The sequence below is a fragment of the Streptomyces sp. NPDC026062 genome (genome assembly GCF_055568375.1).
The window spans coordinates 1-57,671 of record NZ_JBVHOQ010000024.1 but is presented as its reverse complement, the minus strand read 5'-3'; the positions used below and the strand labels follow the sequence as shown (position 1 = coordinate 57,671).

47 protein-coding genes, 1 tRNA gene and 2 pseudogenes (1 of these 50 running past the window's edge) are annotated in these 57,671 nt (G+C 67.6%); 26 read left to right on the top strand and 24 right to left on the bottom strand.

Going from position 1 to position 57,671, the window contains the following annotated elements:
* Positions 1–1,096 carry the 5' portion of a KamA family radical SAM protein gene (locus ACZ4LX_RS22160; protein ID WP_467637984.1) on the bottom strand. 149 nt of this gene lie to the left of the window's left edge, so 1,096 of the gene's 1,245 nt are visible here — the first part of the coding sequence; its start codon is at positions 1,094–1,096; its stop codon lies beyond the left edge, outside the window.
* Positions 1,097–1,507: 411 nt separating this feature from the next.
* On the opposite strand from ACZ4LX_RS22160, the gene ACZ4LX_RS22155 reads away from it, so the two are divergent.
* Positions 1,508–3,430 (top strand): FAD/NAD(P)-binding protein, encoded by a 1,923-nt coding sequence (locus ACZ4LX_RS22155; protein WP_467637981.1) that lies wholly within the window; start codon positions 1,508–1,510, stop codon positions 3,428–3,430.
* Complete coding sequence (locus tag ACZ4LX_RS22150) at positions 3,427–4,716, top strand: MFS transporter (RefSeq protein ID WP_467637978.1); 1,290 nt, start codon at positions 3,427–3,429, stop codon at positions 4,714–4,716. The genes ACZ4LX_RS22155 and ACZ4LX_RS22150 overlap by 4 nt, the downstream gene beginning before the upstream one ends.
* 54 nt (positions 4,717–4,770) lie before the next feature.
* Here ACZ4LX_RS22150 and ACZ4LX_RS22145 read toward each other — a convergent pair whose 3' ends face one another.
* The 3 genes from ACZ4LX_RS22145 to ACZ4LX_RS22135 form a co-directional block, all read right to left on the bottom strand.
* On the bottom strand, positions 4,771–5,349 hold the full coding sequence (locus ACZ4LX_RS22145; protein ID WP_467637975.1) for a TetR/AcrR family transcriptional regulator: 579 nt from the start codon (positions 5,347–5,349) through the stop codon (positions 4,771–4,773).
* 134 nt (positions 5,350–5,483) lie between these two features.
* The gene (locus tag ACZ4LX_RS22140; protein ID WP_467637972.1) at positions 5,484–5,996 is read right to left on the bottom strand and encodes a hypothetical protein; all 513 of its coding nucleotides are present in this window, start codon (positions 5,994–5,996) and stop codon (positions 5,484–5,486) included.
* Entirely contained in the window at positions 5,993–6,466 is a 474-nt protein-coding gene (locus ACZ4LX_RS22135) for an LLM class flavin-dependent oxidoreductase (RefSeq protein ID WP_467637969.1), read from the bottom strand. The genes ACZ4LX_RS22140 and ACZ4LX_RS22135 overlap by 4 nt, the downstream gene beginning before the upstream one ends.
* Before the next feature lie 360 nt (positions 6,467–6,826).
* Here ACZ4LX_RS22135 and ACZ4LX_RS22130 point away from each other — a divergent pair, with 360 nt between their 5' ends.
* Entirely contained in the window at positions 6,827–7,108 is a 282-nt protein-coding gene (locus ACZ4LX_RS22130; protein WP_467721257.1) for a response regulator transcription factor, read from the top strand.
* A 213-nt stretch (positions 7,109–7,321) separates the two neighbouring features.
* Here ACZ4LX_RS22130 and ACZ4LX_RS22125 read toward each other — a convergent pair whose 3' ends face one another.
* Both ACZ4LX_RS22125 and clpB read right to left on the bottom strand, forming a co-directional pair.
* Positions 7,322–7,906 (bottom strand): type III secretion system chaperone family protein, encoded by a 585-nt coding sequence (locus ACZ4LX_RS22125; protein ID WP_467637963.1) that lies wholly within the window; start codon positions 7,904–7,906, stop codon positions 7,322–7,324.
* 173 nt (positions 7,907–8,079) lie between these two features.
* Entirely contained in the window at positions 8,080–10,674 is a 2,595-nt protein-coding gene (clpB, locus tag ACZ4LX_RS22120; protein ID WP_467637960.1) for an ATP-dependent chaperone ClpB, read from the bottom strand.
* Positions 10,675–10,847: 173 nt separating this feature from the next.
* Here clpB and ACZ4LX_RS22115 point away from each other — a divergent pair, with 173 nt between their 5' ends.
* Entirely contained in the window at positions 10,848–11,252 is a 405-nt protein-coding gene (locus tag ACZ4LX_RS22115) for a pyridoxamine 5'-phosphate oxidase family protein (RefSeq protein WP_467637957.1), read from the top strand.
* Between the two features lie 31 nt (positions 11,253–11,283).
* Here ACZ4LX_RS22115 and ACZ4LX_RS22110 read toward each other — a convergent pair whose 3' ends face one another.
* A complete protein-coding gene (locus tag ACZ4LX_RS22110; RefSeq protein ID WP_467637954.1) occupies positions 11,284–12,150 on the bottom strand; it encodes a hypothetical protein in 867 nt (288 codons plus the stop codon).
* A gap of 195 nt (positions 12,151–12,345) precedes the next feature.
* A complete protein-coding gene (locus ACZ4LX_RS22105; protein WP_136326604.1) occupies positions 12,346–12,666 on the bottom strand; it encodes a Rieske (2Fe-2S) protein in 321 nt (106 codons plus the stop codon).
* Positions 12,667–12,947: 281 nt separating this feature from the next.
* On the opposite strand from ACZ4LX_RS22105, the gene ACZ4LX_RS22100 reads away from it, so the two are divergent.
* On the top strand, positions 12,948–13,958 hold the full coding sequence (locus ACZ4LX_RS22100) for a helix-turn-helix transcriptional regulator (RefSeq protein WP_467637951.1): 1,011 nt from the start codon (positions 12,948–12,950) through the stop codon (positions 13,956–13,958).
* A 189-nt stretch (positions 13,959–14,147) separates the two neighbouring features.
* Complete coding sequence (locus ACZ4LX_RS22095; protein ID WP_467637948.1) at positions 14,148–15,167, top strand: LuxR C-terminal-related transcriptional regulator; 1,020 nt, start codon at positions 14,148–14,150, stop codon at positions 15,165–15,167.
* Positions 15,168–15,251: 84 nt separating this feature from the next.
* Here ACZ4LX_RS22095 and ACZ4LX_RS22090 read toward each other — a convergent pair whose 3' ends face one another.
* The 4 genes from ACZ4LX_RS22090 to dnaK form a co-directional block, all read right to left on the bottom strand.
* A complete protein-coding gene (locus ACZ4LX_RS22090; RefSeq protein ID WP_093899393.1) occupies positions 15,252–15,698 on the bottom strand; it encodes a heat shock protein transcriptional repressor HspR in 447 nt (148 codons plus the stop codon).
* Between the two features lies 1 nt (position 15,699).
* The gene (dnaJ, locus tag ACZ4LX_RS22085) at positions 15,700–16,896 is read right to left on the bottom strand and encodes a molecular chaperone DnaJ (protein WP_467637944.1); all 1,197 of its coding nucleotides are present in this window, start codon (positions 16,894–16,896) and stop codon (positions 15,700–15,702) included.
* A gap of 81 nt (positions 16,897–16,977) precedes the next feature.
* The gene (gene grpE / locus ACZ4LX_RS22080) at positions 16,978–17,628 is read right to left on the bottom strand and encodes a nucleotide exchange factor GrpE (protein WP_467637941.1); all 651 of its coding nucleotides are present in this window, start codon (positions 17,626–17,628) and stop codon (positions 16,978–16,980) included.
* Positions 17,625–19,478, bottom strand: a complete 1,854-nt coding sequence (gene dnaK, locus ACZ4LX_RS22075; RefSeq protein ID WP_467637938.1) for a molecular chaperone DnaK — start codon at positions 19,476–19,478, stop codon at positions 17,625–17,627. Before dnaK ends, grpE begins: the two co-directional genes overlap by 4 nt.
* A 337-nt stretch (positions 19,479–19,815) precedes the next feature.
* Between dnaK and ACZ4LX_RS22070 the strand changes: the two genes are divergently transcribed.
* From ACZ4LX_RS22070 to ACZ4LX_RS22060, 3 genes are all read left to right on the top strand, one after another.
* Positions 19,816–20,514, top strand: a complete 699-nt coding sequence (locus tag ACZ4LX_RS22070; protein ID WP_467637935.1) for a sugar transferase — start codon at positions 19,816–19,818, stop codon at positions 20,512–20,514.
* Between the two features lie 246 nt (positions 20,515–20,760).
* Positions 20,761–23,028 carry a (Fe-S)-binding protein gene (locus ACZ4LX_RS22065; protein ID WP_467637932.1) on the top strand — a complete coding sequence of 756 codons (2,268 nt, stop codon included), beginning with the start codon at positions 20,761–20,763 and terminating at the stop codon, positions 23,026–23,028.
* Positions 23,029–23,414: 386 nt separating this feature from the next.
* Entirely contained in the window at positions 23,415–24,344 is a 930-nt protein-coding gene (locus tag ACZ4LX_RS22060; protein ID WP_467637929.1) for a Yip1 family protein, read from the top strand.
* 69 nt (positions 24,345–24,413) lie between these two features.
* Here ACZ4LX_RS22060 and ACZ4LX_RS22055 read toward each other — a convergent pair whose 3' ends face one another.
* Complete coding sequence (locus ACZ4LX_RS22055) at positions 24,414–24,914, bottom strand: phosphoribosyltransferase (RefSeq protein WP_326737201.1); 501 nt, start codon at positions 24,912–24,914, stop codon at positions 24,414–24,416.
* Positions 24,915–24,920: 6 nt separating this feature from the next.
* Positions 24,921–25,496 (bottom strand): dCTP deaminase, encoded by a 576-nt coding sequence (gene dcd, locus ACZ4LX_RS22050; protein WP_467637925.1) that lies wholly within the window; start codon positions 25,494–25,496, stop codon positions 24,921–24,923.
* Positions 25,497–25,999: 503 nt separating this feature from the next.
* On the opposite strand from dcd, the gene ACZ4LX_RS22045 reads away from it, so the two are divergent.
* Positions 26,000–26,073 (top strand) — tRNA-Gly (locus tag ACZ4LX_RS22045).
* 260 nt (positions 26,074–26,333) lie between these two features.
* Here the strand turns inward: ACZ4LX_RS22045 and ACZ4LX_RS22040 are convergent.
* From ACZ4LX_RS22040 to ACZ4LX_RS22025, 4 genes are all read right to left on the bottom strand, one after another.
* Complete coding sequence (locus ACZ4LX_RS22040) at positions 26,334–27,182, bottom strand: hypothetical protein (RefSeq protein ID WP_467637922.1); 849 nt, start codon at positions 27,180–27,182, stop codon at positions 26,334–26,336.
* Between the two features lie 364 nt (positions 27,183–27,546).
* A complete protein-coding gene (locus ACZ4LX_RS22035; protein ID WP_467637919.1) occupies positions 27,547–28,704 on the bottom strand; it encodes a tyrosine-type recombinase/integrase in 1,158 nt (385 codons plus the stop codon).
* On the bottom strand, positions 28,704–28,922 hold the full coding sequence (locus ACZ4LX_RS22030; RefSeq protein WP_014046958.1) for a helix-turn-helix domain-containing protein: 219 nt from the start codon (positions 28,920–28,922) through the stop codon (positions 28,704–28,706). The genes ACZ4LX_RS22035 and ACZ4LX_RS22030 overlap by 1 nt, the downstream gene beginning before the upstream one ends.
* 188 nt (positions 28,923–29,110) lie before the next feature.
* Positions 29,111–29,596 (bottom strand): helix-turn-helix domain-containing protein, encoded by a 486-nt coding sequence (locus tag ACZ4LX_RS22025; RefSeq protein ID WP_399829927.1) that lies wholly within the window; start codon positions 29,594–29,596, stop codon positions 29,111–29,113.
* A gap of 307 nt (positions 29,597–29,903) precedes the next feature.
* Here ACZ4LX_RS22025 and ACZ4LX_RS22020 point away from each other — a divergent pair, with 307 nt between their 5' ends.
* The 6 genes from ACZ4LX_RS22020 to ACZ4LX_RS21995 all read left to right on the top strand — a co-directional run bounded on the left by ACZ4LX_RS22020 (position 29,904) and on the right by ACZ4LX_RS21995 (position 36,863).
* The gene (locus ACZ4LX_RS22020; RefSeq protein ID WP_467638631.1) at positions 29,904–31,130 is read left to right on the top strand and encodes a DUF3631 domain-containing protein; all 1,227 of its coding nucleotides are present in this window, start codon (positions 29,904–29,906) and stop codon (positions 31,128–31,130) included.
* Positions 31,131–31,316: 186 nt separating this feature from the next.
* On the top strand, positions 31,317–32,090 hold the full coding sequence (locus tag ACZ4LX_RS22015) for a DUF2637 domain-containing protein (protein ID WP_467637916.1): 774 nt from the start codon (positions 31,317–31,319) through the stop codon (positions 32,088–32,090).
* A gap of 268 nt (positions 32,091–32,358) precedes the next feature.
* Positions 32,359–32,808 carry a plasmid mobilization relaxosome protein MobC gene (mobC, locus tag ACZ4LX_RS22010; RefSeq protein WP_467637913.1) on the top strand — a complete coding sequence of 150 codons (450 nt, stop codon included), beginning with the start codon at positions 32,359–32,361 and terminating at the stop codon, positions 32,806–32,808.
* A complete protein-coding gene (locus tag ACZ4LX_RS22005; RefSeq protein ID WP_467637910.1) occupies positions 32,809–34,458 on the top strand; it encodes a relaxase/mobilization nuclease domain-containing protein in 1,650 nt (549 codons plus the stop codon).
* Between the two features lie 454 nt (positions 34,459–34,912).
* Entirely contained in the window at positions 34,913–35,707 is a 795-nt protein-coding gene (locus ACZ4LX_RS22000) for a hypothetical protein (protein ID WP_467637907.1), read from the top strand.
* Positions 35,694–36,863: a helix-turn-helix domain-containing protein gene (locus ACZ4LX_RS21995; RefSeq protein ID WP_467637904.1), complete on the top strand. Its 1,170-nt coding sequence runs from the start codon at positions 35,694–35,696 to the stop codon at positions 36,861–36,863. Before ACZ4LX_RS22000 ends, ACZ4LX_RS21995 begins: the two co-directional genes overlap by 14 nt.
* Positions 36,864–37,026: 163 nt before the next feature.
* Here the strand turns inward: ACZ4LX_RS21995 and ACZ4LX_RS21990 are convergent, their stop codons facing one another.
* The 5 genes from ACZ4LX_RS21990 to ACZ4LX_RS21970 form a co-directional block, all read right to left on the bottom strand.
* The gene (locus ACZ4LX_RS21990; RefSeq protein ID WP_467637901.1) at positions 37,027–37,464 is read right to left on the bottom strand and encodes an NUDIX hydrolase; all 438 of its coding nucleotides are present in this window, start codon (positions 37,462–37,464) and stop codon (positions 37,027–37,029) included.
* Between the two features lie 30 nt (positions 37,465–37,494).
* Complete coding sequence (locus ACZ4LX_RS21985; protein WP_467637898.1) at positions 37,495–38,286, bottom strand: SDR family NAD(P)-dependent oxidoreductase; 792 nt, start codon at positions 38,284–38,286, stop codon at positions 37,495–37,497.
* A complete protein-coding gene (locus ACZ4LX_RS21980; RefSeq protein WP_467637895.1) occupies positions 38,267–39,385 on the bottom strand; it encodes a hypothetical protein in 1,119 nt (372 codons plus the stop codon). Before ACZ4LX_RS21980 ends, ACZ4LX_RS21985 begins: the two co-directional genes overlap by 20 nt.
* Positions 39,382–41,289, bottom strand: a complete 1,908-nt coding sequence (locus ACZ4LX_RS21975) for a nucleotidyltransferase domain-containing protein (protein ID WP_467637892.1) — start codon at positions 41,287–41,289, stop codon at positions 39,382–39,384. The genes ACZ4LX_RS21980 and ACZ4LX_RS21975 overlap by 4 nt, the downstream gene beginning before the upstream one ends.
* Before the next feature lie 126 nt (positions 41,290–41,415).
* Complete coding sequence (locus tag ACZ4LX_RS21970) at positions 41,416–41,601, bottom strand: hypothetical protein (RefSeq protein WP_467637890.1); 186 nt, start codon at positions 41,599–41,601, stop codon at positions 41,416–41,418.
* 565 nt (positions 41,602–42,166) lie between these two features.
* On the opposite strand from ACZ4LX_RS21970, the gene ACZ4LX_RS21965 reads away from it, so the two are divergent.
* The 10 genes and pseudogenes from ACZ4LX_RS21965 to ACZ4LX_RS21920 all read left to right on the top strand — a co-directional run bounded on the left by ACZ4LX_RS21965 (position 42,167) and on the right by ACZ4LX_RS21920 (position 55,135).
* A complete protein-coding gene (locus tag ACZ4LX_RS21965) occupies positions 42,167–43,192 on the top strand; it encodes a tetratricopeptide repeat protein (protein WP_467637887.1) in 1,026 nt (341 codons plus the stop codon).
* Positions 43,193–43,290: 98 nt separating this feature from the next.
* Complete coding sequence (locus ACZ4LX_RS21960; protein ID WP_467637885.1) at positions 43,291–44,769, top strand: RNA-directed DNA polymerase; 1,479 nt, start codon at positions 43,291–43,293, stop codon at positions 44,767–44,769.
* A 9-nt stretch (positions 44,770–44,778) separates the two neighbouring features.
* Positions 44,779–45,273 carry a hypothetical protein gene (locus ACZ4LX_RS21955; protein ID WP_467637882.1) on the top strand — a complete coding sequence of 165 codons (495 nt, stop codon included), beginning with the start codon at positions 44,779–44,781 and terminating at the stop codon, positions 45,271–45,273.
* 775 nt (positions 45,274–46,048) lie between these two features.
* A complete protein-coding gene (locus ACZ4LX_RS21950) occupies positions 46,049–46,507 on the top strand; it encodes a hypothetical protein (RefSeq protein WP_467637879.1) in 459 nt (152 codons plus the stop codon).
* Positions 46,504–47,154, top strand: coding sequence for a hypothetical protein (locus ACZ4LX_RS21945; RefSeq protein WP_467637876.1), 651 nt, complete (start codon positions 46,504–46,506; stop codon positions 47,152–47,154). Before ACZ4LX_RS21950 ends, ACZ4LX_RS21945 begins: the two co-directional genes overlap by 4 nt.
* Before the next feature lie 3 nt (positions 47,155–47,157).
* On the top strand, positions 47,158–51,903 hold the full coding sequence (locus ACZ4LX_RS21940; protein WP_467637873.1) for a putative T7SS-secreted protein: 4,746 nt from the start codon (positions 47,158–47,160) through the stop codon (positions 51,901–51,903).
* A 17-nt stretch (positions 51,904–51,920) separates the two neighbouring features.
* A complete protein-coding gene (locus ACZ4LX_RS21935) occupies positions 51,921–52,277 on the top strand; it encodes a hypothetical protein (protein WP_467637870.1) in 357 nt (118 codons plus the stop codon).
* Positions 52,278–52,568: 291 nt separating this feature from the next.
* Entirely contained in the window at positions 52,569–53,834 is a 1,266-nt protein-coding gene (locus ACZ4LX_RS21930) for an ATP-binding protein (RefSeq protein WP_467637867.1), read from the top strand.
* Between the two features lie 268 nt (positions 53,835–54,102).
* Positions 54,103–54,465 (top strand): annotated as a pseudogene (locus tag ACZ4LX_RS21925) (transcriptional regulator).
* Positions 54,462–55,135: pseudogene (locus ACZ4LX_RS21920) on the top strand (nucleotidyl transferase AbiEii/AbiGii toxin family protein). The pseudogenes ACZ4LX_RS21925 and ACZ4LX_RS21920 overlap by 4 nt, the downstream one beginning before the upstream one ends.
* 587 nt (positions 55,136–55,722) lie before the next feature.
* On the opposite strand, the gene ACZ4LX_RS21915 reads toward ACZ4LX_RS21920, so the two are convergent.
* Positions 55,723–56,832: a hypothetical protein gene (locus tag ACZ4LX_RS21915; protein WP_467637864.1), complete on the bottom strand. Its 1,110-nt coding sequence runs from the start codon at positions 56,830–56,832 to the stop codon at positions 55,723–55,725.
* Between the last annotated feature and the right edge of the window lie 839 nt (positions 56,833–57,671).

Sequence of the window (57,671 nt, the reverse complement as noted above, 5' to 3'; positions counted from 1 at the left end):
GTACGAGATCGCCCTGACGCGCCTGGAGCAGTTGCAGGGCAAACACCTTCTCGCCCCGGATCGTCGGCATCCCGTCGATGAGTACCTTGCCGGGGAACGCACTCATCGACGGGCCACGCGCGGTGCGGGAGAGCCCGGACACGGACCCGTAGGCGGTGCGGAAGATCTCGTACGCCTCGGCCAGCGGCAGCTCGAAGTAGGAGCGCGCTCCCGTGTCACGCTCGACGAACATGTAGTAGGGAATGGCGCCCAGCCTGACGCCCTGGGTCCACAGTTCGTGCCAGGCGCCCGGGTCGTCGTTGATGTGACGCAGTACCGGGGACTGCATGCGGACCACGGCGCCGGTCCCGGTGATGCGCCGCATGGCCTGTTGCGCGATGGCGGGGCGGAGCTCGGCAGGGTGGTTGTAGTGCCCCATCAGCGCCAGATGCTTCCCCGCACCGACGACACGCTCGAACAGGTGGAGCAGGTCGTCGGCGTCCACGTCACTGACGAAACGCTGCGGCCAGTACCCAACCGCCTTGGTGCCGATCCGGATGTTCTGGACGTGGGCGAGTTCGGGCGCCAGGAGCGGTTCGAGGTAACGCTCCAGGGTGGCCGTCCGCATGATCAGGGGGTCGCCCCCGGTGATCAGGACGTCGGTGACCTCGGGGTGCTGCTTGAGGTAGGCGGTGAGACCCTCGGCGTCGCGGGCTGCGAAGTGCAGGTCGTCCTCACCGACGAACTGCGGCCAGCGGAAGCAGAACGTGCAGTAGGCGTGGCAGGTCTGGCCGGCGCTCGGGAAGAAGAGAACGGTCTCCGCGTACTTGTGCTGGATCCCCGGGACGACCTCGCCGTTCAGTTGGGGCACGTTGTGCGTCAGCTGGCCGGCCGGGTGCGGGTTCATCCGCGAACGGGCGACGTGGATCTGCTTCGCCAGCTGCTGCTTGTCGCCGGACCGCACCAGGTCACGCAGGACGGTGTAGTCGTCCGGATCCAGCATCGTCGGGTGCGGAAAGTTGAGCCGGAATATCGGGTCGTCGGGTACGCGGTCCCAGTCGATGAGTTGGTCGAGTACATATTGGTTGGTTCTGAACGGCAGGACGTGGGTCACCACCTCCACAGCCTCACGGAGGTCGGGGGGAATGAGTTTCCACTGCGGCGCCCGTTGAATCGAAGAGCGATTGTACGGCTTGTATTTGACAGGGCTGGAGTTACTCATGAGAATTCTCCGTCCATATCACGGAAGGCGAGGGTGAGCGCAAGGCTCCCGCGCGATTTCTACTTCCCGCGCTCACCCTCCGGGTGGGCATGGTTCAGCGGGCGTCTCCCGCTTGCCACTCAAGGAACCTAGCCAGCGGGCCGCAAGGATGAGAAATAGGTTCGCCGCCCCATTCATTCACCCAGCGCATCAAAGCCATTCATGCGCAACCTGAATGAATTGCGCGGAGGCTGCATCAATTGGTTCCTCGGTACCTATGATCGGCAAGGGCAGAATCAGGGGCCGGCAGAGCTGGGGGGAATTCCATTGAACCGTCGACTTTGCGTCGGCATCGTGGGGATGGGGCCGCGCGGACTTACCGTGCTGGAACGGCTGTGCGCGAACGCGGGTGAGGACCCGGGGGCCGGATCGGTGACCGTGCATGTCATCGATCCGCATCCGGCCGGGGCCGGCCGGGTGTGGCGGACCGACCAGTCCGCGCATCTGCTGATGAACACGGTTTCGGAGCAGATCACGGTGTTCACCGACGCGAGTGTCACGTGTACCGGCCCGGTGGTGCCGGGGCCCAGCCTCTTCGAGTGGGCGTCCCTGCTCGTCGAGATGGGCGCGGCCGGGACATACCCGGACGACGTTCTTGAGCAAGCGCGGGGCCTGGGGCCCAACTCCTATCCGACGCGCGCTCTGTACGGCCACTATCTGCGCTGGGCCTTTCAACGGACCGTGGAGACGGCGCCGCGGCATGTGTCCGTACACGTCCACCGGGACACCGCGGTCGAACTGGTGGAGGACGGCGTGGAGCAGGTACTGCGGCTTGCGGGAGGCGACCGCTTGCGGCTCGACGCGGTGGTGCTCGCCCAAGGGCATCTGCCGGCCACGCCTCCCCCCGCACCTCGGCGTCACCGCGGCGCGCGCCACATCCCGCCCGGAAACCCGGCCGAGGTCGATCTCGACTCGATCGCCCCCGGCGAGCCGGTGGGCCTCCGCGGGCTCGGGCTGACGTTCTTCGACTACCAGAGCCTCCTTACCCAGGGCCGTGGCGGCGTCTTCGAGGAACGCGCTGACGGACAACTCGACTACCGCGCCTCGGGCCAGGAGCCACGCCTGTACGTGGGCTCCCGGCGAGGTATCCCCTACCAGGCGCGTGGTGACAACCAGAAGGGCTGGGGCGAACGGCACCAGCCGATGCTGCTCACCGCCCGGGTGATCCGTGAGCTGCGGCAACGCGCGAGGTCACGGGACAGCCTTCGCTTCCGCAGAGACGTGTGGCCTCTGATCGCCCGCGAGGTCGAAGCCGTCTACTACCAAGTGCTCCTGCGTGGGCGTGGCGTGCCGGACGGGACGACGGCCAGTTTTCTGCGGGACTACCTACTCTTCTCCGGGGAGAGCCGTCCGGACGATCGGCTACTGAGACACCATGGCATCGCCGAGGGCGACCGTTGGGATTGGAAAGCGGTCGAGACTCCCTACACGGAACAGGACTTGCGCAGCCGAAAGACGTTCGAGCGCTGGCTCGTGGCGCATTTGGAGCAGGATGCCGCGAGGGCCGGCGGCGGCAACCTCGACGACCCGGTCAAGGCCGCCCTCGATGTCTTGCGCGACCTGCGGAACGAGATCCGTCAGGTCGTCGACCACGGAGGCATCACCGGGAACTCCTACCGCGACGAACTGAGCGGCTGGTATTCGTCGTTCAACGCCAGCCTCTCGATCGGCCCGCCCAGACGTCGTATCGCCGAGATGGCCGCACTCGTCCGTGCCGGTGTCATACGGCCGGTGGGGCCGGGCATGCGCGTCACGCCGGCGGCGGGATCCGGTGGCTTCCTGGTCTCATCGCCCGTCGTCCCGGGGCCGCCGATCACGGTCACCACCCTCGTCGAGGCCCGCATACAGACCCCGGACGTCCGTGAAACCACCGATCCGCTGCTGCGGCGGCTCCTTGAGACCGGCCAGGCGTCCTTGCATCGCATCCCTGACCCGGACGGCAGTCACTTCGAGACCGGAGCCCTTGCTGTGACGGAGCGGCCGAGTCGCCTCCTGGACGCACACGGGAAGGCACATCCCCGACGGTTCGCACTCGGTGTCCCCACAGAGGGTGTGCACTGGGCGACCGCGGCGGGCGTCCGGCCGGGTGTCGACTCCGTCACGCTGGGCGACGCGGACGCGGTCGCGGACGCGTTACTCGACCGCGGGTCGGTCGAATCCCTCGGCCGGGCCGGGGCACACGTTCCGTGAGCACTTCCGCCCCTTCCGGCCAGCGTGGGGACGGCCGCCCCGACAGCCGTCGGCGGGCAGGCACGGCGACAGCCGCGGGCGTCGCGGCAGTCACCGTTCTCACCTCGCTGCCCGTCTTCCTGCCCGGGGCCGCGAACGGCCTGATCTCTGCCGAATTCGGCTGGAGTTCGGCACGGATGGGGGCCATCCTGGCCGCGTACTGGATGGCATCCCTGTCGGGTGCCTTCCTCAGCAAACGTGCCGCCTTCGCACCGGAAGTGGAACGCGCGCTCGCCGTCGCACTGTGCGCCACCTGCCTGGGACTGCTTTCCGCTGCGCTGGTTCCGGTCGCGGGCCTGTGGATCAGCTCGGCCATCGGGGGTATGGCCTACGGCTACACCCAACCGCATACCAATGCTCTTCTCATGCGGAGGTGTGCGCCCCGGCTGCGCGCACTCGCCTTCGGTCTCAAACAAGCAGCCGTGCCGGCCGCGACCCTTCTCGCCAGCGTGGCGATGCCGACACTGGCCGGCCCGGTCGGCTGGCGGTCCGTGTTCGCCGGAACGGCCGTGGTGTGCGGCGTGGGCGGCGTCGGTGTTCTCGTGTTCCACAGGTCCACGGGCGCGCCGCCCTCGGCACCGATGGAACGCCGCGCCGGGGAGCCGCTGCGTTGGGACGCCTTTCTGATTGCCCTCAGCTGCGCCGGCTTCTTCGGTGCGATGGTCGGGAACGGCCTGGGGGGATTCCTGGTTCTTGCGCTGACCTCGCGCGGTGCGTCGCTGTCGGCCGCCGGCGCGGTGGCGACCGCCGGGGCGGCTCTGAACATCGTGGTCCGTCTGGCGGCGGGCTGGCTGGTCGGCCGGAGACCCGGAACCGCGTGGGCCGCTCTGACGGGATTGTTCGTGGCCGGAGCGGCGGGTACGGCGCTTCTGACGGACAGAGCCCCCGCGGTGACCACCGTGGGAGCTCTGCTCGCGTACGGAGGCGGTTGGGGCTGGGCGGGCCTGCTGCACTACGTCATCGGTCTGCCCTACGCCGACCGGGAGCAACTGGCCACAGCCCACAGCCAGATGGGGGTCTCCCTGGGGGCGGCAGCCGGTCCGGTACTGTGCGGCCTGCTGTTCACCGTGAGCCCGGATGCCGCCTGGTGGGCGCTGACGGCGGCGGGCGCCACCGCTTCGGTCTGCGTCCTCGTCGCGCGAAGCCACGTTCCGGCAGGGCTCGGGCGCTGTGGCGCGGCACCGGTGGGCCCGCCACGCCTGAAACACGCCCCCGATCGCACGCCGGAGCGGGGGAGCACGCTCTGACGGAGCAGGCCGCACGAACAGCGGGTGCCGTCGGCGTCGGACGGATACGAGCGGTCAGCCCTGACCGGGGCCGGACGCGAGAGTCGCCAGTACCTGCTTGGCTCCATCGATTGCCTGGTTGAAGACAGCAGGGTCCTGGTGCGCGCGGGCCAGGACGTATCCGCCCTGCACCGTCGCGATGATGAGAGAAGCTATCGCGGCGGGGTCGGTGTTGGGCACGAGCTCACCTGTACGGACCCCGTCCGCCAGCACCGCGGACAGGCGGTCGGCGAGCCAGGTGAAGAAGTCCGCCGTCGGCGCGCGCAGTTCGGCATCGGTGACGATGTCGTAGTCCTGAGCCAGGCGTCCCATGCGGCAGCCGGCGAGCGGGTTGCGCTCCAGGTCGAGAAAGGCGAGGACTCGTGCCGTGGCCGACCCCTCGCCCGAGAGCGCTTCTTCGGCACGGCAGCGGAGCTCATCGCTCATATAGGTCATGGCCGAGACCGCGAGCTCCGCCTTGCCGGAGAAGTGGTGGTACATACTTCCCTGCCCTGCGTGCGCGCGATCCAGGATCATGGCTGGGCTCGTGCCGGTGTATCCGCGCTCCCACAGCAGATCGGCCGTTGCTCGTGTCAACGCCTCCTTCTTACTCATGAAGCCATTGTACATACTACTCGTTACACTCATATGACCGTGGGTTCCGCGCTGCCGGAAGCGGGCAGCGCGGGACCGGTCCGTCAAAGCCTTGCCGGCCGAAGGGCGCGTACTCCATCGCCGCCCCCCGCACGTCAGTCGTCGGCCAGGTGCCACCCCTGGAGGCCGGGCCTGGACAGGATGTCGGCGGCGGCGCGGACGACCTCGGATGCCGTGGTCACGTGCGGGGGCACTATCAGGAGACGGACACGGTTCTCCTTTAATTCGCCGACCTCGGCATGCCATCCGTCCGGAAGAAGCGCGACGAAACGGATCGCCGCGGTTTCCGGCGGCGCTCCGGCCGGACCGGTGATCGATACGGGGTGGGAGGGGTTCATGACGGCTCCGCGTGAGGAGAGAGGGTGGCGGTCGTGCAGGCCGGCCCACACACATGGGGCCCGTGCACTGTCAGAAGGTGAGGAGCGAGGCGAGTGGGTGGGGCCGCCCTTGGCGAGGCGGGCGACCAGCACGAGGATCGCGACGACGAGTGCCGCGCCGACGCCGTAGCGGACGCCGTCGGAGGTGTCGCTGGCGAGCAGTACCACCTCCGCAGCGGCGAGTACGGCGAGCGTCGCGGCGAGAGTGGTGCGGGTACGGGAGGCGGTCATGGGGGGGGTTCCTTCCGGGTGGTTCGTACGGTTCTGGCGATTCGGCCGGTGCAGGTGGTTCGGGTGCTTGGACGATCGGTGAGCATGTCCAGGTAGTGCGTGGCCTGCATGTGTGCCGCGTTGCCGGCCAGCGCCAGCCGTTCCGGCCCGGCCCCCTCGCGGCCTTCCTTCTCCAGTCCGGCCGGAACCATGGCGACGACACGGGGCATCGACGACCGCCCCGCCCGTTCGGCGCCCTCGGCCACCGCGGGAAGGATGACGTCCCGCAGATATCCGGGCGGCGTCAGCCACGTGATCACGACGTCCGCCACCTCGCCCGCCAGCCGGGCCATGCCCGGACGCAGCACTCCCAGGCCCACGTCGACCCTGGGTGCCACGACCGGAGCCAGCTGCCCCCGGAAGGTGAAGTGCGGGCCGTCCATGAGCGTTCGTCGGCCGCTCGGCCGCCCCTCGCGGATGCCCAAGGACACGGCCGGATGATCACGCACCTGCACGGTGTGGAAGCGGTCCGGGAAGCCATCGACGAGCTGACCTTCTTCGCCCGGACCGAGGACATGACCACAGAACCGACCGGGCTGCTCACCAAGGAGTCGATCGCCGTCTCGCACCCGATCAACATGCGGCTGCTGCGCCGGGGGGGTGCGCATACGCATGATCATGGGGTCGGCGATCATGGGGGACGACACCACCCTCACCTACATGAGCGAGCTGCTCTCGCACGGGGCCGAGGTGCGGATCTCCCATCACCCGATCGAGCGCGTGATCATCGTGGACCGGTCGGCCGCGCTGACCCCCATCGACCCCGCCCGGACCTCGGCGGGGCGCTGCTCGTGCGCGAACCCGGTCTGGTGGCCACCTTGGTCACGCTGTACGAACGCATGTGGGAGGCCTCGGAGGAACTGCCGGGCGAGGAAACGGACATGCCGTCCGACATCGAACGCAGGATCCTCGCCATGCTCAGGGAAGCCGACAAGGACGAGACGGCGGCGCGCCATCTCGGTGTGTCCGTGCGCACCTACCGCAAGCACCTGGCCGCGATCATGCGCCGCCTCGGCGCCGCGAACAGAGTGGAGGCCGCGCTCCTCGCCCACGAGAGGGGCTGGATGAACTGAGGGACCGGGAGACCGGAAAAGAGGGGGACGGAAGGCCGGGGCACCGAAGCGCTACGAGCGCGGGGCACCTGGGCGCCATCGGACCGGGCGTCGCAAACGCTCCGGACCCTCACGGCCTCCACCACGACGAAGGCCCGGTTCACCGGTGACACAGCACGGCGCGGGGGCGGTCCGACCGGACCGCCCCCGCGCCGTACGGGCATCGTGTGCGGCTCAGGCGCCGGGAGCGTCCTGCTCCTCGGCGGCAGCGGCAGCGGCAGCCGCGTCGTCCGCCTTCTCCTCGGCGGGCGCCAGACCGAGGCGCTCCAGCAGCCACTTGTCGAACTCGATGGAGGCGCGCACCCAGCTGACCGTGGAGGAGACGAAGTGCTCCAGGGAGACACCGGTGCCGATGAGCATCTGCGCCTCACCGATCAGCCGGACCGAGGAGCCGGTGTCCTCGGAGCCCTCCTCGGGCTCGTGGGTGTGCGTGTAGACCTTGGGCCACAGGGTGCGGCGGTTCCAGTCGTCGATCGCGTCGAGGAGGACCGGGCGCTGGTCCGTGGCGTGCGGGCGGTCGTAGAACGTACGGACCGAGAAGACCTGCTGCTCGCCCTCGCCACGGAACATGAAGTACGTGCGGAAGTCTTCCCACGGCGCCGCGAGGTCGCCCTCGTCGTCGACGACGTACTTCAGCTCCATCTGCTCCAGGAGCTGCTTGACAAGGTCCTGATCAGGGACGACGGGGCCTTCCGGTCCTGCCGCCTGCGGTTCGGGCTGGCCCCCGAAGTTAGGAATCGAGGACGGATCGATGCTCACCGTAATTTCCCTTCGTGCGGTTGGCTGCCATCCTCTCCCATGCCGGGCGGGGCATGGCAAGCCCGCACGGCCCCGATCCGCCACAAGCTGATATCCAGCCGGTGGGGACCGGGGCCGCCGAGAGGTTCCGGTGGCACCTCGTACGCCCCGGTCGGACCACCGGGGTGACGGGGTCAGGCCGCCGGGCCGACGGTCAGGCCGTCGCCCTCCCGGTCGACGCGGACCGTCGCGCCGTCCGTGATCTCGCCCGCGATGATCTTCTTCGCGAGCCGGTCGCCGATCGCCGTCTGGATGAGGCGGCGCAGCGGCCGGGCACCGTAGGCCGGGTCATTGCCCTCCTCGGCCAGCCAGGCCAGGGCCTCCGGGGTGACGTCGAGGGTGAGCTGCCGGTCGGCCAGCCGCTTGGCGAGCCGGTCGATCTGGAGCCCCGCGATGTGGGCGAGTTCGTCGCCGGACAGGGCGGAGAAGACCACCAGGTCGTCGAGCCGGTTGAGGAACTCCGGCTTGAACGACCCCCGTACGACGTCCAGGACCTGCCGCTTCTTCTCCTCGGGCTTGGTCAGGGGGTCGACCAGGTACTGGCTGCCGAGGTTGGACGTCAGGATCAGGATGGTGTTCCGGAAGTCCACCGTCCGGCCCTGCCCGTCGGTGAGACGGCCGTCGTCGAGGACCTGGAGCAGGATGTCGAAGACCTCGGGGTGGGCCTTCTCCACCTCGTCCAGCAGGACGACGCTGTACGGGCGGCGGCGGACCGCCTCGGTGAGCTGGCCGCCCTCCTCGTAGCCGACGTACCCGGGCGGGGCACCGACCAGCCGGGCCACGCTGTGCTTCTCGCTGTACTCGCTCATGTCGATGCGGACCATGGCCCGCTCGTCGTCGAAGAGGAAGTCCGCGAGCGCCTTCGCCAGCTCGGTCTTGCCGACACCGGTGGGGCCGAGGAAGAGGAACGACCCGGTGGGCCGGTCGGGGTCGGCGATTCCGGCCCGGGTGCGGCGCACCGCGTCCGAGACGGCCTGCACGGCCTCGGTCTGCCCGATCAGACGCCGGCCCAGCTCCTCCTCCATGCGCAGCAGCTTCTGGGTCTCGCCCTCCAGGAGACGGCCGGCCGGGATCCCGGTCCAGGCACCGACGACATCGGCGATGTCGTCCGGGCCGACCTCTTCCTTGACCAGGGTCTCCTTGGGCTCCTTCGCGGCTTCCTGCTCGGCCTCGGCGGCCTCGGCCAGCTCCCGCTCCAGGCCGGGGATCTCCCCGTACAGCAGCTTGGACGCGCTGTCGAAGTCACCGTCGCGCTGGGCCCGTTCGGCCTGTCCGCGCAGGTCGTCGAGGCGCTCCTTGAGCTCACCGACCCGGTTGAGGCCCTGCTTCTCCTTCTCCCAGCGGGCGTTGAGGCCGCGCAGCTCCTCCTCCTTGTCGGCGAGGTCGCGGCGCAGCTTCTCCAGCCGCTGCTTGGACGCGGTGTCGGACTCGTTCTTGAGGGCCAGCTCCTCCATGTGCAACCGGTCGACGGAGCGCTGGAGTTCGTCGATCTCCACGGGAGAGGAGTCGATCTCCATGCGCAGCCGCGAGGCCGCCTCGTCGACGAGGTCGATGGCCTTGTCGGGAAGGAAGCGCGAGGTGATGTAGCGGTCGGAGAGGGTCGCGGCGGCGACCAGCGAGGAGTCCGCGATCTGCACCTTGTGGTGGGCCTCGTAACGGCCCTTGAGCCCGCGCAGGATCGCGATGGTGTCCTCGACGGACGGCTCCGCCACGAGCACCTGCTGGAAGCGGCGCTCCAGGGCGGGGTCCTTCTCGATCCGCTCGCGGTACTCGTCGAGCGTGGTGGCACCGACCATCCGCAGCTCGCCGCGGGCCAGCATGGGCTTGAGCATGTTGCCCGCGTCCATGGCGGAGTCGCCTCCGGCGCCCGCGCCGACGACGGTGTGCAGCTCGTCGATGAACGTGATGATCTGGCCGTCGCTCTCCTTGATCTCGGAGAGGACGGTCTTCAGGCGCTCCTCGAACTCGCCCCGGTACTTCGCGCCCGCGACCATGGCGCCCAGGTCCAGCGAGACGAGCCGCTTGTTCTTCAGGGACTCGGGCACGTCGCCCTTGACGATGCGCTGGGCGAGCCCTTCGACGACGGCGGTCTTGCCGACGCCCGGCTCACCGATGAGCACCGGGTTGTTCTTGGTGCGGCGCGAGAGCACCTGGACGACGCGGCGGATCTCCTGGTCACGGCCGATGACCGGGTCGAGCTTGCCCTCGCGTGCGGCCGCTGTGAAGTCCGTACCGAATTTCTCCAGGGCCTTGTACTGGCCCTCCGGGTCCGGAGTGGTCACCCGGCGCCCTCCCCTGCTCTTCTCGAACGCGTCCAGCAGCTTCTTCGCGCTGGCACCCTGCCCGTCGAGGATCTCACCGGCACGGCCGCCCTTCGCCGCGATGCCGATGAGCAGGTGCTCGGTGGAGATGTAGTCGTCGCCGAGCTCCTTGGCCCGCCGGGCGGCGTCGTCGATGACGGCGAGCAGCTCGCGGTTGGGCTGGGGCGGGGCGACGGTCGAGCCGGTCACGCTGGGCTGGGCGCCCAGGAGCCGCTCGGTACCGGTGCGTACGGCGATCTGGTCCGCCTCCACGGCGGCCAGCAGATCGACAAGATTCTCGTTGTCCTCACCCGCGAGCAGCGCGAGCAGCAGATGCCCCGGGGTCAGATCGGCGTGCCCGTCCTTCACGGCCCTGCTGGTGGCCGCGTTGAGGGCGTCCCGGCTCCTGTTGGTCAGCTCGGCGTCCACGTCTGCTCTCTCCTCCTTGCGGTGACTGGCCTGTCCTCATTACTGACACGATCAACGTGCACAAAGTTGAGTCTATTCCACTCAAGGCGAAAAGGAAGACTTCCCCGCCGCCCTCCTCCTCCCGTCGTCCGCCCGCCGCCGCGAACCCGCCCCGGGCTGCCTACGCTGGCACCATGGCAGTCGACGTACGCAACCCCGGCCCGGAGTACCTCGCGTTCTGGCGCGAGTCCCATCTGTGCACCCTGACCACGCCCCGCCCCGACGGCACCCCGCACGTGGTGCCGGTGTGCGTGACGTACGACCCCGGGGCCGGCCTCGCCCGCGTCATCACCAACAGGAACAGCCGCAAGGTCGCCAACATCCTGGCCGCGGGCCCGGACGGCGCCCGCGTCGCCGCCTGTCAGGTGCACCGTGCCCGCTGGGCGACCCTGGAGGGCGTCGCCAGGGTCCGTACGGAGCAGGACAGGGTCGAGACCGCCGTACGCCTCCACATGGAGCGCTACGCGCGCACGCCGTCGCCCAACCCCGACCGGGTCGTCATCGAGATCACCCTGGACCGGGCGCTCGGCCGGGGATGACCAGAGCGGCTTTCCGGCCCGTCGCCCGCCGTCAGCTGCCGCCCTTCGCCCAGGGCTTGCGGGGCGGCACGGGCGGCGGCGCCATCGGCACGGGTGCCTGGGCCGGGAGCGCGACCGCGGTCTCCTCCTCGATCAGCGGGAAACCGTGCGGGAACGCCGCCTCCGGAGCGACCGCGCGTCCGTCGACGGCGACGTACAGCCCCTCCCGGGCCGCGGCGTGCAGCGCCTCCCGCAGGGCTCGCGGCGGCTCGGTCCGCATCACGGCCCTCTCCGTGTCGGCGGGACCGAAGCCCCTGACGAGGCCGGAGAGGAACTGCCCGACGAGTTCGGTGCCCCGCCGCTCGCGCAACATCACCCAGCCCAGGTAGAGGCCGGTGCCGTAGGCGAACACCGAGAGATACACGGCGTAGCTCCCGTCCCGCAGCACCATCCGGTGGGTCACCCGGGAGTACTCACCCCCGGTACGGATACGGCGGAACGCCGGCACGACCGGCAGCCGGCGCTCCCGTACGACCCTGGCGATCTCGGTGTACGCCGCTTCGGCGTGCGCCTCCCGGCCGGGCAGCAGGACCCGCCACTCACCGACCGGCTCGGCGATCCTCGACGCGAGGAGGACGGCGACGAAGGCGATCACGGCGATCTGCGCGCCGATCCCCATGATCCCGAGACCGCTCCGCGGATCACCGGCCAGGGCGACGAGCCCGGCGAAGCCGAAGAGGAGAAACACACCGAACGCCACGGCGGCGGCCCTCAGCCACACCGCCAGCAGGACCCTCCCGTTCACCGTGTCGTCGAAGGAGGCCTCCACCTCGCGATGGAGCAGCGTCCTGTCCAGGTACGCGGCGTCGCCGTCACGTCCGCGCCGGCCCGGCAGCTCTTCGACCTCGTGTCCGCTCATGAACGCCCCTTGGGCTGGAAGGGCGGAGCATGGAGGACCGTGGCCCCACTCGCACAGATGGCACGGTTTGACACCTTCTGCACTGCTCCGACCGGAATGTCTCCGGGAGAAGCACAACGGCGCCACCGTGTTCAGGTCACGGTGGCGCCGTTGTGTGGGGGAGTGTCTGAGCGACGTGGAACGACGGGGGATCGCTCAGGCACTTCGGGGGGTGGCGGAGATGGTTTCGGGCTCGAACAGCTGGTGATCACGCTGTGCGAGGTTCACAAAGATCATGTCGTACCGAATGGCGCAGCGCACGGGCTGTGGCGCCCCGCGCGGCTTGCGGAGGCAGCGGTAGGCCCGCAGTTCACCGTCGTCCTCACGGGCGACGACGACCGGGTCGCCGAACAGAGTGACCATCAACGAATCACCACGATGAGGAAGCGCCGTGACGAGGTCGATGAAATGCCACCCTGAGCGGTAGGCGGTTGCCATCTCGCGCCGGAAGGTCCGGTCGTCCGGCGGCGTGGTCACACTTCTGCCCGGTTCACCACGGAATTGCCCCACCCGACATCGGACTGGTGCAGGTCGGCGGGGGCGGCCTGCACATTGCCCCACCCGACGTCCGGCGGAGAGACATGTGCCACGAGCAGCAGTGCAGCAGCCGCGACCACAGTGCCAAGCACTGAGCGAAGCATTCTCTTGTACATAGTCGGCTTCGTCCTCACTTGATGAATTCCTCTCCCCCGCTCCACAAGAGACGATGGCTCATTCGGACACGTCAAAGCCACAGGATCGATGCATCATGTTCCTGAATGTTCAGGACCCTGGGGGGTGGAGTTTTGCCTATAACAGATACGAAACCGACACATACTCACTCGGTCACGAACCTATGCACCGATGGAGTCAGGCTGTACGCGGCCGCCCTGAGCGTCGGACGCATCGCGCGCGCCGAGGTGGGACCGGCGCCCTGCCTCGTCGACTTCGGTCTGCTGCTGCCCGACCCGGACGACGCCTCGTGGCTCCGTCCGGTTCCGCCCTCCGCAGCACTGGCACAGCGGCTTCACCCACTGGAACGTGAGATCCAGGACCGCAGACGCACGTCCCTGGAACTGGCCGACGCGTTCGAACCGTTCATGGCCATCAGCGCCCAGAGCCCCTCGCCCACCCACGCCATCACGGTGCTGGAAGGCATCGACCGGATCAACGCGGCCCTCGACCTGGCCATCGCCGAGAGCCGGACCGAGGTGCTGACCGTCCAGCCCGGGGGCAAACGCAGCGAGGAGATCCTGGGAGAAGCGCTGACCCGCAGCAAACCTCTCATAGATTCCGGTATCAGCGTCCGCACCCTGTACCAGCACACGGTCAGGCACAGCCAGCGCACCTTCGCCTACGTCGACCTGATGGCCGGCGCCCGGATGGAGATCCGTACGCTCGAAGAACTCATCGAGCGTCTCATCGTCTGCGACGACACCGTCGCCTTCATCCCGGTCCGGGACGATCCGCCCATCGCCCTCGAACTGAGGCACCCCGGCCTGGTCGCCTACCTGACGAAGGTGTTCGAGCAACTGTGGCGCAGGGCCGTCCCCTTGAACGAGGCGGCTCCGTACGATCCGGCCCGCGACGGCATCACCGGCGTCCAGCGCGCCATCGCCACGCTGCTGGTGGAGGGACATGTCGACGAGGCGATCGCCCGCAGACTCGGCATGAACGTCCGCACCTGCCGGGCTCACGTCGCCAAACTGTCCGCCGTGCTGGGAAGCACCAGCCGCGCCCAACTCGGCTATCTGATCGCCCAGTCAGGAATCCTCGATGAGGATTCCTGACCGGGCCGGCCCCAAAAGACCCCCGCATCCCCGGGCCGATCGGGCACAGCCACACAACGGGGGAGAGTATGGCCGCGCCCTGTGATCAGCCGAGGGAGTTCCCGGCTCCCTCGACACGCCCAGAGTGGCCCGCGGACTCCGCTTCCGCCACCGTCATCTTGCTGCACTGCCAAAAGTGGGGGGTCCCGAATGGGCAGGGATGAGGACAGACCGGCCCACACGCACGGGGCCCGCGAGCTGTGCGACGTGGCGGTCAGGATCTACACCGAGGCACTGCGCGCCGGACGGATACCCCGCGCCGCGCTGGAACCCGCGCCCTGCCTGGTCGAGCTGGCCCTGGTGCACCCCGATCCCCAGGACCCCGCCTGGATACGTCCGGTACCGCCTTCCGCGGCCCTCTCCCACCTGCTGCAGCCCGTCATGCGCGAGATCCACGAGCGCATCAGGCTCTCCGCCGCACTGGCGGACTCGCTGGCCCCGCTGGCATCCGTCGCCAGCACCGACCCCAACCTGGCCATCACCGTCCTCGAAGGCATCCCGCTGATCGAGGCGACCATCGAGAACGCCCTGGACGGCGCGCGGGAGGAGATCCTGACGCTCCAGCCGGGAAGCAGCCGCCCGGCGGAACAGCTCAAGAAGGCGCTGGCACGGGCCCTGTCCACGGTCGAGCGCGGCACCACCATGCGCCACATCTACCAGCACCCGGCCCGCTACAGCCCGTCCATCAAGGCGTATCTGGGAGAACTGCCACCCGGCCACATCCAGGTCCGCACCATCGAGCAGACCGTCGAGCGGCTCTTCGTCTTCGACCGTACGGTGGCCTTCATCCCCGCGAACGCCAAGCGCGACGTGGCCCTGGAGATCCGCCACCCCGCGCTCGTCCGCTACCTGATCCAGGTGTACGAGGTCCTGTGGGCCCAGGCCACCCCCCTCACCGAAGCCCTGAGGGCGACCCCGGCGAGCACCTCCGTCACCGCCGTCCAGCAGAGCATCGCGCGCCTGCTCGTCGACGGACATGTGGACCAGGTGGTGGCCGGCAAACTCGGTATCAGCGTCCGCACCTGCCGCGCCCACATCGCCAGGCTCATGCGGACCCTCAACGCCACCAGCCGCACCCAGCTGGGCGCCTTACTGGTCCAGTCGGGCATCGCCGAGCAGACACCGCGGCACACGACGGAGGAGCCCGCCACCCCTGGCGTTCCGGGGTGACGGGCTCCTCCGTCGTACATTCGCAGGTCCTGCCGGCCCGCCGGGCGTTCGGACCTGTAGGTCCTGCCGGCCCGCCGGGCTCCCTCAGTCCTTCGGCCGCTTCGGCCGCCAGACCACCAGGGCGCTCGTCTGCTGCACGTCCTGGTACGGCACCAGGTCGCGCCGGTACGAGGCGTGCACCTGCGCCTCGCGCTGCTGCATGGCCACCGCCGCCCCGTCCACGGCCGCCGAGAGTTCGGCGACACGCTGCTGAAGGGCCGCGACCTGGTTCTCCAGCTCGATGATGCGCTTGATGCCGGCCAGGTTGATGCCCTCGTCCTGCGACAGCTGCTGCACGGTGCGCAGCAGCTCGATGTCACGGGCCGAGTAGCGACGTCCGCGTCCGGCCGTGCGGTCGGGCGAGACCAGGCCGAGGCGGTCGTACTGGCGCAGCGTCTGGGGATGCAGGCCCGAGAGCTGGGCCGCGATCGAGATCACGTACACCGGGGATTCATCGGTGAGTTCGTACGGATTACGTCGTCGGCCGTCCACCTCAAGCTCCCTTCGCTGCCTGGAACAGCTCAGTCCGCGGGTTCTCGTCCGCGGTCGCCTTGCGGTAGGCCTCCAGGGCGTCCCGGGCCTCCGGGCCCAGGTCCTTGGGGACCGCCACCTCGACGGTGACCAGCAGGTCGCCGCGGGTGCCGTCCTTGCGGACCGCGCCCTTGCCCCTGGCCCGCATGGTGCGCCCGCCCGGCGTACCGGCCGGAAGCTTCAGGGTGACCGGCGGTCCGCCGAGCGTGGGGACCTTCACCTCGCCGCCGAGCGCCGCCTCCGTGAAGGTGACGGGCACGGTGACGGTGAGGTTGTCGCCCTTGCGGCCGAAGACCGGGTGGGCGTCGACATGGACGACGACATAGAGGTCGCCGGCCGGTCCGCCGCGCTCGCCCGGGGCACCCTTGCCGCGCAGCCGGATCCGCTGGCCGTCGAGGACGCCCGCCGGAATCCGTACCTGCATGGTGCGCGACGACTTCGCCCGGCCGCTGCCCTTGCAGACCTCGCAGGGGTCCTGGGCGATGAGGCCCCGGCCCTTGCAGTCCACACAGGGATCGGTGAGCGAGAACCCGCCGCCGCTGCCGCGCGAGACCTGGCCGGTACCGACGCAGGTCGGGCAGACCCTGGGGGTGCCGTTCTTGTCGCCGGTGCCGGAGCACGCCTTGCAGGGCGCCTGGCTGGACATCCGCAGCGGGACCGTGGCCCCGTCCACCGCCTCGGTGAAGCTGAGCGTCACCTCGGACTCGATGTCCTGGCCGCGGCGCGGCTGCACCCGTGTGCCGGTACCGCCGCCGCCCCGGTTGAAGAGGCCGCCGAAGACGTCTCCCAGACCACCACCACCGCCGCCGAAACCGCCGGCGCCGCCCTGGCCGCCCCCGCCCGGGGTACCTCCGAAGAGGTCCCCCAGGTCGAAGTTGAAGTTGCCCTGGGCGCCGCCGGGTCCGGCGCGGTAGCCGCCGTTGCCGAAGAGGGCGCGCGCCTCGTCGTACTCCTTGCGCTTCTTGGCGTCACCGAGGATGTCGTTCGCCTCGGAGATCTCCTTGAAGCGCTCCTCCGCCTTGTCGTTGCCCTTGTTGGCGTCCGGGTGGAACTCGCGGGCGAGCTTCCGGTACGCCTTCTTGATCTCGGCGTCGGTGGCGTCCTTGGGGACGCCGAGAACCTTGTAGTAGTCCTTCTCGACGAAGTCCTTCGTACTCATCGACGTCCCTCCTTCCGGACGACCGGCCGCTTGGCCGGACGGGTGGGCGAGCGGTGTGCCGCCAGGTGGTCGGACGGAATGTCAGACCTCCTCGCCGCCACCGCTCTCCTCGTCGTCGCTCTTCTCTTCCTTCGCGGCCGCGGGGGTCGCCCCCGGCTGGGGTTCCGCCACGGCCACCCGCGCGGGGCGGATGGTGCGCTCGCCGATCCGGTACCCGGGCTGCAGGATCGCCACGCAGGTCGTCTCGGTGACGTCCGGTGCGTAGCTGTGCATCAGGGCTTCGTGGATCGTCGGGTCGAAGGGCTCGCCCTCCTTGCCGAACTGCTGCAGTCCGAGCTTGGCGACGACCGTCTCCAGCGATTCGGCCACCGACTTGAACCCGCCCACGAGCTCACCGTGCTCGCGGGCCCGGCCGACGTCGTCGAGCACGGGCAGGAGCTCGGACAGGAGACCCGCGACCGCGATCTCCTTGACCGTGACCCGGTCCCGCTCCACGCGGCGTCGGTAGTTCTGGTACTCGGCCTGGAGCCGCTGGAGGTCGCCCGTGCGCTCGGTGAGCGCGGTGCGGGCCTGGTCCAGCTGTGCGGTCAGGGCCGTTGTCTGGTTCGCGTCCCCGGCCGGGGCCGCCGCCTCCTCCGAAGAGGGGGTGGCGGCCTTCGGCTCGGCGTCGTCAGGGGTGGCGCCGGAGGGGACGTCGGGCTTCTCCTCGAAGCCCGGAGTCTCCTCGGTCACGCCGCACCGCCCTTGGAGTCCTTCTCGTCGTCGACGATCTCGGCGTCCACGACATCGTCATCGGCCTTGGCCTGCTCGGCACCCGGCTGTCCCTCGGCCTGCGGGCCGCCCTCGGCCTGGGCGTTGGCGTACATCGCCTGGCCCAGCTTCTGGGAGACGGCCGCGACCTTCTCGGTGGCCGTGCGGATCTCGGCGGTGTCCTCGCCCTTGAGCTTCTCCTTCAGCTCGGTGAGCGCGGTCTCCACCTCCGTCTTCACGTCGCCGGGGACCTTGTCCTCGTTGTCCTTGAGGAACTTCTCCGTCTGGTAGACGAGCTGCTCGCCCTGGTTGCGCGACTCGGCGGCCTCGCGACGACGGTGGTCCTCGTCCGCGTACTGCTCGGCCTCTTCACGCATCCGGTTGACCTCGTCCTTCGGCAGCGAGGAGCCACCGGTGACGGTCATCTTCTGCTCCTTGCCGGTGCCGAGGTCCTTGGCAGCGACGTGCATGATGCCGTTGGCGTCGATGTCGAACGCGACCTCGATCTGCGGCACACCGCGCGGGGCCGGCGGCAGACCGGTCAGCTCGAACATCCCGAGCTTCTTGTTGTACGCCGCGATCTCACGCTCGCCCTGGTAGACCTGGATCTGCACGGACGGCTGGTTGTCCTCCGCCGTCGTGAAGATCTCCGAGCGCTTGGTCGGGATCGTGGTGTTGCGCTCGATGAGCTTGGTCATGATCCCTCCCTTGGTCTCGATACCGAGGGACAGCGGGGTCACGTCGAGGAGCAGGACGTCCTTGACCTCGCCCTTGAGGACACCGGCCTGGAGCGAGGCGCCGATGGCGACGACCTCGTCCGGGTTCACACCCTTGTTGGCGTCCTGACCGCCCGTGAGCTCCTTGACGAGCTCGGCGACGGCCGGCATACGGGTCGAGCCACCGACGAGAACGACGTGGTCGATCTCGGAGAGCTGGATGCCCGCGTCCTTGATGACGTTCTGGAACGGGTTCTTGCAGCGGTCCAGGAGGTCAGCGGTGAGCTGCTGGAACTGCGAACGCGTGAGCTTCTCGTCCAGGTGCAGCGGGCCCTCGGCCGACGCCGTGATGTACGGCAGGTTGATCGAGGTCTCCGTCGAGGACGACAGCTCGATCTTCGCCTTCTCCGCGGCTTCGCGGAGACGCTGGAGAGCCATCTTGTCCTTGGACAGGTCCACGCCGTGCCCGTTGGCGAACTGCTTCACCAGGTAGTCGACGACGCGCTGGTCCCAGTCGTCACCACCGAGGTGGTTGTCGCCGTTGGTGGCCTTCACCTCGACGACGCCGTCGCCGATCTCCAGGAGGGACACGTCGAAGGTGCCGCCACCGAGGTCGAAGACGAGGATCGTCTGGTCGTCCTTGTCGAGCCCGTACGCCAGCGCGGCGGCCGTCGGCTCGTTGACGATACGCAGGACGTTCAGGCCCGCGATCTCGCCGGCCTCCTTCGTCGCCTGACGCTCGGAGTCGTTGAAGTACGCCGGGACGGTGATGACCGCGTCGGCCACCTTCTCGCCCAGGTACGCCTCGGCGTCACGCTTGAGCTTCTGCAGGATGAAGGCGCTCATCTGCTGCGGGTTGAAGCCCTTGCCGTCGATCTCGATCTTCCAGTCAGTGCCCATGTGGCGCTTGACCGAACGGATCGTCCTGTCGACGTTCGTCACTGCCTGGCGCTTGGCGACCTCGCCGACCAGAACCTCGCCGTTCTTCGCGAAGGCGACGACGGACGGCGTGGTCCTGGCGCCTTCGGCGTTGGTGATGACGGTGGGCTCGCCGCCTTCGAGAACGCTGACGACGGAGTTAGTCGTGCCCAGGTCGATGCCGACCGCACGTGCCATTTCAATTCCTCCAACTGACTACTTGAGTGGATCTGACTCAAGGATGCACGACACCCGCCACACTGTCAACAGACCTGAGTCGAGTCGACTCAACTAACGTGCACGACCCCAGCCCCACCAGGTAAAACACCGAGGTCCACGACGGCAGACACACGTCGGATACGGATGCCCGGCACCCCGCCGGGGTGCGTACGGGCGACACTCACCCACCCCCGCGGGCCACACACCCCTCCCCATCATCGCCTCATGGGATCGTTCTGTCACAAAATGCCGTGAGCCGTGCAAAACCGGCGAACGAGCACCGACCCCAGTCGGCCGACCCAGGCAGGTGCGAACGATGCAGACGCAGAGGCGAGGGCAGATCCACGGTCAGCGGCAGCGACGGAGACCGGCCGGACGCACCCCGCGGCCCCCGCGAGCCCCGCACCGCACCGCCGCGCGCACGGTCCTGGGATCGCTGACACCGGCGGCCCTGCCCCGCCCCACCGCGAAGCGCGCCCTGGACCTGGCGCTCGGCTCGGCCCTCCTGCTCCTGGCCACCCCCCTGCTCGCCGCGGCCGCCCTGATCCTCGTCGTGCAGCGCGGCTCCGGGGGCGTACTGACCCACTCGGCCCGGGTGGGAAGGGGCGGCAGACCCTTCGTCCTGCGGTCACTGCGCACCCGGCGGCTGCGGCTCCACGTGATCTCACGGCTGCCCCACGTCGTACGGGGCGACCTCTCCCTCGTCGGCCCGGCCCCGCTCACGCCGGGGCGCGCGCACGAGCGGCCGGCCGGTGCGCGAGACTGGCGGCGGGAACTGAAGCCCGGCCTGACCGGCCTGGCCCAGGTCCGTCACCGCTCGGCGATGCCGTGGGACGAACCGGATCTCCTCGACCAGCACTACGCCGAGCACCACCGGCTGGGCCTGGACCTGGCGATCCTCACGGAAGCCGTCGGCACACCCCTGCGCGAGGCGGTCCGGGGTCTCGCGCGGCGCGGCAAGGCAGACCTGAGCGACACAGATCACCGCCTGCCCGGCTACAGGACGGCGGAATAAGTGGATAGTGTCAGCACAGACTGATTAAGTTACCGCTTAGTAAGATAGCTTGGTGCGACTGCTGAGTAAGACTGCTGGGTGCACGTTCGGTGCGAAGTGCCGAGGATCGGCACTGAGCACGACCGCCGAGCAGGACTGCTGAGTACGACCGCCGAGCCGGACCGCTGAGCACGACTGCTGAGCACGACTGCCAAGTACGCAACATTCATCGCTGGATCCCACCCTCGCAGGCCCGAGGAGCCCCACATGCAACTCGCCGCGATCATCGTGTCGCTGGTGCTGACCGTCGTCGGCGTTGCGCTCATCGCCCGAGCGGTCGCGCAGATCTACCGGTTCGTCCGCCTCGGACAGCCCGTACCGGCAGGCAGCCGCACCGACGACCCCAAGCAGCGCACGATCACCCTGGTCAAGGAGTTCCTCGGCCACACCCGGATGAACCGGTGGGGCATCGTGGGCTTCGCGCACTGGTTCGTCGCCATCGGCTTCCTGACGCTGCCGCCGACGCTGCTCCAGGCGTACGGACAGCTCTTCAAGGCCGACTGGGTGCTGCCGATCATCGGTGAATGGCTGCCGTTCGAGTTCTACATCGAGTTCATCGGCCTGATGACGACGGTCGGCATCCTCGTGCTGATCGCCATCCGGCTGCTGAACCTCCCGTCCCGGGCCGGCCGCAAGTCGCGGTTCGCGGGCTCGAAGGCCTGGCAGGCGTACTTCGTCGAGTACGTCATCCTTGTCATCGGCCTGGCGATCCTGACCCTGCGCGGTCTCGAGGGTGCGATCCACCACGTCGACGGCTACGAGGCCGCGTACTTCGTCTCGTACCCGCTGGTCCTCGCCTTCAAGGGGCTGGCACTCGGCACACTGCAGAACCTCATCTACTTCACCGCGATGGTCAAGATCGGCGTCTCGCTGATCTGGATGATCACGGTCTCGCTCAACACCAACATGGGTGTCGCCTGGCACCGCTTCCTCGGCTTCCCGAACATCTGGTTCAAGCGGAACGCCGACGGCGAGGTCGCGCTCGGCGCACTCCAGCCGATGACCTCGGGCGGCCAGGAGATCGACTGGGAGGACCCGGCCGAGGACGCCGTCTTCGGTGTCTCGCAGGTCGAGCAGTTCTCCTGGAAGGGCATCCTCGACTTCTCCACGTGCACGGAGTGCGGCCGCTGCCAGTCGCAGTGCCCCGCCTGGAACACCGGCAAGCCGCTCTCCCCGAAGCTGCTGATCATGTCCCTGCGCGACCACGCGCACGCCAAGGCCCCGTACCTGCTGGCCGGCGGCGGCAAGGACATGGAGGGCAACGAGAAGGCGACCGAGGAGCAGCTCAAGGACGTCCCGGCGGCCGCCCTCGCGGAGGCCGAGCGCCCGCTGATCGGCACCGTCGAGGAGAACGGCGTCATCGACCCGGACGTGCTCTGGTCCTGCACCACCTGCGGTGCGTGCGTGGAGCAGTGCCCGGTCGACATCGAGCACATCGACCACATCGTCGACATGCGCCGCTACCAGGTGATGATCGAGTCCGCGTTCCCGTCCGAGGCGGGCACGATGCTCAAGAACCTGGAGAAGAAGGGCAACCCCTGGGGGCTCGCCAAGAAGCAGCGCGTCGAGTGGACCAAGGAGGTCGACTTCGAGGTCCCGATCGTCGGCAAGGACGTCGAGGACCTCACCGAGGTCGACTACCTCTACTGGGTCGGCTGCGCCGGCGCCCTGGAGGACCGGGCCAAGAAGACCACCAAGGCCTTCGCGGAACTGCTGCACATCGCGGGCGTCAAGTTCGCGATCATGGGCGGCGACGAGAAGTGCACCGGTGACTCGGCCCGCCGCCTGGGCAACGAGCCGCTGTTCCAGCAGCTCGGCCAGGAGAACGTCGCGATGCTGAACATGGCGTTCGGCGAGGACGACGAGGACGACTCGACCAAGAAGGCCAAGGCGACCAAGAAGATCGTCGCGACCTGCCCGCACTGCTTCAACACCATCGCGAACGAGTACCCGCAGCTCGGCGGCGAGTACGAGGTCATCCACCACACGCAGCTGCTCCAGCACCTGGTGGACGAGGGCAAGCTGATCCCGGTGACGCCGGTCGAGGGCCTGATCACGTACCACGACCCCTGCTACCTGGGCCGTCACAACAAGATCTACACGCCCCCGCGCGAGATCATCGCGAAGGTCCCGGGTCTGCGGAACGAGGAGATGCACCGCCACAAGGAGCGCGGCTTCTGCTGCGGCGCCGGTGGTGCCCGGATGTGGATGGAGGAGCGGATCGGCAAGCGCATCAACAACGAGCGTGTCGACGAGGCCCTCTCCCTCAACCCGGACATCGTCTCCACCGCCTGCCCCTTCTGCCTCGTCATGCTGACCGACTCGGTCAACGGCAAGAAGAACGACGGCAAGGCGAAGGAGTCGATCCAGGTGGTCGACGTGTCGCAGCTGCTGCTCGAATCCGTGAAGACCCCCGCCGACCCCGCGGGCGAGCCGGAAACGGCCGACGCGCCGGAGCCCGAACCGGTGAAGTGACGGGTAACCGGTAACGCGCCACCGCGTTGCACAAGCGGCCGGACCTGCCTCGGGGGCAGGACCGGCCGCTTCTGGTTCTGCGGCCACGGTGTCGCGTCATGGGGGGGCGGCCGCTCCGGAGGCATCGGCAGGTCGGGGCAAGTCGGGCCGGACACCCCCGCCTCCCCGGACCACGCCTCCCCCGTCGGGCCCCACCTCCCCGGCACCCAAGAACGGTGACGTCCCGCCCACCGCCCTGTTCACGGCGGGCGCTGGGGGGCAGCCCCTGGGAGCCTGGTGGCAGCCCCCCTGGGTTCCCCTAGGGGATGTCACAGCTAGGCGGCAAAGGCGGCCCAGTTCCCCCGCCCCGGCCACCCGGCCCGCGCGGACCAGGTACGTTCGATTACGTGGCTGGATTCAGGATCGGACGCGGCCGGGACAACCGCACCCCGCAGCAAGGGCAACAGCAACCGCGGCAGCAGCCGTACGGCAATCAGGCACCACCGCCGTACGGACAGCAGCAATGGCCGCCGACGGGAGGCGGTGGAGCCCCGCACCACGCCGGGTACAACAACGGCTACAACAACGGCGGCTACCAGGGCGGCGGGCCCGACGAACCCGAGTACTTCGCCGACCCGTACCCGCAGCCCCACGCCCCCCACCACCCCCATCACCCCCACCAGGGCGACCCGTACGCGAACAGCCCCGGTCACACCCAGGCCTTCAGCATCAACGAGGACCCGTACGGCGACGGCAACACCTACCGCGCCGGCCAGGCCCCCGCCCAGCCCGCAGGCCCGCGCCTGCACTGGAAGCAGCTGCTGAGCGGCATCGTGACCCGCCCCGCGCCGACGTTCTGGCAGATGCGCGACTACCCCGTCTGGGGCCCGGCGCTCATCGTCACGTTCCTCTACGGCCTGCTGGCACTGTTCGGCTTCGACGAGGCCCGCGACGACGCGATCAACGCACCGGTCGGCAACGCCATCCCCTACGTCATCATCACGGGCGTCGGCTTCGTGCTCGGCGGTCTGGTGCTCGGAGCGGTCACCCACACCCTCGCCCGCCAGCTCGGCGGCGACGGCGCGTGGCAGCCGACCGTGGGCCTCTCCATGCTGATCATGTCGATCACGGACGCCCCGCGCCTGATCTTCGCGCTCTTCCTGGGCGGCGAGAACTCCCTGGTCCAGATCCTCGGCTGGATCACCTGGCTGGCCGCGGCGGCCCTGTTCACCTCGATGGTGAGCAAGTCCCACGACCTGCCGTGGCCGAAGGCGCTGGGCGCGTCGGCGATCCAGCTGCTCGCCCTGGTCTCGATCCTCAAACTGGGCACGATCTAGAAAGAGCGAGAGCCCCTGCCGGCCCCATCCCGGGACCCGCAGGGGCTCTCGTCACTTCTCTTCCGTACGTCAGGCGTCCAGAACCTGCCCGCTGCGCCGCACGACGGGCTTCTCCACGCTCCAGGGGAAGTTGATCCAGCGATCGGTCTTCTTCCACACGTACTCGCACTTCACGAGCGAATGCGACTTCTCATAGATCACCGCGGAGCGCACCTCGGCAACATGATCGATGCAGAAATCGCGCACCAGCTTCAGCGTCTTCCCGGTATCGGCGACATCGTCGGCGATGAGGACCTTCTTGTCCGAGAAGTCGATGGCGTTCGGCACGGGCGCCAGCATGACGGGCATCTCCAGGGTGGTGCCCACACCGGTGTAGAACTCCACATTCACCAGATGAATGTTCTTGCAGTCCAGCGCGTATGCCAGCCCGCCGGCGACGAACACCCCGCCCCGCGCGATGGACAGCACCACATCCGGCTCGTACCCGTCATCGGCCACGGCCTGCGCCAGCTCCCGCACGGCGTGCCCGAAGCCGTCGTACGTCAGGTTCTCCCGCACGTCATCGCTCATCGGGCATCACACCTGCGTCCGGTGGAAGTTCATGAAGGAACGCGACGCGGTCGGCCCACGCTGCCCCTGATAGCGCGACCCGTACCGCTCGGAGCCGTACGGGAACTCCGACGGCGAACTCAGCCGGAACATACACAGCTGGCCGATCTTCATCCCCGGCCAGAGCTTGATCGGCAGCGTCGCCAGGTTCGACAGCTCCAGGGTCACGTGCCCGGAGAACCCCGGATCGATGAACCCGGCCGTCGAATGCGTCACCAGCCCGAGCCGGCCGAGGGAACTCTTGCCCTCCAGCCGCGAGGCGAGATCGTCGGGCAGCGAGATGACCTCGTACGTCGAGGCGAGCACGAACTCACCGGGATGCAGGATGAACGCCTCGTCCCCGTCCGGCTCCACGGTCCGGGTCAGATCGGTCTGTTCGACCGCCGGATCGATATGCGGATAGCGGTGATTCTCGAACACCCGGAAATAGCGGTCGAGCCTCACATCGATACTCGACGGCTGCACCATCGACGCATCGAAAGGATCAATACGTACGCGTCCGGCGTCGATCTCGGCCCGGATGTCCTTGTCTGAGAGAAGCACCCACCGAGGATACGCAGAACGCGCGGGCCGGCCCCCATCGGGCCGCCCCGCGCGCCTGTCGCCGCCTTCCCGAAAGCCCTACCGCTCCTCGAACCCCACGGGCACGGCATGCCGCAACCGGGCGCAACGAGGACAGCGGATGAGCCGCCCGGGACCGATCCGCCCGGACCCGAGCTGCTGCATCGGGAACGAGGCGGTAGCGAAAACGTGCCCTTCGGCACAGCGGACGACGGTGCGCTCCATGGACTCCATCAAGTCCCTTCCCCATCAAGCCGTGGACGAGAAAGCCACATTAGGGGATGAACGGGACGCCGCCGCACACGGCACTCCGGCAGCCCACGCTACGCCCCCAACTCCCGCCCGGCACACCCCCGTCCACCACCGCCCCGCCCCACCGGGCCATCACCGGAGCCTCACCGGGCCGCACGCCAGGGCTCACACCTCGGGGGCCTGCGATGGGGTACAGTGTGGGACGATGCGTCGCTGGTCGACCAGTGCGTTACGCGGGTGTAGTTTAATGGTAGAACATGAGCTTCCCAAGCTCAGAGCGCGAGTTCGATTCTCGTCACCCGCTCCATGATGAAGGCCCTGGTCAGAGACCAGGGCCTTGTTTGTTGTCTAGACCACCCAGAGGGCTCCGTGCCCTCCACGTGCCCTAAGTCGCCATGGGGCGCTGTTTCGCGATCCGTTCGCGACCCACTCCAGGGAACACCGGTCCGGGCATCTCGAATAACGAGACGCACCCCTTGTGACCTGGGTCACCGCTCGGGCGGTCAAGTAGGAACTCTCCACTCGACATGGTCAGCAGTTCGCACAGCCGTGTATGAGCATCCAGCGTCAGACCGGAGGTCCAGAGGAGAAGAACGTGCTGATGCTTCGCGTCAGACGTGACGCCTCGTTGAGCCCATGCCGCGCCGCCAAGAGCACGTATACGGCCACAGGGAAGGCCAGTATCGCCAATGGCACCATCAGCTCCGCCGGCACACCTAGCCCCGCGAGGAGCAGCGAGAAGAGCGTTACGCAGAGTACCGACCATGTGCACGCCTTCGCCAAGCGGAGGCCGTCCACCCGGTCAGGTGCCAAAGAGCCCTCTCCAGATTCCTCGCTCGGGAGCAATGCCTCCGGGAGGATTTCCTGAAAGCGATCGACGGCGATGCTGCTCGCGGCAGTCGCGGCAAGCAGACCAAGCTTCCGCGCCGCGCCCTCGCGATCTCGCAGAAGTTCGTCCGCCGCCTGCGTAAACGTCGTCTCCACCAGCCGTACGTGGCTCACGAGTTCCTTTCGGATTGCCCGGCTAACCCCGAACGCAGATGCAGCATCTCCAGCTACCTCCCGCAGAGGGAGACCAACTCTCCAGACCTTCTTACGGAGTCGCCCTGCATCTGTGTAATGGCTTTCCGCCATACCGACCAGATCCCCACTGGCCGAGAGCAAGCTGAGGAGTGGGTAGAGCGGCTCGTAGCACCGCGCGATGTGCTCCGCGCGCCATGTCGACCACAGGAAAACGAGAACCAACGAGGCGCAGACGAAGACCCCAGTCGCCCGCGGGTCGCCCCCAGGTCCGAGAACGTAAGCAGAGTAGGACCCGCAAGACGTGGGACCAACATCGAGGATCCCGCCAGGTCGACAAGCCGGGCGGTAGGTAACAACGGCTGTAACGCCCAGCACCACGAAGAAGATCAGCACTCGCCGCAGTCTCAGCAGATAGGGGGCCCATCGAAATGCAAGTGCCTTACGGACACTGTGCGTATCGAAGGCGACGCCCAGATCAGCGGCAGCCTTTTCCGCCCGCCCCACATGTTTCTCAACCTGCCGATTGTGCACTCTCTGTACTGGATGCCATCGCTGCGGCGATCCTGCACCACTCACCGTTCCCCCTGTGTTCTCGGTGAGAGGCAGCGTAGATGCAACGTCTGACAGCAAGACCGAAGATGGCTATTCCGGAGGCGTATCCACGTCCGCCACTGCGGAAGCACGCGGCACGTCGGCCGAACTCCGATACGCATCGAGCTCGGGGCTGTGTTCGGACAGCCCCGAGCCGGTCTGCTCGTTAGGCTTCGCGAGCGCTCTGCGACCCAACGACTTCCGCTGCCTTGATCCGTTGGGCACGGACCAGGTCATTGATGCCGTCCGCGACCTCCTGCTGCCGCTCTCCGTCGGAGTGCTGGTAGATCAGCGCCGCTTTCTCCGAGGACTGGCCGGCGCGGACCATCGTGTCCTTGAGCGTGGCGCCGGACTGGGTGGACAGGGTGTGGCCGGTGTGGCGGAGGTCGTAGAAGCGGAAGCCCTCCGGCAGGCCGACCTTGGTCCGAGCCCTGCGCCACTTGCGGCCGAAGGTGGACCGGCGGAAGGGGGCTCCCCTCTCCCCGACGAACAGGAGTCCGTCGGGTTCCTTCTCGGCGTACCAATCGAGGTGACGCTTCACCTCGATGTACAGGAAGGCCGGGAGGAAGACGGTTCGCCTTCCCGCGGCCGACTTGGTGTCGCCTTCGACGCGGCGGCCGGTGGTCAGTTCGGGTGCAGCGTCCCGGATCTTGACCGCGAGCGGTTCGAGCCTGACGTCGGGCCGCCGAAGGGCGGCCTGCTCCTCCGGGCGCATGGGCCCGTAGGCACCGAGGTAGACCATCAGCCGCCACCTCGGACCCATGGCGTCGGCGAGCGCGTCGACCTGTTCGACGGTGGCCGTCGGGCGTTCCCTGGCCTTCTCGCTGCCTGCGCCCCTGATCCGGCAGGGGTTGCGGCGGATCAGCTCGTCGTCGGCCGCCGTCTCCATGATGGCCTTGAGTAGGCGGTAGGACTTGGCGACGGTCGTCGCACCGGTAGTCCCCAGCCGCTCGACCCGCCAGGTACGCACCCTCGGCGGCGTGATGTCGTCCAGGTTCACCGAGGCGAATGCGGGCAGCAGGTGCAGGCGCAGGAGCCTGCGGTACAGCTCCTCCGTGGTAGCGGAGAGCCCGCGCTCCTCGACCCATTTCATGGCGTACGTCTCGAAGTTGATCGAGCCGGCGTCGGGATCAACCCAGTGCTTGCGCTCGATGTCGGCCTGGGTGAGCGTGAGCCAGGTCTGGGCCTCGGTACGCGTCTCGAAGGTCTCCGGGGCGGTGCGACGACTGCCGTCCGGAGCCCAGTAGCGCGTCTGCCACCGCCCCGACGGGAGCTGACGAACGGTGCCGAATTCACGCCGCCGCTGCGGCTTGCGGGCGGCCATCAGGCGGCCTTCCCGAAGCGGGAACGCGCGTCGCCGAGAGTCGGAACGGTGCGCTCCTCGATGTACGCGGCGATGGCGCTCTCGGGGATCCGTACGGGCTTGCCGAGCTTGACGTAGCGGATGCGGCGCTCCTGGATGAGTCGCCGGATGAAGCGCACGCCGGTGCCGAGGCGTTCGGCAGCCTGTTCCACGGTGAGGAGGGTGTCGGTAGTGGTCACCTCCCCCTGCGGTCGCGGGTGCTCAACGGGGGTGTGCGGTATCGCCGAAGGGCGCAAGTGAGTGCTCCGGTTCTGGCCGGCGGATGGGGCGGCAACCCCGGGCCTGGCCTCATGTCGTTCAGGGATGGGATGGGCAGGACGGTCACAGCGGGGGTTTGCGTTCCCGCTGCGCCAGGTGGTGTGGGCCGCTATGAGTCCGAGTCGGGCCCGTACTCTTCGTTGCTCTTCATCAGTTCGGTGGCGATGGCGTTGGAGACCATCACGTCAGCCTCTTCGCGGATGTCCGGGTGGTCGGCGAGATAGGCGTCGAGCTGGTCGCGGGCCTTGCGTGCCTCGTGGTTGGCACGGTTGGAGGCTCTGTAGGCGGCGACGACGTTGTCGATCAGCTCCATGGCACGGCCCATGGTCGCCAGGCTGGGCGGCCCGACGAAGTTGCTGAGCGGGATGCCGAAGATCTCGGCGAAGCCGATGGCCTCATCGAGGTTGATCCGGCGCTTGCGGTTCTCGATGCGCCAGACCGCAGACGGGTTCATGTCGAAGCCGACGTCGTTCATGCGGTCGGACAACGTGGTGGTGCTCCAGCCGCGTTTCTCGCGCTCCAGTTTGACCCGCACAGCGGCGTTCTCCTCGCCGCTGAGGAGCACACCCTCAGGGCTTTCCTCGTCATCCGGCATCGCTCCCTCCTCCCGTTCGCTGCGTGTACCGCCGGTTGTGCGGCATGGAACAAGATTAGCATCCGTTCTGCGGATCGCATAGCACTATGCGATCCGCATAGTCCGTGGTACTGTAAAGCACCCCAGCAGACCGCACCGATCCGCTGAGGCATGCCTCCAACCAGCCACGACATACAAAAAGCCCCCCGGTGACCCAACACCGAGGGGCTCAGAGCGCAAACCTCACGCCGCCCATCCCTGAACGACTGAGTGCGAGCCCGGGATTGCCGTCCCATTGGCCCGCAAGCAGAGGAGCTACATGTCCAGTATGGACGATCCCGCCCAGCGCACGCCATCCCTTCCGAACACCGCCGTCCTATGGCCGCCGGTCGCCATACCCGGCCGCCCCGCCGAGCCCGTGCCGCCGCCGACAGAGGAGCCCGAACCTGCTCCACTGTCCGAAGGCGAGGCGGTGCTCGCGGAACTGCGGGAGCAGATTCGCCGCTACGTCGTACTGCCGAGCGGGGAGGCATTCACAGCCGTGACCCTGTGGGTTGCGGCTACTCACTTGCAGACGGCGTGGCAGCACGCTCCGCGACTGGCCGTCGTGGGGCCGGCGAAGCGGTGCGGCAAGTCGCGGCTGCTGGACGTGATCACCGAGAGCGTCCACGATCCGCTGATCACAGTCAACGCGTCGGCCGCCGCGGTGTTCCGGTCGATCACCGCCACACCGCCCACCCTGCTGGTCGACGAGGCCGACACGCTCTTCGGCTCCGCGAAGGTCGCGGAGAAGAACGAGGAGATGCGCGGCCTGCTCAACGCGGGGCACCAGCGCAACCGCCCCACCCTGCGGGTCTCCGGACCCAACCACGAGGTATCGAAGTTCCCCACCTTCGCCATGGCGGCCCTCGCCGGCATCGGCGACCTGCCGGACACGATCATGGACCGGTCGATCGTCATCCGGATGCGGCGCCGCAGGCCGGGCGAGAAGGTAGCGGAGTTCCGCACCTTCCGTGACACCCCGCCCCTCCACGCGCTACGTGACCGGCTCGTCGCCTGGCTGACTCCCCTGCACGCCGAGGCAATGGAACTGACACCGGCCATGCCGGTCGAAGACCGGGCGGCCGACACCTGGCAGCCGCTGGTGAGCGTCGCCGACCTCGCCGGCGGAGCATGGCCGGACCTCGCCCGCACCGCCTGCCAGATCATGGCCAAGCACGAAGCCGAGCACGACCAGGACCGCAGCAGCCTGGGCATCCGCCTCCTGGCCGACATCCGCCGCGCCTTCACCACCGAAGGCAACCCGCCGGCACTTCGCACCAGCCGACTCCTCGACATCCTCAACCAGGACGACGAGATGCCCTGGGCGGAGTACACCGCCCACGGACTGACCCCTCGGGGCCTGCAACTCCTGCTCAAGGAGTACGACATCAGCTCGGTCACCCGCCGCTTCCACGGCAACGTCCAGGCCCGTGGCTTCACCCGCCTGCAGTTCGCCGACTCCTGGGCCCGCTACTGCCCCGAGCCCACCCCCGAAACGGCGACCGGGGCCTGACCCGGCACGACCCGTCACGACCCGTCCCCGCGCAGGTCAGCGCGGTGACGAGTCGCGGTCCGGTGACGAGTCGACTCGTCACTACCGCCGCACCCGTACCGGCCCTGACCAGGCACGCGACGAGTCGTGACGGGTCCCCCGCCCTCAAGGCCACCTCAGCCACACCCGCACTCTGGAGCATTTCCCTTGCCCTCCCCCGCCATCACCACGGCACCGTCTGCCCCGCTGCCACTGGCCACCGCGATCCGCACGGGCGTATCGCTGCTGGCCGTGGCCGCCTTCGCACTGTCCTACGACGCACTGCGTCAGATGGCCGCCGCCAGCCACATCCACCGGGCGCTTACTTATGCCTTCCCACTCGTCATCGACGGGTTCATCGCCATCGGGATCGGCGCCCTGCTCATCCTGCGGACCGCACCCCTGTCCGCCCGCCTCTACGTCTCCGCCCTGGTCGGCGTCGCCACCGCCACAAGCATCTGGGCCAACGTCCTGCACGCCGTCCGCCTCAACCAGCAGGCCCGCCACACCAACCTCGCCCTCGACAACATCACCGTCGGAGTCATCTCCGCCATCGCCCCGCTCGCCCTGGCCGGAGCCGTCCACTTCTACATCCTCGTGGCCCGACGCCCCACAGCCACCGACCGCCACAACAGCGACGACCGCCACGAACCCGGTGCGGAACACACCATCGGTGAGCTCGCGCCGCCACACACCACGGACACGGACACCGATCTGCCGCAGCAGCCCGGTAAGCCGGGAGGCAAGCAGCCGAGCGTTTCCCTGGAGCAGGTCGTGGCCATCGGCCGCACGGCTCCCCTCGGGCGAGCCGGCCGTGCCTCGCGCCGCAACATCGAGAAGGCCGTCAGGGACCAGGGTTTCGGGATTTCCCGGAGCCGTCTGGACGAGGTCAAGGACCTGCTGCAGGCCGAACTCGACGCCGTCACCACAAGCACCGACTGAACCTCGCACCGCACGTCACCCCAGCCCGTTCCTCTCATGAATCAGCACGGGAGGAACAGGCCCTCTCCCTCCACCACCGCTTGCAGGAGCCCCCATGCACGGCCTCGACCACGAACCCTCGTCAGCAAAGCAGCAGATGACCGCCACCCCGGCATCAGGCGGAGCAAGGTATGGCGTTGGACCGTCCAAGGGCCGGTCCAACGCAGTGCCCGCCCCAGGGGTGACGGGGACACCTGGGAGCGAGGGCGCTCCCAGGACGAACGGCGGTGTGGTGCGGGCCGCTGAAGAAGCTGCGCTCCACCGGGTCGCCAGCCGTCGTGCGCGCCAGGACGTCCAGCGCACCGAGCGGGTCGATGTCCGCTACAGCGCGGAGGAGAAGAGCGAGATCAAGGCCGAGGCACATCGGCTCGGGCTGGCCGGCGCTCACTTCGTCGGGGCCCTGGTCATGACCCACCTCCACGGCGACTACGCGTTGCCCGACCGGCGCACTGCGACAGACGACTTGATCGACGAGCTGGCCGCGCTGCGTACGCAGGTCGCTCGGATCGGTACGAACGTCAACCAGATCGCCCACCGCCTCAACGCGGGCGGCGATCCACACCCTGGGGACAAGACAGTACTGACAGAGGCCGCGCGGGTTCTGCTCCTGGCCCGCCAGGCAGCCACAACGATCGACATCGCCGCCGATGTGGCCGCCACACAGCACCGGGCCATCTGATTGATCGCGAACATCGTCAAGCCCGGCCACAAGACCCGCGGCGTCCTGAACTACCTCTACGGACCCGGCCGTGCCAACGAGCACACCGATCCTCACCTCATCGCCTCGTGGGACGGCTTCGCCCCCGACCCCGGCCGTGACTCGGAGGCCACCCTCTCCCAACTCACCACAGCCCTCGACCTTCGCGTGAAGCAGGCCGGTGACAAGGCCCCGAAGGAACATGTGTGGCACTGCTCGGTCCGGGCCGCACCCGAGGACCGGGCCCTGTCGGACGAGGAGTGGGCCACCGTCGCCCGCCGCGTGCTCAACGCCGCCGGCATCGCTCCGGACGGCGACGCCGACGCCTGCCGGTGGGTCGCCGTACGCCACGCCGAAGACCACATCCACATCGTCGCCACCAAGGTCCGAGGCGACCTCCGCCCAGCACGAAACTGGAACGACTTCCTGCGCGCCGACCAGGAACTCGTCGCCGTCGAGAAGGAATACGGGCTCCGCCAGGTTCCGCGCGGAGACCGCACCGCCGCCAAACGCCCCACCCGCGCTGAGCAGGAGAAGGCCCGCCGCACGGGCAATGCCCGCACCTCCCGCGAGCACCTGCGCACCATCGTCCGCACAGCAGTCTCGGCGGCCACGACCGCAGCGGAGCTCTTCCAGATCATCGAGGGGACCGGTGCCCTCATCGACGTTCAGTACTTCCCGTCCGGCGACGTCCGCGGCTACAAGGTCGCCCTCAGCGATGACACCAACGCCCAGGGCGAGCCGGTGTGGTTCTCCGGCTCCACCCTCGCCCCCGACCTCTCCTATCCCAAGATCGCCGAACGCCTGACAGCCACCGAGACAAAACTGACGGAGCAGACTGGCACCACAGCCTGGCGGCGGTTCGCCATCGCCGTCGACCAGACGCCTGACCACCTCGCCCACGACGAGGACGAGGCAGGACAGGCCCACATCACCGTCCTAGCCGAGGCCCTCGACGCACTCCCTCTGGTAGCCCCTGTCGGCCTCCGGCCACAGCTCGTCCAAGCCGCCACCGTCTTCGAGCGCGCCGCCCGATCTCGCATCCCCGCCCAGCACCAGCAGGCTCAGTCCACCCGCTGCGCGGTGAAGGCGGTCCTGCGCGAGCCCGCCCCGCAAGACGGGGCCCTCCTCACGATCGTCCTCGACGCCCTCCTGCTCGCGGTCATCGCCGCCCAGCACTGGCATGGCACCCGGCAACACCACCAGCAGGCTGAAGCCGCCCGCCAGACCATCCCGCACCTCCGCACCGCCTACCGGGCCACCGCCACCGAGCCCCTGACCACGCTTCGGCAGCGCGGGGAACGGCTGGCTGAGACTCTGCGTCGGCGACAGGAAAATACACTTCGCCGGGCTCTTCCCGAGCTGGCCGAACAGATTCTCGCGGAGCCCGGCTGGCCGTCTCTCGCCGCCACCCTCGCACGGGCTGAAACCGTCGGCCACAAGCCCACAGCTCTCCTCACCCAAGCCACCGTCCGACGGGAAACCGACACCGCCACCAGCCTCAGCGAAGTCCTCACCTGGCGCCTCCACCGCCTCGCCGACCTGACCGCCGGCACCACCAGCAGCGCCCCGGCATCCCCGTCGGCCGCCTACCGCCAGACCAATACCCGCCAGCAGCGCCGCACGCGCTGAACCTCACCCCGAGGAGCCCACTCTGGCTCGCCGCCTGTGAGAGGTCTGGGCCCGAGGAACTCAGCCATCAGCCGGCAGAGGCAAGTTCCGCCACGCCTGCGCCGTTCCCTCAGGGAACGGCGCAGGCGTTCCCTCAGGGAACGGCGCAGGCGTTCCCTCAGGGAACGGCGCAGGCGTTCCCTCAGGGAACGGCGCAGGCGTTCCCTCAGGGAACGCCTGCCTTGTTCCTTTAGGGAACAGGCAGCTCCCGGGCAGGGAGCACAGCCTCCAGCACCCATGCTCAATGGCCCAGCATCCCCTCCACGCGCCACGACCTCCTCGGGGCCACACCAGTGACGATTGGGCAACAGAAACGCCGAGCACCAAAGCAGTTGTGCAAAATCTCCGACACCAACTAAAGTCAAAGCCGCACTGCAATGCTTCGATGCGTAGTCCGACCCGAGGAGTCGTCCGCATGAGTATGCCTTCGTCACTGTGGACGACCGACGTGTTCGGCGAGCAAGCAGCAGATACACGCTGCCGTGTCGGGCAGGGCCTTCGCAACATGCAGGCCAACGCACAGGCCGCGCAGGAACAAGCCGCCTCCCGCACCACCCGCGTCTACGGCACCAGCCGGTACGAGAACCAGTACGAGCGGCTTCAGGACGAACTGAAGCAGGTTCCTGGCGCCCGCGCGGTCAAGCCATTTGGCTTCTCCTACGAGCTGATGCTCATCGGCAAGGGGCTGATCTACCCGTTCCGGTACTCCAACACCAAGTCGGACGTACGTAGCGCACGCATCCCCAGCCAGTCCCGGCTGGTGCGGGAACTCTTCACGTTCGCACCGGCGCCGAAGCACACTCAGGTTCCGTTCGACCTCGACTTCGGGCCGACCGTCCCGATCGCCGAGCCGCGCGGCGCTCTGGCGACAGTCCCGGAGGACACCCAGCTGGTTCTGGTTCCCTTCGCCTGCAACGCCTCCGAGCTCCTTGAGGCGTACTGGGGCATCGCGGCGCTCGGGATGAACCGGCAGCTGGAGTGGGCAACCGATCCGGAGCCGCTCCACCTGCCGCAGGAGGTCACCTCGTACACGCTGCGCCCGATCAGCATTCCGGGCCAGGTCACGGCACACACCGGCTTCGCCGAAGGACTCGAACCCACCCTTACGCTGTCCTCTCGTACCGCCTCGGACCAGGCCCTGCACGTACCCGTGCAGACCGAGGCAGAACTCATTGAGGACCAGAGCAGCGAAGACGATGCGACCCACTAAGCAAGACCTCATTCCCGGTACGGAAGAACGAGGCGTCACGCCCCGCGCCGTCTACGACCTCTTCGATCCCACCCGGGTGACGCAAGCTCGCCGTCTGGCGGAGATGACGAAGAAGGACGTGGCGGCCGGGCTCGGGGTGACGCCTGCAGCCGTGGGGCAGTATGAGACAGGGGTGTCGAAGCCACGACCTGACTTGATCCCCCGGCTCGCAGAGGTCCTCGGGGTTCCCGTGACGTTCTTTTTGCTGGGGAGGCCGGCTAATCGGCTTGACGCTTCCATGGCGCATTTCCGAAGCCTGCGCAGCACACCGAAGTCCCAGCGGGAACGTGCGCTCGCGTTCGCCGAGCAGGTCTGGGAGCTCACATACGCGCTGGAACAGCGGGTTCAGTTGCCCCTCGTCGATCTGCCCGGCTTCGCCGGTGGGGAGGTCCATCCCGGCGAAGAGCTGTCCACCGACCCCGCTTCCGCTGCTCGTGAACTCCGCAGGCGTTGGGGCCTCGGCGACGGCCCTGTCACACATCTGGTGAGGCGGATGGAGTCCCACGGGATCGTGGTGGTCATGCCGCCTGCCAGCGATCCCTCCGCCGCGAGCGTGGACGCCTTCTCCACCCGCGCAGCACGGCCACTCGTCGTTCTGACCGCCGCCCGGGCCGACGACATCTACCGGCACCGGTTCACAGCTGCCCATGAGCTCGGCCACCTCGTGCTTCACGCCGATGCCACCGGTGACAGCCGTCAGGAGAAGCAGGCTGATGCCTTCGCCGCCGAGTTCCTGACCCCCCAGGACAGCATCCTGCCGTTCCTGCCGCGGCGAATGGATCTTGCACGCCTGGCCGAGCTCAGGGGGGTCTGGGGAGTCTCCCTCCATTCGCTCGTCTACCGATGCCGCGAGCTGGGGCTGATCTCCGACGCGACTGCCAGCCGGACGTACCAGCGTCTACGCGCTCTCGACGGCCAGCCGGGCTTCACCGCCGAATCCGTCTCGAACTTCCCTGGTGAACGGCCTTCACTGCTTGGCCGGGCCTTCGAGCTGGCTGCCAGCGAAGCTGGCCTATCGATCTCCCGACTGGCTCATGAGCTGGCGTGGACAAGCAAGAGGGTGCAGAACCTGCTGGACGTTCAGGAACAGAAGCCGGTGCTCCGGCTGGTCCAGTAGCAGCGCCGCTCGGCCCGAGGAGACGCGGCCGGGGCTCGCCTCCCGTTACTACGCCCAGGACGTGCGGCATCGAAGCGACGTTAAGCCAGGAGCGCGTACGGACGCCATCAGGGCCGACTCATCTCAGAGTCGGCCCTGATGGCGTGCTGACGTACTCAAAGGTTCAGAGCGATGCCTCGACTCCGAGGCTTCCCTCATTGATGGCTCCCCGTAGGACGTGGGTGATCTCCTCGGGCTTGAGGTCGATACCGTCGAGCCCCTCCGCGGTCAGCGGAATCTCCTCCAGCGCGTATTCACCGCGGCCTTCGGCGCTGAACTCGGGGCCGGTGCGGTCGTCGAAGGACCAGGTCGCGATGCGGGCGAGGTAGAAGAGCTGCCGCTCGTCGTCGGACTCCATCGTGTGGAGGAGGCGGATGATGTCGGCCTTCCCCGCGATCTCCTCGTGGATCTCCCGGTGGAGGGCCGCCTCCCGGGACTCGTCGCTGGGTTCGACGCCGCCGCCGGGCAGGACCCAGTATTCGGGGATGCCGGGCCTGGTGCGGCGGATGACCAGCATCGTGTCGTCGGCGGTGATCAGGACAGCGCGGACTCGTTCGATCATTTCGGTTTGTCTCCTTGCTTGTTGGTGGTCTCAGTGCAGCAGCCAGCCGCCGTCGACGTGGACGGACTGCCCCGTGATGAACGAGGCGGAGGGGCCCACGAGAAACGCCACCAAGGCCGCGACATCCTCAGGCCGGCCACGGCGCGGGACACACTGGCGCTTGATCTGGTCCTCCGGCCGCGCACGGTGCTGGGCGGGGAGGGTGTTCTCGGCCTCGACCTGGATGGCACCGGGCATGACGGTGTTCACGCAGATTCCGTGCGGGCCCAGTTCGCGGGCGAGAGAGCGGGTCAGTCCCAGCAGCCCTGCCTTCGCAGTGCTGTACGCGACGAGGTTCGTCCGGCCGGCGCGGGCGTTGACACTGCCGATGTTCACGATCCGGCCCCAGCGGCGTTCGATCATGCCGGGGGTGAACACGTGACAAGTGCGGTAGTGAGCGGTGAGGTTCACGTCGAGGGAGTAGTTCCAGGCGCTCTCGTCGGTGTCCTGCCAGGCAACGCGGGGGTAGGAGCCCGCGTTGTTCACCAGGATGTCGACGGGTCCGATCTCGGCGCGGACGAGGTCGGTCATGGTCTGGACGCTGCCTGGATCGGTCAGGTCGGCGTTCACCGCGATCCCGGGGCTGCCCGCGCGCTCGAAGGCGGCGAGGAGGGCGTGGGCGTCGGGGTCCTGGCCGAGGTGGTTGACCGCGACGGTTGCTCCGGCGGTGGCGAGCGCTCGTCCGATCTCGGCGCCGATGCCGGAGGCCCCGCCGGTGACGAGGGCGGTGCGGCCCTGGAGCGGCCGGGTCTGGAGAGGAGTCTCAAGCAGGGGCAGGGACATTGCTGCTCCGTTCGCCGGGGTGGAGGTGAGGGGCCGGTGCGGTGGTGAAGAAGGTGTCGAGCGTCGTGTGCGGGTCCTGGCTCTCGGCTAGTTTGATCAGGACGAGCAGGAGGTCGTGCCCGGTCAGCCGGGAGGGCGGGATGACGCCGAGGACGCGCAGGGCGAGAAAGGCGCGGATCTCCTCCAGGCCACTGTCGTTCTCCCTGCGGAGGCCGTCCAAGGCGCGGGTGATGGCCGCAGCACGGCCGGGGCTGGTGTTCCAGGAGTACCGGACATCTATGTGCCGACTGGTCCGGTGCAGTTCCAGGTGCTCGATGCGCGGGCGGGAAAGGGGCAGCAGGGCGAGGCGGAGCGTGCGGGCGTACACGTCGGGCTGGTAGCGGGGAACGAGCCAGCCGCCCAGGGCCATCAGGTACCAGAGAAGGTTGGCGGCCTCGCCCGCGACGGTGTTGCGCCCGGCGAACTCGAAGTCGAGCCAGCACAGTGGGTCGGCGATGTTGGGCTCCGTGGGATCGCCCTGCGTGAGGACGGCGAGCCTGCGGCGATCGGGAGCCAGGGCAAGGCGGACATTGTCGATGGTGTCGGCGACGTTCAACGTCAGCGGTCTGCCGTTGGCAGTAAGGGTGAAGCCAGCCAGTTCCCGGAGGCTGAGGGTCGTATCGGTGTGGGGCAGGGCAAGTGACAGGTCGCGGCGCAGATACCAGCGGTCCAGTCGGCTACCGGGGCGAATGCGTTCGAGGTAGAGGTCCGGGACGCACTCGGCCAGCGGCACGCTCCTCCCGGTTTCCTCAGCCGCTGCTCGCAGGTCGGCACAGACCCCGTCCACGAGGCGGGCCAGACGGGGCTGGACGGCCGGATCGCGGTCGGCAAGGGCGATCACATCACCCATCAACAGCTCGCACCGGCCGTTGGCGAAAACGTCCTCGTAGGCGAGGAGTTGTCTGTCCGGTAGCGCGATCTGCCCGTGAAGGGCCGGAACCGCGATGCGGGAGGAGAGCTGTGCCCACCCCTTCGCCTCGACTTCGGCCCGCTCCCGGGTCGCCACTGGCTTATGGAAGACGCCCGTTGCTGCCATGGGCCGTCGGACGTTCGCGCTCACCGCGTCTCCCCAGGGAGGGTGTCCAGCCATGCCTGGAGAACGAGGAGTGCGAGCGCTTCGGCAGCGAGCGGCTCGGTGCGGGCGGTGGTGACCAGGCTCGTGTCCTGCTGCGTGGCGTCGAGGAGGACGGTGAGGGCGTCGCTGTCGGAGGGGCACTCGATCCCACTGAAGCGGAGCTGAATCTTCGCGAGCAGTGCGGTCACCTTGTAGAGGGCACGGAGGTCGGGGCTTCCCTTGAGGAACTGGCGGCGAATCTCGATGGCGGCCTGGATGCCGTCGCGCAGGCTTACAGCCACGTCGGTGGCCGCGTCCGGAGCGGGCAGAGCCAGGCCAGGGGTGGACCACAAGGGGACCAGCGACCCACTGCCGATAAGAGCGAGGACGTGAAGCAGTCGAGAGGTGATGGCGCCGGCCTGGCACTCGGCACGGGTCAATACGGTCATGCCCAGCTTGACCCCACCGAGCTCGTTCGCCAGATCCGCGAGGATCTGGCGCATCTCGTCGAGGGAGGAGGCGTCGGCCACGACCAGGACGTCGAGGTCGCTCCAGCCGTGCTGATACTTGCCCCGGGCACCGCTTCCGGTGACGGCCAGCAGATCGATCAACGGGCGCAGGCCGGTGGTCCGGTCAAGGAATTCCGCCAGATAGGACTCCAGGTGCACGGGGAGTCCGAGTGCGTTGACCGGCATTGTGGAGGGCTGGTGCTCCGGCCAGCGGCGGTTGAGCGCGATGCGGTCCAGCCGCCGCTCCAGCTCCAGGCGTGGCCCGTCGTTGCCGATGACCTCGTGCGCGATGGAGACGATCTTGTCCGCGCCTCGTGCGCATTTGACGAGGTCACGGTCGGCGACGTCCTGGGCCCCGGCGGTACCCCGCCGGGAGCGTGTGGCCTCGGAGGCGTCCAGGTAAGCGATGGTGAGGTGAGGTCCGAGCATCCGGGCGAGTTCGGAGGTCGAGTCGAAGTCGTGCAGCGACTCGATGCTCACGGAGTCGAGGAAATGGTGGGCCTGGCAGAAGCGGTCCAACGAGTCCACGATCAACTCGGCCTGCACGACCGATCCCAGCCGGTACGGGTCGTGAATCCCCGCCCGCCCGGCCGCGTCCTCAATGAGGTACCCGATCTTGAGGCGGGCGTGGCCGTGCTGGGTGCGCAGGTACTCGCCGGCCGTGCTCTTGCCGCTCTCCGACATCCCGCCCAGCGCGGTGACGTGCACTCCTGCCAGAGCCCTGCCGGGCACGTCCGGGTGCAGGGGCGCCAGGAGCCGGCGCACCTCGTCCTGGATGGCGACGGTCGGCCGATTGCTGATGCGGATCGCCATCGGGAAGCGTCCCTCGCCGACGAGGCGGTTGATCTGCTCATGGAGGTGACGTTGGTACGCCGCGTAGATGTCGGTGACGGTCACCTCGTGAGCCAGGCTCCGGCGGGTACCTTCCTCCGGGTCGTCGCAGTGCAGGAGGACGAGGGCGTGCTCGCCCTCCTCGGCGGCCCGCAGGTCGGTCTCGTACGGCGCAAGCAGGAGTCGGGCTCGGTCTGCGGCCTGCGCGGCGTCCAGGTCGTCTCGTACAGCGACCGTCGCGGCGACGGACGCCTCCAGCATCGGGATGCCCCGGTCCAACAGGCGCACCGGCGCGGAGAAGGGGTGCCGGGAGCGTTCCAGGTAGGAGGTGGCGAGGACGTCGGCGACCTCCTCGACCGGGCCGGTCTCGAACCACCAGCGGGCCATGCCGTCGGCCTTGATGGCGGTCCAGCGGGGGTCGTAGTGGTCGAGCGGGCCTGCTGAGGTCGCGGCCGGGCCCATGCGCCGGGCAAGGATTCCGATCTGTTTGGTCTTCCCGGTGTTGTCGGGGCCGCTGAACGCGACCGACACGGGGAGGGGATACGTGTCGCTGTTGTACGGACTGGACATCGGCTTCCCTTCACTGATGATGCGGAGCGGGTACGCCTGCGAGGGCGCCGTGAGCGCCCTGCGGCAAGGACTCGATGGGGCCCCGAGCCTCGAACCGAGGCGAGAGGCAAGGACGGGCCAGGGTGTCTATACGGGGCCGTCGGACAACGGAACGTCCTCGGAGCTGAGCATCAGCTGCGCCAACGGCACCTGAGCGGAGGAGTGCTCGGTGTGGGCCAGAAGTGCGACCATCGCGAGCCCGGCAGCTGTGCCGAGGGCCCACGCCCAGCTCAGGGCGGTCTCCAGCGGATCGGGTACATAGGAACGGCTCATCGGACCGCCTCTCGGACCGCGGAGCCGTGTGCCGCGCTGGGGTGGCGCGAGAGCGGGATCGTGCGGGTCCGTGCGTTGTCACTGCGCATCGCCACCGTCGGTTCCTCTCAACGTGTCCGGGCAGGCACCAATAGGCCCTGAACAGGGCCTATTCGAGCCAATCGGAGATCTGCGGGGTGATGTTCAGTGAACGACGGTCCGCACTCACGGGACAGGGCCCAGGATGTAGTCCTGCGTAATCCCGCGTAATCCAGGTGGAGAGGGTGACGGGGTGCCGAAGAACCCGGCCGTCGCGGAACTGATCAAGCGGGCTTGCCATGAACGAGGCTGGGGGCCATCGGAGTTGGCTCGTGCTCTCGGCCTCGCCGAATGCGGTGACCCGCGCCGCCTGCAGCGTCAGCACGCCCGGCGGTGGATAGAAGGCGAACGAACCCCCGGCCACTGGTGGCCCTACATCGCCCAGGTGCTGGCACTGGATCCCGAGGCGATCAACCTCTCGGAGCCCACGCCTGTGGCACCCCACACAGATACCGTTGCATCAGTCCTGCACCTGGGAAGGAGCGACGTGGAACGCCGGGAGTTCATCCTCGCCTCCAGCGGATACGCGCTGTCCGCACTCGGCCTGCCCGACATGGACAGCATCACCCGCCGAACCAAGACCGCCCTTCCCGGAGCCGTCCGCGTCGGCCAGGGCGAGGTGGCCGCCGTACGCCACATGGTCAAGGCCCTCGGCGACTCCGCCTCCGAACTCGGTGGCGGGCACGCCCGCCACCTGGCCGTCCGCTACCTCACCCAAGACGTCGCCCCTTGGCTGGAAGGCCACTTCACCGAAGCCACCGGCCGCGACCTGTTCGCCGCGACCTCCCAGCTCGTCCACCTCGCCGGCTGGATGGCACAGGACGAAGGCGACACCCCAGAGCTGCGCGGCCTCGCCCAGCGCTACTACGCGCATTCCTTCCGCTTGGCCGCCGAGGCCGGCGATCCGGAACTGTCGGCAACGGCTCTCCGGGGTCTCGCCGTCCAGTGCGTAGACCTCGGCTATCGCGCCGAAGCCGTCCAGCTCGGCGAAGCCTGCGTGGAGTACGGTCACCAGCTCGACAACCCGCGGGCCATCGCCTACTACGAGGCCACCCTCGCAAACGCCGCCGCCCAGGACGACGACCGCCGCATGGCGACCAAGCACCTCGCCCTGTCCGAGACCGCCATCGGCAAGCCGACCGCCGCAGCCGGCGACTCCTGGGCCGCCCACTACTCCCCCGGCCGCTGGGCCCACGAGTCCGGCATGATTCTCTCCCGCCTCGGCGACCTCGACGCCGCCGAGGAACACCTCCACCTCGCCCTCGACATCCACGGCCTCGACCGCCGCCGCACCCGCGCCATCGTCCTCGCCGACCTCGGCGGCGTCCGCCTCCGCCAAGGTGACGTCGACGGCGCCGTGGCCACCTGGAGCGACTTCCTCGACTGCGCCGACGGCATCCGCTCGGTAAAGGTTCAGGCCGCACTCCAGGACATGCGTGTACGACTGCGTCGCTACAGCGGAGTCCCGGAGGCCCAGGAGCTCCGCGAACAGGCAGCCCGCGTCACGGGCTGAAGCCCTCGCGTCACACCACAGCACCGCCTCAGCCCATATCTGATACCCAGTTAGTATTCCACCACGACATCAGTCGATATGTGGAGCTTGGGGGGACAATGCTCAACGTAGCTCGCATACTTGACGCTACATGGAAAAACCACTATAAGGGCCGCTATCTGGAAGAACTTCCAGATGTCATCGGCCTGGACGATATCTCACGCTTCTGGCCGTCTCTGCACAACGCGATCAGGGACGACCTCGCGCAAGATAAAACTCGGATCCGAAGCATCGAGATTATAAATCTCCCTAAAGATCCGGTCTCAGTTCGCCCACTAGTGCGTTTTTCAATTCGCGACAGAATCCTCTACGAGTCCCTCGTTTTCGGGTTGGCTCACTCCGTAGACAAAGAAATCTTCCCTTCTGTCTATAGTTACAGATGGAATCGACTCAGCTTTACGTTCCGCGATCCAATCAAAATGTGGCTGCGAATGCAAAAGGCGGCCTCTCGACATTTGATCAAAAATCCGAATCACTATGCGGCAAGAACAGACGTAACATCCTTTTACGAGAGCATCCACCTTGAGACCCTCACAGAGGACCTAGAGGCCGCAACCGGTCAGGTCGAGTGGGTCAATAAGCTCCGAATATATTTGGATTCTTTTCAATCTTTCCATAGCGCATGGGGAATTCCGCAGGGATCCGATGCATCCGGTATTTTGGCTAACCTGTACCTGCTCCCCGTCGATGAATTGTTGCGCCGCAGGGGCGTGCGCTCCCTAAGGTACTCAGATGACATGTACCTATTCGGGTCAGATTTTTGGGAGCTCAGAGATTCACTCCTGCAGATAAATGACGTCCTACGCTCACGACGCCTGAGCATGGCAACTCAGAAGACAGACATAATGAACACATCAAGTGCGATCAACTATTTCAGCGACGCCGAAAAAGATGCCATTCAGTACGGGATAGCCGTTGGAAACCCCGGCAGATCCGATCTGGTTCGCAAATATTTCGATACCGTACTGGAACGGGACCAAATTTCCGTCCGAGATCTTCGATTTGCCATTAACAGGCTTAAGCGACTGAACGACGACTACGCCCTTCCTTGGGTCCTAGATAATGCCACTAGGCACCCTCACATGTCTAAAGAAATCTTTGCTTACATGGCAAAGTTCATTGATGGAAGAGATGGCGAGGTTGCCACCAAACTAGCTTCCATGATGAGCAGCGGCGAGATCTCACCGTACCCGTACTCGCAGTTCCAGGTTCTTCGAATGGCCCTGAAATATGGCATCAAGGACGCCCGAATAATTGACGCCGCATGGCAAATTCTGGAAGACAAAAACAGAGGAAGCTTGCCCCGCGAATTTGCGGTGCGCTACATTGCCCGATCGGGAAGCCTATCCAGCGGAATGCTAATGAAGCACCGATTCGAGAACGAGCAAGAGGACTCGATGAGACGTGCCTTGATGGTCGGGATGTACGAATCGGGCTACTATCCCAAAAGACTCTTCACTTCCATCGCCCAGCATAAAGATGCACTCGGCCTAACTGCTTCCTATCTCGACACGTCTCCAAAAGTCCCAGTGATATGAAAGGCAGTCATGATGACACCAGCTCCATCTCCTTCCGTGGGCCTTCTCACCACGTTGAGCACTGATGCGAATTACAGTGCCCAGTCCTACTTCGAGGCAGCGAAATCTGCCGACTTCTGGAGCCGCATCATAGTCTTCTTGCCGGCGCTCGTTGCCGCACTGGCCGGAATGATAACCGCCTTTTACTCAATAAAGATTGGCGGCCCCGTATCTGCCGTTTCTGGAGCTGTTGCGGCTACCGCCGCATTCATCGGATCAGGGAAGCAAGCCAGCTCCTACAGGGAGTCGGCTCGAAAATACACGAATCTGAGGCACGCTGCGCGCCTGGAGATCGCAATGTCTCAGTCTAAAACTGAGCCAGAGCTAGAGAAGGTTGTGCGGGACCTCTTCGAACGCCGTGAAGCCATCGTCTCAAGCGATGAGCCCGTTCCTAATCGCTTTTTCGATCGCGCCTCGAAGAGAATCGACGCTGGGATCACCTCGTATAGCCAAGATGATGAGTGACACACCTTCCCCAACCGCATGGGCGCATTGCACTTGCCTACCGCAGACAACGGGCAAAACCCTCTTTCTCTGCGCACCTACCTGCTCGAATCGCCGGGTGAAGGACGCACCCGACCCCCACTGTGCCCACGCAGTCGACCTGACCACCTGGTTACGACCGGCCACACCGCACCAGGCCGCCCTCAGAGCTGGGCCTGCTGCGTCTGCCGCCGGCCCATCGGAGCAACCTCATCCTGATAGTCGCCACCCGGCGATCACCATCGGCCACGCAGCCCAGACCGGACGCCCGTCCGGGCGGTTGTCCACACGGGAGCTCGTGCCACAACGTGCCAGTGGGGACGGTAAACAGCGGTCACCAGGGGGCTGACGAAGCAGTCGGGCCAATGCCACCGGTGCGCGTTCCTGCAGGTCAGACGCTATTCACGAGACCAACCACCGTTGATTCCCAAGCTCAGAGCGCGAGTTCGATTCTCGTCACCCGCTCCATGAAAAAGCCCCAGGCCAGCGGCCGGGGGCTTCTTTGTTGTCTGGCCCACGGTATGTCTACCGTGAGCTGTGCTCACGGCGCCCTGGTGTGCACTGAGAACGCCGGAACTGTCACCCAGCGCGGTGGCCGCGTGGGACAGGCTGTCCGCCGCCGGTGCTCCTGGCCTCGCTCAACCTTCACGCCCCCGCCGGCCGAAAGCAGCCATGGCCGACGGAACTGCCGATCCGTGCGCGGGCGTGGTGTTCTACGGTGTTCGGGACCGATCGGCGGATGGTGAACGGGGGCTTCATGGCCGAGGGGACAGTGCTAGCGGAGCGGATAGCGGACCAGCGGGCCGGGGTGGGTGATCCGCGGGCGCTGCTGGGGGAGTTCCGGCGGGCGTTGGTGCTGGTGCCCATCGACGGCGGCGGGTTGTGGACCGCGGAGTCCGGCGGAGTCCGCTGGGTGTGCGGGTTCACGGACGAGGTGGCGTTGGCCCGGTTCGCTCAGGCGCGGAACGCACTCGACGGTGGCGGGGGCGCCGGGCGGTCGTGGGAGTTCGCGGAGTTGCGGGGTGCACGGTTGCTGGACGAGATCGTTCCGGCGATGGGGGTGCCGGCGGGGGTCGCGGTGAACATCGCCGACCCCGACGGGTCAATGTTCTTCCCGCCGGTGGCGGGGATCGTTCCGGATGCGGTCGCCATCGACGAGCAGGACGCGGAGGCTTCGGCTGTCGTACCGGGCCACGGTGAAGGGCAGGGGCGATGAGCGGCGGCGGTGCGGGGGATCTGCACATAGATCCGGCGAGCGTCAAGAAGATCACCAGTGGTCTGCGGGCGGCGGTGGACGAGCTGGAGGAGATCGGTTCCGGCACCGGGGCGGTCCTGGGCAAGGGGGTGTCGGGCCTGTCGATGACCGGTATGGAGGCCGGTCACTATGGGTTGTCGGTGACGTTCGAGGACTTCTGCGAGCGGTGGGAGTGGGGGGTCCGGGCGCTGGTCCAGGACGCCAACGCCATCGCGGCGAAGCTGTGCCTGTCCGCCGGGGTCCTGTGGGAGGAAGAGAAGTACATCGAGGGCACGCTGAAGATCGTGGTCAACGCCGGTGTGGGCAATCCGAACGCGTCCGAGGCCGACATCGTCAAGCAGGGCTGGGGGGACGTGCTCACCCCGGACTACCTGAGCCCCGACTACAGCCCCGAGTCGTTCCAGCGGGCCGCGGACGAGGCCGGGCAGACCTGGAAGGACACCGGCCGGGCACTGGTGACCGAGGGCAACGGCGGCCGGCAGAGCGACCTGATGAACAACCTGCTCGGCATCGACCAGGAAACGTTCGACCGGTCGGTGGACGAGACGTTCGGGCCCTCGCCCGAGGAGCGGGCCCGGCAACAGCAGCAGGACAACGGGGGCAACTGAACCATGGGACTCGGGGATCTTGTCAGCGATCTGACTCCGGACGTCATCGAGGACGCCGTCGAGGACGGCACGAAGTGGGTCGGTGATCGGGTAGAGGACGCCGGGGACTGGACGGCCGACCGGCTAGAGGACGTGGGCTGGGACTCCGGCGCGGACTGGGTGCGTGAGCAGTCGCGTTCGGTGGCGAACCGGATGGGCGCCGAGGTCGAGGAGATGGACCTCGGGCAGACCGAGGACAAGAAGAAGCTGATCTACGGCAGCCCGTCCGAAATCCGCTCGACCGCCACGCACCTGAAGAACCTGCAAGGTGCTCTCGACAACGTCGGCGGCGGGCTCAAGGGCCTGGACGCCTCCGAGCTCAAGGGCAAGACGGCGGACGCGTTCCGGGACTCGGTCTCCATCGAGCCGCCGAAGTGGTTCAAGGCCTCCGACGCCTTCGAGAAGGCCGCAGGGGCGCTGGAGTCATTCGCCGGGACGGTCGAATGGGCCCAGGGCCAGGCCCAGTTGGCGATCGACAAGTGGAAATCGGGCACCAAAGCCTCCGAGGAGGCGATGGACGCCCACAAGGAAAAGTGCGACACGTTCAACAAGGCCGTCGACACGTACAACGCCCTGCCCGCCGACAAACGCGACCCCGCCACCCTGCCGCCAAGGCCCGGCGAGTTCACCGACCCCGGCAAGGCCCGCATGGAGGAAGCACAGCGACTCCTGGCGGAAGCCCGTACGCAACGCAACACCGCAGCCGAGACCGCCCGCACCGCGGTGGCCGCCGCGCGCGACGCCGCGCCGAAGAAGCCGAGCTACGCCGAGCAGGCCATGGACGGGCTCGCCGAGACCCAGATCATGAACACGCACTTCGTCGGCGGGATCGCCAAGGGCACAGCCGGGCTCCTCAACTTCGTACGCACCGTCAACCCGATGGACCCGTACAACCTCACCCACCCCGCCGAGTACGCCCTCGCGCTGAACAACACCGCCGCCGGACTCGTCCAGGTCGCCAACGACCCCTGGGGCACCGGCAAGCAGATGGTCACCGACTTCATGAAGGACCCGGCCGAAGGACTCGGCCGCCTCGTCCCCGACCTGGTCCTCACCGCCGCGACCGGCGGCGGAGGCGCCGCAGTCAAGGGAGCCCGGACCGCGAAGGAACTCGCAGACCTCGCACAGGACGCGAACAAAGCACGCCGCCTCATCGACGACGCCCCCGAAGGCACCCACAACCGCCCCGACCTGGAACGCACCACCAAGGACACCGACCCGGTCGACCTCGCCTCCGGCCGCATGTTCCTGCCCCAGACCGACATCGTCCTGCCCGGCGTCCTTCCGCTCGCCTTCACCCGCCGCGTCGAATCCGGCTACACCGCAGGCCGCTTCTTCGGCCCCTCCTGGTCCTCCACCGTCGACGAACGCCTGGAGATCGACGCCACCGGCGTCATCCACCTCACCGACGACGGCCGCCTGATCACCTACCCCCACCCCGTCCCCGGCCTTCCGACCCGCCCCGAAACCGGCACCTCACGCAGCACCCTGGAACGCGACGCATACGGCGACTACACGCTCACCGACCCCGACACCGGCCTCATACGCCACTTCGACGCCCCGCCCGGAACGGAACCCGGCGAAGACGGTAACGCCTGGCTCGGCGAGATCAGCGACCGCAACAACAACACCATCACGTTCGACCGCACCGACGACGGCACACCCCTGGCACTCGTCCACTCCGCCGGCCACCACCTGAAGCTGGCACTGGCAGACGGACTCGTTACGAGCCTGGCGCTTACCCCCACGACCGGCGAGAACGGACTCACGACCGCCGACCCAACCGCGGCCCTCCCCCTGCGCACCTACGGATACACCGACGGCAACCTCACCAACGTCACCAAACCGTCCGGCGCCGCCCTCACCTTCGCCTACGACGAACGCCGCAGGGTGACAGCGTGGATCGATTCCAACAACAGCCGATACAGCTACGCTTACGACGACCGGGACCGCGTCGTTGCGGAGGGTGGTGAGGCGGGCCACTTCCAGCTCACCCTGACATACACCGAACCCGATCCGTCCACGGGCAACCGGACGACTACCCTCACCACCGCCGACGGCCGCTCCACCCGTCATCTCGTCGACAGCAGGTGCCGGGTCCTGGCCACTACCGACCCGTTGAGCAACACCACCCGCGACACCTTCGACGCCCGTGGGCACCGGCTGACGCACACCGACGCGCTTGGGCACACCACCACGCTGTCTTACGACGAGGAGGGCAGAGTCTCCGGGATCACGCAGGCGGACGGCGCCCGTCTCCGCGTCATGCGGGACCGGCTGGGGCACGTGACCGAGCTCGTGGAACCGGACGGCTCCCGACGCCTGCAGGAATTCGACGACCACGGCAATCGCACGGCGGTCACTGATCCCGGCGGCAGCACCGTCCGCTACACCTACGACACGGCGGGCCGGATCACCTCGGTCACCGACGCACTGGGGAACGTGACCAAGGTCCGCTGCGACCCTGCCGGATTGCCTGTGGAGATCATCGACCCGCTCGGTGGCACCACCCGCTACGACCGGGACTCTCTGGGCCGCCCGGTGCGCGTCACCGACCCACTGGGAGCGGTCACCCTCCTGCGCTGGAACCTCAACGGTGAACTCGCAGAGCGCACCGGCCCGGACGGCGGCACGGAGTCGTGGACCTACGACGGCGAGGGCAACCGACTCACCCATACCGATCCCATCGGCGGAACGAGTCGTTTCGAGTACACCCACTTCGATCTCCTGGCGGCCCGAACCGATCCCGACGGAGCCCGGTACGAGTTCACGCACGACGCGGACCTGCGCCTCACCCGGGTCACCAACCCGCAGGGACTCACCTGGACGTACGCCTACGACCGCGCCGGCCGACTGGTCTCCGAGACCGATTTCGACGGCCGCACCGCGGGTTACACCGTCGACGCGGCCGGGAGGATGGCAGCCTCCGTCACCCCGCTCGGGGAGACCGTCTCCTACTCTCGCGACGCCCTCGGCCGCGTGATCCGCAAGGACGCAGCCGGCCGGGTGACCACATTCGCGTACGACCCCGCAGGACGGCTGGTGCAGGCGAACGGCCCGAGCACCGAGCTGATCTACCAGTACGACCAGGCCGGGCGGGTGAAGACGGAACTTGCGGACGGCCGTGCCACCACGTACGCGTACGACGCGCTGGGACGGCGCACCCGCCGGGTCACCCCCACCGGCCGAAGCACCACCTACGGGTACGACGCGGCGGGCCGGCCCGCTGAACTGACCTGCGGTGAACGGCGCATCACCTTCGCCCACGACTCTGCCGGCCGGGAACGAGAACGCTCCTTCGGCGGCGCCCTTACCCTCGCCTCCACCTGGGATGCGGCGGGCCGACTCAGCACCCAGCACCTTGTTGGCCGCGACCGCACCACGCTGAACACACGCGCCTACGCCTACCGCACCGACGGGTACCTCACCGGTCTGGACGACAGCCTCAACGGGTCCCACCGCTTCGACCTGGACGGCGCCGGCCGCGTCACCCGGGTCACGGCTGCCGACTGGAACGAGGCGTACGCCTACGACGCCGCCGGCAACCAAACCGCCGCCACGTGGCCCTCATCCCACCCGGGCCACGACGCCACCGGTCTCCGTTCGTACACGGGAACCACTATCACCCGTGCTGGGAACACGCGGTACGAGCACGACGCCGCCGGCCGCATCACCCTGCGCCAAAAGGCCAGACTCTCCCGCAAGCCCGACACTTGGCGCTACGAATGGGACGCGGAAGACCGCATGACCGCCGCCACCACCCCGGACGGCTCTCGATGGCGGTACCACTACGACCCGCTTGGCCGCCGAATCGCCAAGGAGCGCCTCGGTGACGACCACCGGACCGTGGTCGAGGAGACCCGCTTCACGTGGGACGGCACCACCCTCTGCGAACAAGTCACCACCGCAACCGGACTGCCCCGGCCCATCGTCCTCACCTGGGACCACCAAGGGCTCGGCCCCCTGGCCCAGACCGAACGCATCCTCTCCGCCGATTCCTCCCAGCACACAGTGGACGAACGCTTCTTCGCCATCGTCACCGACCTGGTCGGCGCACCCACCGAACTCGTCGACGAAACGGGTTCTTTGGCCTGGCACACCCGAACCACCCTCTGGGGCACCACCACCTGGGCCAGGCGCAGCACCGCGTACACGCCTCTCCGATTCCCGGGCCAGTATTACGACCCCGAAACCGGCCTCCACCACAACCACCACCGGCATTACGACCCGGAAACAGCCCGCTACACGACACCGGACCCCCTGGGGCTGGCCCCGGCCCCCAACCCGTCGACGTACGTCCACAACCCACACACATGGTCCGACCCCCTGGGCCTGGCACCTCGTTGTCTGAACGACACAGGGCGGGAGGGCAAGGATGTCAACGAGAACTTCGTGCCGGGCTCGGCCGAGGGCCAGCGGCTCGCCGAACAACTGCGCAGAGAATCAGCCGGCTCCATCTTCAATGAGAACGGCTGGCTCACGCCCGATGCTATCGCCGACTCACGGCGGGTGATCGATGGAGAAAAGATCGGCAACCCCGCAGTGCGTGAGGCCATGACGTCGGACGGAAGCAATCTCAGCGACTGGGGTAAATACACCACCAGGACGCACCAGTCACCTTACGGGGACTTCCAGGTGCATTATTATTACAATCCCGAAACGGGGCGGGTTTTGAATTACGACTACAAGGTAATCATGAACAGAAGGTAAGGCGCATGCGCGTTCGAGTGAACATCGACAACACCACGGACCCCAAAATCACACAGGGGATCGCCACCCTCACTAATGGACATGAGTACGCGGTTCTCGAAATCTCCACTCGTTTCAAAATGGCCAGCTCTTTCCGCATCGAATTCATTGAGGGCGGGCTGAGGCAGTCCGCGCTCTTCGACACCCGAATTTTCACCGTCACTTCCCACTCTCTGCCGCCGACCTGGCGATACTTCCAGCTCGAATCCGGATCCTTCTCCCTGTGTCCAGAATCTTGGAACGAGGCCGGTTTTTGGGAGGCCTACTACGACGGGGATCCGCGAGCAATCGAGATGTACGAACGCGAGCGGGCGGTAATCCTGGCCCATTCGTAGAAGTACGTTCGCGGGACGGACGGGACCCCGGGCACGCCGGTCTTCGGTATGTACACTCCGAAATCCCTCCCCGACCGGGCGCGAGGACGCCGGGGACTGGACGGCCGGCCGGAGGACATGGGCTGGGACTCCGGCGCGGACTGGGGTGCGTGAGCAGTCGCGTTCGGTGGCGGACCGGATGGGCGTCGAGGGCCTGCGCGGGCCACGCTTCGACACAGCGGTGCGGACGATGAAGTACCAAGCGTTCACCCGCTCCATGGAAAAGCCCCAGGCCAGCGGCCCGGGGCTTTCGTGTTGCCCAGAATCTCCACGCGTATCACCGCCGTCGGCGGCTCCCGGGAGGAGGATCTGTCTGATTTCGCCGCCGAGGTGGCCGCTTCCCGGCTTCCCGATGCGGCGCGGTTCAGTGATTTCGCCGCCGCGCTGACCTGGGACGCCGCACTGACCATGCTCGCCTCCGCGCTGCCCGCCGACTCCCCCAGCGTGGTGGTCCTCGATGAGATGCCTTACCTCGTACGCGAGGACCCGAGCTTCGAAGGGACACTGCAGAAGGCATTCGACCGGACGTTGTCGAAACTGCCCGTTCTGCTCATCCTCATCGGCTCCGACATCGCCATGATGGAACAGCTCAACACCTACGGGAGGCCCTTCTATCAGCGGGGCACCGAACTGGTGGTGCCGCCGTTGAATCCGGCAGAGGTCGCCGCGATGCTCGATCTGCCGCCCGCCGACGCCTTCGACGCCTACCTGATCTCCGGCGGTCTCCCGCTCATCCTGGAGGAATGGCCACAGGGCGCCGGACTGTGGGACTACCTCGAACTGGCCCTGCGCAGGCCGACCTCCGCCCTGCTGGTCAGCGGCGAGCGGTCCCTGGCCGCCGAGTTCCCCGCCGAGGCGCAAGCCCGCACCGTCCTGGGCGCCATCGGCCACGGCGAACGCACCTTCACCCTGATCGGCAGAGCCGCCGGCGGCCTCAACCCCAGCTCGGTATCCCGCTCGCTGGAGCTCCTCACCTCCCGCCGCATGGTCTCCGCGGAACTGCCCCTCTCCACCAAACCCAGCCGTGAAACCCGCTATCGCATCGACGACCCGTACCTGCGCTTCTGGCTCTCCTTCATCGGCCCCGGCATCCCCGCGATCGAACGCGGCCGGGGCGACCGCGTCCTCGACACCATCCGCGCCAGCTGGACGTCCTGGCGGGGCAGGGCCATCGAGCCCGTCATCCGCGAAGCCTTGTGGCGACTGGGCTCCGACGACGGGCAGCTACCTGCGGACACCGATGCCATCGGCGGCTACTGGACCCGCACCAACGACCCGGAGATCGACATCGTCGGCGCCGACCGCGCCCCCATCGCCAAGAAGATCACCCTCGTGGGTTCGGTCAAGTGGCTGGAGAAGAAGCCCTTCGACAACCGCGACCTCGCCCGCCTCATCACCCACCGCTCACAGCTCCCCGGCGCCGACGACACCACCCCCTTGCTTGCCGTCACCCGCAACGGCTGCACCGCCGACGTCCCCACCCTCACGCCGGAGGACCTCCATGGCGCCTGGACCTGAATCTGTGACAGGCCGTGCCACTACGTGCCAGTAGGAGCGGTATGGAGCGGTCACCACAGGTGCCGATACGACACTCGGATCCGGGAAGCATGACCTTGTTCCCGCAGTTCAGGCGGCACATTAGGGTCCGAGTGCCAAGTGATTCCCAAGCTCAGAGCGCGAGTTCGATTCTCGTCACCCGCTCCATGAAATAGCCCCAGGCCAGCGGCCCGGGGCTTCCTCGTATGTGGCACCTTGTCACCGTCCGGTCGGCTTCTCCGGCCTCTCCCTGGATAATCGACGTACGGCATCACAGCCCAGCCTTTCCGATCTCAGCCGTGCCAAGATCGCCCGGCGCGCGCCCGCAGCGCTCTCCGAGCTCGCCGGCCCCGAGCACGGCACAGTGAGCCTGCCGCTCCACCTGGCATGGTCCGGACTGACCACGTTCGACCTTGACCAGCCACGTCTACGGATGAGCTAATACCGCATCGCCCTGGCCGAGGGCCAGCACGACGATCCGATCCAATACCTCAATCGCGGCCTTCTCGTCAGCCTGTGGCCTACACTGCGCACGCTGATCAGCCGTGATGTCCGTGAAGTCTGGGAACGCTCATTCGACGAGCTGGCTCACAGTACCCAGGCCGCTGCGTGAACCTCACCGGTCTGCACCGTCGCCTGCTTGCAGACGTGCTCGCCGTAGGTGGCGCATATCCTCTGGCGCTTACCGGTGGCTACGCAGTCCAGGCGCACGGTCTGGTCGATCGGCTCAGCCAGGACCTCGATGTCGCGACCGAAAACCTCGAGTGCATGGACAACATTGCGACTGCCATACGCATCGGCTTGGAGCAGCGTGGGGTGGCAGGTCAGTGCTCTGGAAGCGGACCCGCTGTCCGCGCGCCTGATCGTCACCGACCCTGTCAGCCGTGAAGAGTGCGAGGTCGACATCCTCAAGGAAGTACTCTGGCGGCCACCCGTAAACACCGAGCACGGCTTGGTGCTGTCCCTCGAAGATGTCGTGGGCACGAAAGTCCGCGCCCTGGCCGACCGCGGACTCGCCAGGGACCTTATCGACGTGCAGGCCGCCACGGGCCGTAGGAACCCCGGTCGAACTCGAGGAACTCGGACGGCGCCACGCCCGGGACTCCTTCGATCTCAGCGAGCTCCAAGCTCAGCTGGGTGGAGCCGACTGGATCGATGACACCGAATTCGCCGCCTACGGACTCGACGACGACGCGATCGCCGGGCTACGTCAGTGGGCACAGACCTGGGCCGACGACATCGGGGAACGACTTCACGAGCTCGCGTCCCCGCACAAAGGCTGATGGCTCGCCGAATGCCGACTACGCGAGAGGGGGCTGATCGCCCCTCGGCCGTCGTGCCCCATCCGTGCCCTGCGGAGCACATCAGCGGTCAAGTGCGGCTCCCAGAGACCTCGCCGACCTCACCTGGACCGGGCAAACATGCAGGTCAGGGCGACTGCGCCAGTCCAAGAACCATTGATTCCAAAGCTCAGAGCGCGAGTTCGGTTCTCGTCACCCGCTCTTTGATGTAGGCCCCGGTCGGAGACCGGGACCTACATCGTTGTCTCAACACGTTCAGGAACCGCGCACCACCTCAGCACCCCCTGTCCCGTCCTTCCGCTGGTCGCACCACTCTTCGCGGGTAGCCCGTGGCTCCGGTCCAACCCGCCGACAGCCTCACGCTGCCACTCGTGGTCCGCATGCTTGTGGATCGGCACGGCTCTCTCGTTCGACTACTTCTGGGCTACATCCGGTCGGGCCGGCCGGCGGGCCGACGCTTCCGACACGTCGAGACCGGCGCACCGCCCGATTGCCGCTCGCCGGCCGACTCAGGAGTGCTCGAAGCGCGCGCTTCCAGGGACGCGCTCCGGTCGCAGCTGTGCCTCAGGTCAGAGCGCCGAGGTGTAGGCAGCGAAGAACGGTGTCTTCACCGGCGCTCCGCCGGGGTCGAAGCACGCCACGTAGAGCCGGACGGAACCACTGGTCCTGTCCCAGGGCCTGTACAGGCCGCAGTAGTCGGCGCTGCTTCCGTAAGCAGTGACTTGGGCGGTGTCCGACGGGACGGCCACCGACGGCATGGTGACCGTGAAGGGCGCTCCCGAGCCGCCGAGGCTATTGGTGGCTCCGCTGGAGTTGTAGTTGGTCAGCGCGGGCAGCGACCCGTTGTACCAGAGGTACCCGAAGGACTTCGGCGGAAAGGCCGGACCGTGTACCGCTCGCAGATAGGAGTAACTCAGAGTCCACTCGGTGTCGTACGGCTTGTTGGACGCGTCGTAGCAGGCAACGATCACGGTCTGCCCCGCCGTCCCCGGTGTCCAGTCGGACACCTTGCACCGCGCTCCCTGCTTCGGGTCCACCGCGGTGACCTGGAGATCGCCAGCGTAGCTGGACAGCCCGAGAGAGGGCAGCCACGCCTTCCAGATGCCCGTCGAGCCTTTGCTCACCGCGTTGGCGGAGCCTGCGGAGTTGTACTGGGTGAGGACGGTGCCGCTGCTGTCCGAGTTCAGGTAGCCGTACGAACCGGAGGGTGTGGTGGGCAGTCCACTGCTGCTCGTGTAGAGGACTGTGAAGGTGGAGTTGTCCGGTGCACCGCTGGGGAGGTAGCAGTTCACGTACACGTCTTGACCGGGTCCCACGGTCTTCCAGTCGGCGATCTGACACCAGTGGGCAGCGCTGTTCACCGCGGTGGCGTGGGCAATGCCATCCGGTCCGCCGATCAGCGGGAAGTGCACCACGTACGACCCGAGACCGATCTGGTCGACCTTGACGGGATTTACGGAGGGGGAGGCCCAACTGCCCCACTGGCGCGAGGGGTCGGGTGCGTAGCCTGCGGGCGGTGTCGCGTTGTCCAGGTACGCGAAACCCCAGCGGTCGGGCACAGCGGCGCGTGCGGGGCCGGCTGCGGGTAGAGCTGCGGCCAGAAGAGCGGCCACCATGCCCAGAACGAGCATCACGGCCCGGACGGGTCTGCTCGACAGACGTGAGGTGCGGACGTGCATGGGCGTGCCTCCTGTTGATGAGGTCGGTACTGCCTGCGCGATCCGGTGCTTGAGTGCGATTGCCCGACACGTACCGCGGGGCCTGGGCTCAGCCCTCCTGCGGCTTCTCAGAACGGCAGGGCGTACACCCCGGCGGCGTGCAGCGGGTCCGAAATTCGATACTCAATGTCCCAGAAGTACGGCCCGGCAGAACGCTGTCGGCCAGCCGTTTCGGCGCTCGCCTCACCTGCCGCTCGGGCACGGAGGCTCACTCTGTTCGCCCGGTGCACAGGGCAAACCAACAGTTGAAGCCGCTGTCATGCCGACTGCTCTTTCTCGTCGCCCCTCCCGCCTCACCTGCCTCTGTACACAGCGCAGCCGGGCCTGTCCGGAACCCGCCTGCATCCGGTCGACACCTCCACCGCAACCGCCGCCACCCCACGCCCCCGATCCGAGCCCGGCCTCCCCCGGTCTGGTCCCGACACCGATCGCGGTGACCCACATCGATACCCGACGCCCTGGCCTCCCGGTCGACAACACCAACCAATGTCGCCTGGACCTGCATCCGGGACCGGCCGTGCCACTTCGTGCCAGTCAGAGTGGTTGACAGCGGTAAGCAGCAGCACCCACCAGGGGTCGAAAGATGCTGTGCGACTGCGTTTTGCAGGTCAGGTCACACAGGGAAGACTGAAGACAGGGTGATTCCCAAGCTCAGAGCGCGAGTTCGATTCTCGTCACCCGCTCTTTGATAAAGGCCCTGCTCAATGAGCCTCTTCGAGTTGGCCCCCGATCGGGTGATGGGCCGTGAAGTGCAACGAGCGAGGCCCCCGGGCTGTTGATCGAGATGTCTGACGTCTCAA

Excerpts from the sequence above, each read along its gene's own strand:
- ACZ4LX_RS21970 (WP_467637890.1), bottom strand. The coding sequence starts at position 41,601 with ATGAGCCGTTCCTATGTACCCGATCCGCTGGAGACCGCCCTGAGCTGG.
- ACZ4LX_RS21940 (WP_467637873.1), top strand. The coding sequence starts at position 47,158 with ATGGGACTCGGGGATCTTGTCAGCGATCTGACTCCGGACGTCATCGAG.
- ACZ4LX_RS22145 (WP_467637975.1), bottom strand. The coding sequence starts at position 5,349 with ATGAGTAAGAAGGAGGCGTTGACACGAGCAACGGCCGATCTGCTGTGG.
- ACZ4LX_RS22065 (WP_467637932.1), top strand. The coding sequence starts at position 20,761 with ATGCAACTCGCCGCGATCATCGTGTCGCTGGTGCTGACCGTCGTCGGC.
- ACZ4LX_RS21950 (WP_467637879.1), top strand. The coding sequence starts at position 46,049 with ATGGCCGAGGGGACAGTGCTAGCGGAGCGGATAGCGGACCAGCGGGCC.
- ACZ4LX_RS21955 (WP_467637882.1), top strand. The coding sequence starts at position 44,779 with ATGATGACACCAGCTCCATCTCCTTCCGTGGGCCTTCTCACCACGTTG.
- ACZ4LX_RS22070 (WP_467637935.1), top strand. The coding sequence starts at position 19,816 with ATGCAGACGCAGAGGCGAGGGCAGATCCACGGTCAGCGGCAGCGACGG.
- ACZ4LX_RS22095 (WP_467637948.1), top strand. The coding sequence starts at position 14,148 with ATGGGCAGGGATGAGGACAGACCGGCCCACACGCACGGGGCCCGCGAG.
- ACZ4LX_RS22140 (WP_467637972.1), bottom strand. The coding sequence starts at position 5,996 with ATGACCGCCTCCCGTACCCGCACCACTCTCGCCGCGACGCTCGCCGTA.
- dnaK (WP_467637938.1), bottom strand. The coding sequence starts at position 19,478 with ATGGCACGTGCGGTCGGCATCGACCTGGGCACGACTAACTCCGTCGTC.
- ACZ4LX_RS22000 (WP_467637907.1), top strand. The coding sequence starts at position 34,913 with ATGAGTATGCCTTCGTCACTGTGGACGACCGACGTGTTCGGCGAGCAA.
- ACZ4LX_RS21985 (WP_467637898.1), bottom strand. The coding sequence starts at position 38,286 with ATGTCCCTGCCCCTGCTTGAGACTCCTCTCCAGACCCGGCCGCTCCAG.
- ACZ4LX_RS21995 (WP_467637904.1), top strand. The coding sequence starts at position 35,694 with ATGCGACCCACTAAGCAAGACCTCATTCCCGGTACGGAAGAACGAGGC.
- ACZ4LX_RS22100 (WP_467637951.1), top strand. The coding sequence starts at position 12,948 with ATGTTCAGGACCCTGGGGGGTGGAGTTTTGCCTATAACAGATACGAAA.
- ACZ4LX_RS22110 (WP_467637954.1), bottom strand. The coding sequence starts at position 12,150 with ATGAGCGGACACGAGGTCGAAGAGCTGCCGGGCCGGCGCGGACGTGAC.
- dnaJ (WP_467637944.1), bottom strand. The coding sequence starts at position 16,896 with ATGAGTACGAAGGACTTCGTCGAGAAGGACTACTACAAGGTTCTCGGC.
- ACZ4LX_RS22020 (WP_467638631.1), top strand. The coding sequence starts at position 29,904 with ATGGACGATCCCGCCCAGCGCACGCCATCCCTTCCGAACACCGCCGTC.
- ACZ4LX_RS21990 (WP_467637901.1), bottom strand. The coding sequence starts at position 37,464 with ATGATCGAACGAGTCCGCGCTGTCCTGATCACCGCCGACGACACGATG.
- ACZ4LX_RS22115 (WP_467637957.1), top strand. The coding sequence starts at position 10,848 with ATGGCAGTCGACGTACGCAACCCCGGCCCGGAGTACCTCGCGTTCTGG.
- ACZ4LX_RS22025 (WP_399829927.1), bottom strand. The coding sequence starts at position 29,596 with ATGCCGGATGACGAGGAAAGCCCTGAGGGTGTGCTCCTCAGCGGCGAG.
- ACZ4LX_RS22055 (WP_326737201.1), bottom strand. The coding sequence starts at position 24,914 with ATGAGCGATGACGTGCGGGAGAACCTGACGTACGACGGCTTCGGGCAC.
- ACZ4LX_RS21915 (WP_467637864.1), bottom strand. The coding sequence starts at position 56,832 with ATGCACGTCCGCACCTCACGTCTGTCGAGCAGACCCGTCCGGGCCGTG.
- ACZ4LX_RS21960 (WP_467637885.1), top strand. The coding sequence starts at position 43,291 with ATGCTCAACGTAGCTCGCATACTTGACGCTACATGGAAAAACCACTAT.
- ACZ4LX_RS22035 (WP_467637919.1), bottom strand. The coding sequence starts at position 28,704 with ATGGCCGCCCGCAAGCCGCAGCGGCGGCGTGAATTCGGCACCGTTCGT.
- ACZ4LX_RS21945 (WP_467637876.1), top strand. The coding sequence starts at position 46,504 with ATGAGCGGCGGCGGTGCGGGGGATCTGCACATAGATCCGGCGAGCGTC.
- ACZ4LX_RS21975 (WP_467637892.1), bottom strand. The coding sequence starts at position 41,289 with ATGTCCAGTCCGTACAACAGCGACACGTATCCCCTCCCCGTGTCGGTC.